The sequence below is a fragment of the Bacillus mobilis genome (assembly GCF_001884045.1).
GTDB lineage: Bacteria > Bacillota > Bacilli > Bacillales > Bacillaceae_G > Bacillus_A > Bacillus_A mobilis.
In genome coordinates this window covers 1-41469 of sequence record NZ_MACF01000147.1, presented here as the reverse complement: position 1 = coordinate 41469, position 41469 = coordinate 1, and the positions used below count along the sequence as shown (strand labels likewise).

The window sequence follows — 41469 nt, the reverse complement described above, 5'->3', positions numbered from 1 at the left end:
AGAATGTTACGACCGGAGGGAGTGAGGGGGTGGGGGGGAGCGCGAGGGGAGGAGGGAGAAACAACACAAACTCGGAATTGTCTGAAAATTGAATTGTCTGAAAATTCACCAATGGAGGAAAAACTATGAAAATATCGAGGCGAAAAGAAACGATTCCTTTCGATGAATTTATGAAAAAAGGAAAAACTAAAACTAGTAATATTGTTTCTTACGGAATCCTTCCAATTCCAACCATGTTCGATATGTATTCTGGGCTTCATAATACGATGGTTCCATTTCTTATCCTGGGGGGAATCGTTCTTATTCCAGTAACGGCATTTGCTGTTTCAAAGCTGTTTCCAGACTCGAAATTAGATCAACGACTTTCCAAATTTGAAGAAGTATTAAATAGGGTATTCCCTTTTGTAAAAGTGGCGGTGTTTACGTGGGTAATCTATTCAATGGTGGTGTTATTTGTATGATAATCGAAGCATTTCAGGAGTGGATGTATAAACTAAAATTCAAAAAGATGTTAAGAAAATGCTTTGTGGATGCTGAGGTATGTGTAAAGAAAAAAGCGAACGATCGAGAATTTATACAGTACCCTCTTATTCACAACGTCCAGGAGAAAGATGATCACTTACAAGTCGTCTTCAGGCTTCCTAAAACAATCCCAATTGAGAAGCTACTGAACAAACATTTCGTGTTTCAGAGGTACTTTGGAGAGTATACTTTTTTCAAACATGACGAAATCGGAGGCGTCACAATGCGAATATACAACAAAGATCCGTTTAAAGAAACATTCATTTACGATTACGAACTATATAAAGATCAGGTGGATAAATACAAGGTTCCTATTTTGGTAGGATTCGAGGACGGGGGATACACAATGTTCGACCTCATTGACCCGGCGCCTCATGCCTTAATTGCCGGTCAAACGGGAATGGGCAAAAGCTCTACTGTCCGTAGTATTTTAACAACATTGGTACTCTCTAAAACACCAGAACAAGTTAAATTATTTCTTTTTGATCTAAAAAGGACGGAGTTCTTCTTATTCAAGAACCTTCCTCATGTTGTGGAGTTTTCAGTTGATGAAAATCAAATCAGAACACATTTACAAGAAATAAACAAGGAGATGGATCGTCGTGGGGATATCCAAATGGAACATGAAGTATCCTCCATTCTAAGGCTTCCTAAACATATTAGAGAAGAAATGCCGATATTGGTAATTTGTATCGACGAGTTTCAAGATCTCGACGAAGATACTATGGAACTCGTTGGGAGAGTAGCGGCAAAGGGCAGGTCTTTGGGATGCCTGTTATTACTTAGTACACAACGTCCAGATTCTACGGTGTTAAAAGGAAAAATTAAAAATAATCTTGTAAACAGGATTTCTCTCAAACAATCAAATTCAACAAATTCTAAAATTGTGGATTGTCAGGGGGCTGAATCGATTAAAAATGTAGGAGAATGCGTTTTTTCGGTCGGTGGAGAGCTCAGAAGGGCGAAAACGGTGTTCTTGGATGATCAAAAAGCAAAAGAGATCCTAGCGCCGTTAAACATCGTTAAAACGCAACAACAAATACAAGGGGATTCCAAACTAATACAAATGGACGATGTGAAAAATAGAAAGAAACAGATAGACCAAAATGAAGAAGTGCTAAAAATGATGGAAGAGGTGTTAGTGAGTGAAAAAGCGCGATCTACAGATCATTGAATTTCTTGAAAAAGCAAGATGTTCCAGCCGAGATCAGTTGGTAGAGCTGTTTTTCTCCGATTTAAAGAACCCAATTTCTAATTGTAATACGGTACTAAAAAGATTACGGGATAGGGGATATATAGATGTTTCTACGGATTTTCAGCCATTCGTGTATTTTCCGAAACCTTCCGGGATTAAAAAGGACTCTATGAAAATCCCTCATTTTCTCAAAATCGTGGATATGTACTTGGCTTTAAGGGAATACGAGGAACCTCGGATATTTACCATCGAGCCAAAATACGGGAAGGGCATGGCTGAACCAGATTTATTCCTGGTGTGGAAGGGAATTCCATTATTTATCGAAGTGCAAAGAACTCACTACTCTAGCAAGGTTATGGCTTCGAAGACGTCTCTCTACGAGAAGTTATACGACTCACAAATTTTACTTCAGGAGCCCTGGCAAAACCCGAACAAACTTGTGCTCCCATACATTCTCTTAATCTCCGATTATCGTTACAACATTGAGTCTAAGCTTCCAATCATGCAATACCCGAGCATAGAGCTTTTCATCGAACAGATGGCTTCCAAATACAACCTCAAAAAACAAATTTCGAATCGAACAGAAAAAACAATTAAAACGAAAATCGAACAGGGGAGAAGATAAAATATGCGAACAAAAAAACAAGATTGTGTTTTATTAGTAGAAAATAAAGTGGCAAAAGCACAATTATGGGGATATCCGAATGAAGAAAAGGGAATAATAGAGGATATAGAACTCTATATAGGGGAATGGATGTATAAACCAAGTTGGATCCATCTGAATCATCCCGCATTTCCTCCGGAAATTCATTTTGTAGACTTAAATAATGATGGAATCGAAGAGGTAATTGTATTGCTGCACAAAGGAAGTGGATCGGGTGTTTCCATTTGGGAGATTCATATATTAGAAGAGGGTCAGTGCGGTTACTCTCATGTTTTTGTAGAAAACCCGGAGGATCACGTTCATATAAACATGGAAAGTATGATTAAACCGTATATTGGAGAAATCAATTACTTCTCCAAAAAACAAACGGAAACATGGAAAGTCCCATTTTCACAAGAAATACAGAAGGATCGCCTCTTCGATAAGTTCGTAATCGGGAGTCAAATCCGTTTTAAAGTAGAAGAAAACGACCTTGTAGCTTTCGTGGGTCTTCAGCTGGCATTTCTATATCATGTTGCCGAATTACAATTACAATATGAATATAAAAATGGAAAATATTTAATTAAAAAGGCAAAACTTCATACGTGGGATTGAAGGTGTTATCCATTATGGGTGGCATCTTCTTTTTTCTGTCTTTTTCTCTGTTCTTTCCTTCTCTTTCTTATTTTATCCCTTGTCCCTTCCCCTTCTTTTTCGGTTGAGGTTTCGGCGCGGCGTTCGGGGGCAAGACCCCGTGGTTTTTCTTCTAGGAGAGGCAAAGTGTTTTTCGACTTACAATAAGTAGCACGAACCGAGAGGGAAAATCCCATCTTTTTCGTATATCGGTTCGGCGAAGGGGACAAAAGTCGAAAATCATTTTTTTATACATGTAAGGGGGAAGATTTTTTTGAGTGGTTTTCTCAAAAAAATACTACCCGTGTGTATAAAAAAATTAAACGGAAAGTTAGTTAAAGTTCTTCTTGCTTTTTGTTTTTTATGGGTGTAAAGTGGAGTTAGTTTTATACGCATTTTATACGTATAAAATACGTAATAAATGCGTATGGAAAAAGTTATCGAACTTTGGTATAACAACAAAAAAAATTTAAAAAATAAAAAAGGAATTTTAAAAACACAAGATAAATCCTTAAATAGTAACATGAGTTTTATACGTATAAAATACGTAATTAATACGTAATTAATACGTGTAATTTTGAGTTACACTTATAAAAAGGGGGAATAATAATATGAAAAAAGTAATCTCGTTTTATTCTACAAAAGGGGGAGTATGTAAGACCTCTTCTTGTACATTATTGGCTCATACTTTGGAGGAACAAGGGAAAAAGGTTTTAGTGGTGGACATGTGTCAAAATGGAGATGTAGCAAATAATTTTGGATTTAATCGTCACAGTTTCCTAGGAAAAACAACATACGAATGGTTAACGAAAGAAAAAACTTTTGAAGAGGTTGTTGTACAGGTCCCAGGTAAAAATATCTTCTTTATTCCATCCAATAATCGAATCGATGAATTAGAAACTTGGGTAAACAAAAATATTTTACGTAACAAAGATGAAGTATTACTAAAGAAATTAAACGAAGTTAAAGAGGATTATGATGTTGTATTGATTGATTGCCATCCTAGTCAGGGAAGTTTCAGTTCGATTTGCTCGCTTATTCCGGCGGAATTGGTCTACATACCATCTCTTACAGACGGCAACAGTTTAGAAGGTACTTATCGTGCGGCTCAAATCGTTTTAAAGCTAAATGAAGAAGGCATGAATTTAGATTATACAATTGTCCCAACGAGAGTATATGCAAATTCCTTCGGGAAGGTAGAACGAATTTATACAGAGAAAATTACAGAATGGGTACAGGATGGAGTTATGAAATATTGTTCTGTCTCTATTCCGGATTGTCGAATTGTAGAAGACTGGACGCGAAAAGAATTAAATTACGAAGGATTAAAGAAACATAAAACAGGTGGAAAGCTAGTAGAAGAATACAATAAAATTGCTAAGATGATCGTGGAAGGGGAGTTATAAAATGTTTGATGCAAGTGCGATTGGTAAAAAAGTAACAGAGGAACAAGAAGTAAAATCAGAAGTGGTCGAAGAGAAACAAGAAATAAAACAAGAGGGAAAATCAGAAGTTAAGCAAGAAGAAAAAACGGAGAAGAAAGATAAAAAAGGAAAACAAAAAGAAGCTGACTATTCACTTCGAACGAAAAAGGAGAAAACACCTCTTGGTCGTGGGAGAATGAAAAAAGATCCTATAAAGAAAACGTATTATATAGAGAAGGAAATTGCGTTACAACTTGCAGAAGAAGCCTTTGAGCTTGGTACCAGTCCTTCCAATTTAATCGAGCGTTTGTTTAAAGATTATATGAAAAAGAAAAAATAAAAAAAGAGAGGACAAACCTCTTTTTTTTATGTTCGAAAACGGAAAAAACACGTAAATGAATTACGTGTAATTACCGAACCGGTTCGACAATCAATGTTAGCGCTCAAGTCCTTGTTCGTTTTTTTGCTCTTTCTGTTTTTGTTTTTCCATTTTCACTTCATCAAATGTTTTCAGTTGTACATCTTTATCTCTTTTCTTCTTGTAATCTTCGAAGGATACAACGTCTTTTAGTTCTTGTTTCAATGTTTTTTCGTGTAAACGGTCCATCTCTTTTTCGTGTTTGCGCGCTTTCATGTGTTGTTGGATCTTTTCTTTGAATTTATTGATTTGTGCTTTGATGTGTTTACCATATTCTTTTCTCGCTTCCTTGATTACGCGGCGCTCTTTTCTGATCTCCAATTTCTTTTTCTTCTGTAGAACCTTCTCTTTTGCTATATCTCTTTTGATTTGACGTTTCTGTTTTAAGTCTGTCAAACTGAAAGAAGATAAACCTTTTTTCTCAGCTTTGAGTTCCATAACACGAAGTTTTGAGTGTGCGATATCGTCTTTTTTATATTCGATTAAGCGGTTAGCCTGTTGCGTTTTCTTTTTCAAAGTTTCGTAAGCGGTCGCACGTTTTTTCTTAGAATTGCTGTGCTCCATATTTTTTTCTCGTTCTTCTTTTTTCAGCTTAGAAGCTTCTTCTTTGTACACTTGTTCAACCGTAACTGTCTTCTTCGGATCACGTCGATCTTGTTTTGTTCCGGATTGATTATAGTAACCATGTCCTTCAAATTCTTTATTCTGTTCTTGGTTTTTCTTTTGTTCCATTTGCATACTTTTCACCTCCTTTCTAAATCTTTCTAACACAAGTTCCTTTTGACTTAGGATAGGAACATCTACAACTTTTTCCACTGTAGTTTCTAAAGTTTTCTCTTTTGATTTTTGAACCATTGCTTCTTTTCTTTCCACATAATCGGAAACCGCTTCTTGGCGGCTTTTTTCTTTTTGTTTTGTCATTTTGTTTATGCGCTTAATCTTTTTGTTTTCCTTAGCAATCTCTTTGTATTCTTTAGAATCCTTTTGAGGTGGAAGGTGTTTTTGAGGAATGAGATCCAAGCCTCGCTCTTTATAAGAGCGGCGGTCTACATACATATCTAAACCCTTCTCCTTGTATTTTTCATTCAATAATTTTTCCAAGTTTTTTCTGAAACCTTGAATGATAGAAGGCTTGTTCCAATCACGTGCTTTTAAAGTATCGAATTTCCCTTCTTTTGTAATTTTTCTCATGGTTAACACCATATGGCAATGCGGATTATTATCATTCAATTTATGAAAATGCAAATCAGCAACCATTCCTTTGTCCACTAATTTTTGAGCCGCTTTTTTTGCGATTTCTATGTTTTCTTGGGGGGAAAATTCATTAGAAAGTGCAAACTCGATCTCGCGAAGATACTGTGCATTTGCATACTTTTCTCCACGTTGTACTTCGTTGTATAAATACGCACGATCTTTCCATTTCTCACCTGCATCTTTTGGAAGTAAAATTTCAGATTGAATACCATCTTTCACTCCTTTTGCTGAATAGTTGTATGTTTTTCCACTCATTTCATCAACCATTTTTACTCCAGCTCTGTATGCGATCTTTGCAATAATTTTATCTTTATTACTCTTTTTGAAAATACGTGTACGTGTATGAAACATCTTTTCAGTTCCCATTCCTCTCACCTCCTCTCTTTAGTTTTAATCACTTGGATTTTCGAAATAATAGCACAGAAAATGGGATTTTGTGTAAAAAAATTAAAAAAGAGACGAGTGGAACGATGGCAAACAGGACAAGGGGGATGAGAGGGACAAGGGGGATGAGAGAAAAAAACAGGATGCAAATCATTTTTTCGATTTTCAGGATTTTGATTTTTGGGTTTTCGAATTTGAACTTAGCCCCCGGCAGGGCGCCAACATATCACGTTAGTGAAATGTATCTGTGCGCCTGTATGGGCTTTTTTTGGAAAAGTTTGGGGTTCGCCTTCGGCTCTCAAAAATACATAAAAAAATACTTGCTTAAACAAAATTTAGAGGTATAATCCGATAAATTTTTGAAGAAAGGGAGGGAAAATAATGGATAAAGATTTGGAGAAATTAGATAAGGAATTGGAAAAATTAGAAAAGGATTTGGAGAAAAAGAGAAATTTAGAAAAGAAAATTGCTGAATTCCAAAGTGACTTAAAAACATTAAAAACTGATATAAGGCTCGCGGAGAGAAAACGAAGAACAAAACGACTGATCGACGAGGGAGCTTATGCGGAAGCTCTAATTGGAACAAATGACAAAGATAAATTTATTGCAATTTTTCATAACACATATATACAATCCAAACTCTACGAAAAACAAAATGTCCTTTTAGGATATCTTATTGGGAAAATGCGTGATAATGATGTACATAATTATTATCAAGGCGAATTAAATCGATTCAAGATGAAAATTGATTCGGTTAAAGATGGTAGTGGCGCAAAGGAGACAAAAGAAAAGAAAATTAAAGAATTAAAAACGATAGAACTAAAAGTTTGTGAAAATGTGATTGGGAAGTTGCCTATTGAAATAGCTGAAGACATTGAACCGAAATTACAGCTGCTACAAAAGTGGGAAGACCGACACAGAAATCGTTTGGATCAAGTATAAAAGAGAGGAGGGGAAGTTTTGGAAGCTGTTTATAAAAAACAAATAAAAGATGCAATGGATGATATTAAATTCTTCTTGGAAACACCATATTCGTATTTGTTGATTTTAGATTCTAACAGAGAACAATTATATAAATTGAGTTTTAAAAACAATATGAAAGAAGAAGGATTTGATAAATTGCCAGAACATGATGTGGAACAATTTCTAATGGAGAATCGTGAAATTTTTGAACGTCATTTAGATAAAACAATAGATATCCATAAAAAATTTATAAAGAATTTGGGTTTACACATAGAGCCTAAACAATCGGATGATAGCATTGATAAAATGTTCATTATGTTCGATAGAATTTATGACATAATCTATGCGGAAACGGTTGGGGATTTGGAAGGAGGAACTTTATTTTCTAATGACCCTAACGTTATAAAATACGTGGATGCTGTTAGAGGAGAAGTTGAAATATTAGTAGAAGATATGATTCGATTTACTTCTGTTTTTAAACAATACATAGATCCTCAATACGAATAAAAAGAACACTGAAATGTGTTCTTTTTATTATTGTATTACATATGTAATGTAATAGATTTTATTGTTATTATAGGGTTTATTGTTGTATTGAATATGTATTACTCATTCATAAAATTACGTAATGAATGGAGAACATCTTCTTTGCTTTCTGTTTCGGTTTTAAGTTCTTGTAACGGTTGAGTCGGTTCTTTTAGTTCTTTAATTTGGTTTTCGTACGCAATTTGAGCCTCTTTGCGTTCCTCTGGTATTGGAGAAATACGTTTTGAAGCTAGTGTTTGCACTTTTTCTGTTTCAGTTTCTTTTTGTTCTCGTAATTTTTTTGAAATGGCTGCAACCCGTTTTTCTTCTTTTTTAACTCCATCTGGAATGATTTTTCTTAAATTATTGAACATAAAATTCGCAAGTGGTTCCGGTAATTTCGTTTCATGTGCGTATTTAAAAGCTAAATCGTCCATGTAATAATAATTGGTTAAATCTCTAAATGGGCGAAGATTTCCAAAAATACATACTGTTTCGTTCCCTTTTAATCTTCGAATCTGATCGTAAGATAGGATGCTTTTCTTTTGTTTAGATTGGCTCAAGCTCAAATTTGATTTATCTGAAGTGGAGAAGGAATAAGAATCGTATTCGTGTTCCCCTACTAATTCAGAAAATGCTTTTGCAGATTCCCCAGAAGACCCTGGCAAAACCAACTTGCACTTACAATTTTCCAAAATAATGCTGGCTTTTTCTCCGTATTTTTGCTTAACCTGTTGGAAAGACTGAATTCCTAACACCATACACATTTTTTTCGAACGGATCGTCGTCAAAAATATATCCAAAGCCGGAATAACCCCAATGTTCGCGAACTCATCACAAAAAAATACGACACCTAAGCCTTTTTTCCCTGTATTTCCTTCGTACATGGACTCATGGTCTTTAATTTGTGATAAAAGCTGATAATAAAATGATGATAAAAACGGTTGGAAAGCTTCTGATTTAGATTCTGGATAACTAACAAACAAAGCTGTTTTTTCTAGACGAAGATCTCCAGGAGAGAAATCAGAACGTGAACCCAAGTATTCCATTTGTTTATATTTAAAAACACCTAAAACGCGAATAATAGTTGCATAGACGGAACCAACAAATGCACCAGCTCCCATGGTCTTTTGGAACTGATAAAATTCTGTGAGAGCTTCGGGCGATTCTGAGAAGAATGTCTCCAATTCGTCCATGTCTCTCGGCGCTTCTCCCAATATTTTTAAAACTTCAGTTAAATTTGTACGTCCCTGGTCTCGTGCTAGATATAACAAACATAAAAATAATGATTTCGAAAGTGGACCCCATTCGCCTCCGGCTTGTTCCAATAATGAGTCTGAAAGACTCATTAAATCGTCATCCGTATGACAATTCTCTACGAGATTATAAAAACTTGATTTTGTAGGATCATTGAAATTGAGATGAATTACACGGTAACCTTTTGCTTCTAAAAAATCCTTAGATTCTAAGTGCAATTCACCCTTCGGGTCTGTTACCACAAGACTAGTATCATCGATATTTCGAAGATTTGGTTTAAAAAACTGTGCTGATTTACCGCTTCCTGTTGGACCCAACAAAAGAACATGTTCATACGATTTTTTTGTGCTTAATTTCACATTTCGAGATATCAAAATACCGCTCTTGTCCTTTTTAAAAGTCCGTTGATTTCGAGTGTGAAAGGTTCCCTTCATGTACTGTTCCCTTTGCTCTGCTTTTAAATGTTGCGGCTGCAACAACTCCCCGTCCGCAAGTTGTACTTTTCTGTTTTTAGAAAATGCAACAGATAAAGCTATTATGATAAATAAGAGCACAGCTGTGATAATACCAAAAGTCCAAATGTGTTTAGTGTTACCACTTGTAATTTCTTTTATAAAATCTTTATGTATCAATGTTGTTAAATAAATAGATAACAACAAGCTTCCAAATAAAAACAAATTCACAACGAAGCCTTTTAATTTTAAGTTAGATTCCAAGGAAATCACACCCTTTTAATTGTGAAAGGGGTTCCTTCCTCTTTATATTTTTTAAATCTATAAAATTATAAATATCTATAATGGATAAACCATTTAAATCAATATATTTTTTCATATTATCTCCTCCATTCTTAAATCCCCGTAACTATACTCAAAAATTTAAGAATGGAAAGAAAAAAAGAGTGATAAAATCACTCTTTTCAGGGTTCCTGTATCTGACTCCTCAAATCAGATAGAGGCAAATTGGATTTACGCATGAAAGATTTTATAAAAAGTTTCTCGAAGCAATATTATTATATGTATGGATACTCATCCATGTTTCCATAAAAAATAAAAATGAATTTTGTTTTTGGGCGAAAAACTTGTTTTTTTGTTCGATTAAGTGTAAAAAGAAGGTCCACAGCACGTGGATGTTGATTTCAAGTTCCCTCAAAATCCTTATAAAAATAATCTTGTGTAAAAAAACAGATCAATTGATCTGTTTTTTTATTTTAAGTACGGAAAACCATCGTTTATGCTTGGATGTATATTAAAGTAAGTATTTAATTCATTCCACCAATCATAAGTGACTCGATCCTTTAGTTGTTTTGTGGTACGTCCTTCTCCGATAGAGGATGTTAAATTTGTCTTATCTGTATCGTAAAAAGCTCTTACATATGGAGTAAGCCCTTTTATAAGACCAATCAACGGCTGCGCTTTCTTCCCTTTTATTGTAGAAGAAACATAAACATGGTCTAGGAATGGAGAATCATCATCTTGACCGGAAAGCCCTCCAACATATGTGTCCCCTTCCACTGTTCCATGGAAATATCCATATTTCCACATAGAGTCTAAACCAGATCCCGTAATTCCCCCAACATAATATTTTCCTTTTACTGTTCCTGTCCCAGAAAATCTATACATTTGATCTTGTGTATGTCCAAATATAATTCCAACATGATTTTGTCCTGTTACATTACCGTTTTCCACAGAAATATCATAAATTCGGAACGAATCTTGTTTACCTGTTACCGCTCCAACAAAATTTCTTCCTGTAATAGTTGGGTTTTTTAGTCGTACCGAAAAGTTTTCGTCTATAGTGGTATGGGCATTTGCAAATAGTCCAACGTAATCTTCACTTGGTCTATTAATATATAAGTTATCTATACTGTAATCAGATTTTTCCATTGTTCCATCGAAATCTTGGATAGGTTCGAAGCCTTCTCCATTATTCCATTCCTTTGTAACACAAGCTTCTATGTTATTCCCTAATTTATACGAAGCTTCTAAATTTAATTTTATTGCTTGTACTTCCCCGATTGTTCTTATTAGATATGGATCTCCTGGTGTGCCGCTGCCTTGCTGTGGTAATCGGATCGTAGGATCCGAGGACCAATTTATATTACAACTAATTGTTGTTTCTGGTGGCTCGGTTGTTTCGGGTGGTTTCACCTCATTTCCACCTTCACTTTCTCCCTCCATTTCTAAAAGGGCGTATGATCCGCTGTAAATCCCTTCTTTTTCTGTTTGGATTGTATCGTATGTAAAAATCATACCTTCTAAATGAACCGAATTTGACGAGAAATAGCGATCGAAATCATTCATTTGCCCCTTTATATATGCTTTTATTTTCTTTTTATCCAGTGTGTAGAACGTATCTTTAACAGAATCGAACGAAACGCCCTTGTTTTTTAGTTGTTGTTCTATAATTCTTTTCGTCTCCGTGGATATTTCTTTTGTGATTTTAGATCCAAATGGGAGAGATTCATTCTCTAGTTTATGTTGTTTGATTGCCGATTCAAGTATCGTCGAATTTAATTTCTGCCGCTGTAAATCAGCTCTTACCGTATAATCTTTGGAACTAATCATAAACACTAAAACGAGTACAGAAATAATGGATATTACGATCAATATTTCTAATAAAGTAAAACCTTTTTTCAATTTGTATCACCTCTCTTTTTCCAAGCAATCGAATTATACATATAAAATAATGTAAGTCCACAAAAAACACTTCAAACGCATATGTACCAAAGTTTTTCCTGATTCTCGATCACAACGTAAAAAATACCAGGAATGTATATATTCCTGGTAAAATTTCTTATCACTTTTTAAATAAGAAATAAGAAATAAGAAATAAGGTATGCGTAATAGTATATTCAAGATAGAACAGAAATTTACTTTAAATATGGGAACCCGTCGTTTACGTTTGGATCGATGATCCAAGCATTGGTAAAATCCCAATTTTGGAATGTTTCTTTTTTCTGTAGTTCTACTGTTGTCTTTCCGGTTCCTAAACTAGAATAGAGGTTTGATTTATCCTTGTTATAGTAAACATATAAATCAATATTCGTAGAATCTACAGAACCGATTATCGGTTGAACATTTGTTTTCCCTGTAATCTCTACAGAAACATAGATTCTCAAAGTGAGAATATGAGGTTCTATACTTCCGGATAGACCTCCGACATTATTATCCCCTGAAACCTTTCCTACGAAATACGAATCCTGTATTCCTGATTTCGTCAATTCCCCTATCAAACCGCCTACAAAATCGCGACCTTTTACATTCCCTGTTGCTGAAATACCATATATAAGACCTTCTGTTTTCCCAAATAAACCGCCTACAAAATTATTACCTATTACAGAAATGTTCTCAGCTTGGATGTCATACATGACATTTTCAACCTCATTCTTACCCGAAATAGCTCCAACATAATCATTCCCCACAATAAACGGTTGTTTCAAACGAACAGAGATAGAATTCGAAGAAGAAATTTTTGTTGTTTTAAAAAGTCCTACCTCGTTTTCTGAAGGTCTGTTTATATATAAATTATTAATACTAAAAGTAGATTTTTTAAGCCCACCTGTGAAATTCGAAATCGGTTCAAAACCTTTTCCAGAGTCCCAGGTCTTTGTTACACAAGCTTCTATGTCATTTCCAAGTATAAAGAATGAGCTCGGACTTAATTTTATAGATTGCAATTCCCCTATTGTTTTGATAATAAAAGGATTATAGGATGTTCCATCTCCGTTTTCCGGTAATTGAACTTTATTATCTGTGGAATGGTCGTTGCTACATGGTTTTGTTTCTACGAGTGTGTATGATCCTGAAAATCGTTCTTTTTTCTTGTTCTGGACTGTTTTATATGTAAATACCAAACCTTCGAGTTCAATTGCATCTGAGGAAAAATAACGTTCCATATCAGTAAAATTTCCTTTTACATAAGATCTCAATTTTTTTGAATCTAAGGTATAAAAAGAATTCTGTATATCTTCGTAATTTTTCCCTGTTCCCTTTTGATCTAGTAAGCTTTGGATAATCTTTTTGGATTCCAGGGACACTTCTGTCGTGATTTTTGGACCGAAGGGAAATTGATCTGTATCCATTTTGTACTGTTTAATACTTGTTTCTAGAAGTCCTGAATTTACTTGCTGCACTTTCGCTTCCGCATCTCCGATATGACCTCCAAGGGGAAAGGTGAATATGAGAACCAAAACGGAGATAATAACAACAACAATCATTATTTCTAACAACGTAAAACCGCTTTTCATTGTGCATCACCTCTTTGTGTTTCCCGTTGTATACAATGATTTGGAGGTTTTGACAATAAAAACATAAAAAAACCGAAGGGAAATGCCCTTCGGTCAAAAAAACATCTGAGGTTGGTACACAAATAAATTATTAAAAAAGAAGACATAATATGTCTTCTCTTACGCAATTCTTAACAGAAATCATTATTTTTCAGGAGATATTTTTGTTGCCTTTGAGCGATTAGACAACATTTGTAATTTGAAAAGGATTTTTAACGAACGATCCGAAATCTTTCCCGTTCCGTCAAACGAGACACGTCTAGCTTTAGGGTACTTCACCCCTCTTGCACCAAAAAGCTTACGAATTCGAAACCTTTTCTATACTGGAAAAAAGGTATGAACAAAAACCGATTTATTTGGGGAGGTCTTTGTTGTTACATTTATAACCGCAAATTCTCGTTTGTCAACGAAAAAAACAGATAAATAAAACCATCTGTTTTTTCGATTTTGTAATGAATTCGTATTGTGTTTATTCAGTATTTTATACGTATTTATTACGTGATAAATACGTATAAAATACGTAATGATTAATCCTTTATCCCTTCTTCTACAAGGTTTTTTAGCTCATTGAAATTTCCATATATTTTTTTTACATGATTGGAATGATTTTCGAAGTTACTCTTGATTTCTTCGTTCGCAACGGTATGTTCTTCTGTAACAGATTGTAATTCTATAAGAGATTGATTTATATCTTCAACGTTCGTCTTTAAAATAGAAGTATGATCAAAAACTTTTTTGATCTCCTGTTCCATCTCTTTACTGTTGGTACTTACTAGTTTAAATATTTGTTTAACCGTATTACTGTTTTGGTTTGTTATGTGTAAACAATCATAAGAATGTCTAAAGAAATCGTTATTTTTACTAATTAGCTCTTTGATATCTAAAATGATTTGTTGGATGTTGTTTGTAAATAGATTACTCGTTTCACTCAATTTTTTCATTTCTCCTGAAACGATTGTAAACCCTCTCCCATGTTCTCCAGCTCTTGCCGCTTCAATGGACGCATTTAAACTCAACATTTTGGTTTGATTTGAAATTTTATTTAGTGTATCAGTAATGCTCTCTATATCGTTTAGTTTTTGTACCAATGTATCGTTCACTTCCTCGTTTTCACAAAACAAATTCTTTAATTCTTCAATGGCTGCGTCTAGTTTTTCCGTTTCTTTAGTGTATTCTGTTATGGATCTGGAGCATTCATTTGTTTTATCGTGTACTTCTCTAGAAAGTTTGAAAATGACATTAGCTTCCTCTTGTATGCTAGTTGTGTTTAGTGTAATTCGTTCCAAGTTATCCGTTTGAATAACAAAACTATGTACAATTTCCTCCAAACTCTGATTGAAATCATAATTTTTATCATTAATGATTTTTACATCGTTCTTCAGAGTAGAAGAGAATTTCTTCAGTTCATAGATTGTTTTCCGTGCGGATTTGTTCATAGAGATGAGTTCTTCTTGTTGGTTAGATAGCGTTTTACGGGTATTTAAAAGATCTTGTAAAACATTTGATACAAAATAAGATACATAACTTAATACCATTCCGAAACAAACAAATGAAAATAGGTAATAGAATAATAAATCATATTGTTCTCCGAACAATTTTAACGAAAAGAAAGAATACAGAAATAAAATAATAGATAAAGAAGCCGCGAATAAGTTGATTTTTTTATTTAAATAGATCGTTGTCATAATGATTGTAACGAATAAGAATAAGACATCTCCTATGTTTTTATCTAACGTTATATATACAAGTACAATTGCGTTTATTCCTAACGTATACCAATAAGAAGCTATTATATGTTGTTGTTGTTTTATTATAAGAAACATAATTAAACAAACGAATAAGGTACTTCCTAAAATTGATAGCATAAGGAATAAAGGTTTTCCTATAGCAAAGCAAACAATAACGTTTGCTATAGCTATAAGTAAGAGTAAGTACAACATTATTTTGTTACGTTTTTGTAGTAAATCAGTTTCCATGTTCATTCCCTCCCTCAAATACTTCTTCTTTATAGTCAAAAACGTGATTATATCTAGTTTTTGATAGATTTTTTTTATGGAAATGGCATGAAAACAAACTTGTAATACATTAGTATTACAAGTTATAATTTAAGTTATTAAAGGTAAGTATATATGTAATACATTTGTAATTCAGAAGGAGAAATGAACCATGACGAATGAAAAAGAGAACGAAAACGTTGAAAGTATTGAAGTGAAAGAGGAAAAGAAGAAGACGCCAGGTAAAAGTTATCGAGCAACCCAAGAAAAGCACAAGGAAATTGCTGAATTCCTATCCGAAAAAGGAATGACGCAAAGTGATTTTCTTTCTGTATCACTAGATCTGTTAAGAAAAGAAACATTAAAAGAAGCTTCAGGAGATTATGAGAAGGATCTTGAAAAGGTTGATGAATTAACAAAACAAATGTACCAATCGATTTCAAGCTTAGTTCTTTCTTTTAAAGTAAATACACAAGCCCAACAAAACGTATACGAAAATGAGAAGAAAGAATTAAACATTACAATAGAAGAAAGAGAAGAGAAGTTGAAGACGACAGAAAAAGCTTTTCGAGATACTTGGGAAACTGTTGCACGATTACAGAAGGAAAAAGACGATTTACAAAAGGAATTTCAGGATTACAAAAAAGAAAATGAAGATATGGTTGTAAAAAAAGAAGAGCTGCAAGTACAACTGAATGAATTGCATCGACAATTACTCGAAGCGAAAGAAATGATTTCTTCTTTAGAAAAGGAAAACAAAACGATCGAGGAGTTGACAAGAGAGAAAGAAAAGTTACAATCCGAGCTAGAAAAAGAAAAAACAGGTTTCGAAAAACAATTAGAAATCGAAAAAACAAGGATTACGAGCGAAGTGTGGAAAGAAAATTTCGATAAGATTACACAAGAAAAAGAAGTTTCTCTTCGAGAAAAATTAGAATTAGAGCATCGAATTAAAATACTACAAGAAGAAAATGAAAAATTGAAGGAAGAAAAGAAGAAAAAATAAAGAAAGACGATGGAGAAGGTGCGAAACCTTCTCCTATAAGTGTTTGTGTAATGTTTTTATACATAAAAATTACGTATTAAATACGCCTTTAAAACGTAATAAATACGTATTTTATCCGTACAAAAATCTGAATAGTGATGAAAGGAGGGGATTGAATGAGAGGTGCTGTGAGTCGTTACGAACCAGAAGAAGTGTGCCGATTGTTCGTGGTTGAAAATATAAATGAATACCCAGATCATACTTTTGGAAATTTATGGTGCGCTACAAGTCAAACAACGCTTTATCTTCGTATCATGCTGATTCCGAAAGTGAACGATACTGAATATCCTATAATTTATAGAAAAATTGTAATGGATGTCCCGCACGAATCGGAAATTGAAATTTGGTCGGAAATATGTATAGAAGATAATGGGATAAAAGAGGTATTTACAGATAGATAAAAATATACAAAATCATTAAAAAATGTATTGATTTATTCAATACATTTTTTGTATAATAAAATCAATAAAATATATAGGAGAGAAAAAATGAAAATAAACATAGGAAAAGCAGCAAAAGAACTTGGGGTCACAGTTCAAACAATTCGCGTTTGGGAAAAGGAGGGTAAGATCAAAAGTGAACGAACAGAAGGCGGGCATAGACGTTATGATTTAAATGAACTTCTTCGATTAAAAGATAGTCGTCAAAAAATAAAAACAGAAGATAAAAAAGCTTTAATTTATGCACGTGTATCAACTAGGAATAAAAAAAATGATTTAGAACGTCAAAAAAACGTATTGGAATTGTTTTGCGCTGCAAAAGGGTGGAAATATACTATTTTAGAGGACATAGGGTCTGGTTTAAATTATGAAAAAAAAGGATTAAAAGAATTAATAAGAATGATTGAAACAAATCAAATCCATACATTGGTTTTGAATTACAAAGATAGATTGTTACGATACGGAAGTGAAATTATTTTTGAAATGTGTCGTTGGCATAACATAGATGTCATTATTTTAAATGATGAAGAGAATAAAACGTATGAAGAAGAATTAGTAGAAGATGTGTTATCTATTATTACAGTTTTTTCTGCTAAGTTATACGGCAGCAGAAGTCATAAAAACAAAAAAATAATTGAAACAAACGAGCATTTATTCCAATAATTTTTCATATAATGATAATAAGGAAAGGAGGGACACATGTGGCGAAGAAGAAAAACAAACCATTCATGAAAAAACGTGTCAAACGAACAGTCAAACAACGAGCAATGTATGCAAATCAAGCAGATGAAACCATTATAGAAAAACTGACAGAACGAATCCGCAACGCAAAAAATTATATGTTCAGTCGTTTAGCTGGTATTCATAGTTACCCACGTTTGCAAGATGGAAAAGCCGTTCGTAATGAGTGGGTAAAGAACAAAGAATTAGTTGAACAATTCAAATTACCTGCTCGTTTTTGGAAAATCACGTTAGAAGATGTTGTATCCAACTTAAAATCTCTTTGGTCGAACACTTGTAACAAAATAAAAGAAGTGGCAAAAGAAAACGAGAACCTAACAGAAGATGAAAAAAATTATATTCGTTATGTGTGCTCCGCTCCAAAATTGTTCGGTTCCATTTTGATTCGCGAATCGATTGTAAGACCAAAAAGTATTCAAAAACTAGAGGTTCGAGAAAATTATGTTCACAGTCTGATTCATCGTTACGCAAGACGATACAGAGGAAAAACGCCCTATACGTATTCTTCTACGTTTCAATTAGATGCCGATATGTACAAATATGTGCAAGAGGATGGCGTTACGTATATTGAAATTTCTACACATATCAAAAACAATCGGATTCGTTTACAATGTTCGGATCAAAATGTGTATAAAAAAAACATTCGTGTGACATATGATCAAGGAGTTTTTACTCTCGCTCACATGGTAACAAGTAAAGAAACGAAAAATTGGAAAGGACAAAACGAAATTGGTGTTGATAAAGGATATAAAACAATGCTCATTTCTTCGAGTGGTACACACTACGGAGAAGGATTAAATACATTGTTAAGTGAAGAAACAGAGCGCTTACACAAAGTGAACCAAAAACGAAACCCATATTATGCCATGGTTCGAACTTTAGAAGAACAAGGAGATACAGAAAAAGCAGAACGGATTCGTGTTAATAACCTCGGGAAAAAGAAATATAAAAAGAACAAACACAAACATGAAGAGACAGTCAAAAGTTTTATTAACCATGAATTAAATTGTTTGATTCAAAAAGAGAGACCCTCTATCATCGGAATCGAAAATTTAGCATTTGTGTCATGGGATGAAAAAATGCCAAAACATATCAAACGAAAATTAAGTCGTTGGATCAAAGGATACATTGATGAACGTTTACTATTTAAATGTGATGTAAATGGTATTGCATATGAATATGTGAATCCAGCTTACACGAGTCAAGAATGTCACAAATGTGGTTGTTTAGGAAATCGAAAAACACAAGAGAAATTTATATGTCAACAATGCGGATCCATGCATGCAGACGAGAATGCATCAAAAACGGTCAAAAATAGATTACATGACAAAGAAATCACCTTATATACACCGTATAAACAAGTGAAAAAAATATTAGAAAAAAGAAAAGCAGCAAAAGCTACTGTTCAATAAGAAATATAAAATGTTCATCATAAAGGAAACGGACGCTTGTTTAGGAAAGGGACCTTTTATCCTTCGGGAAGGTGAAGATGACCTCTAGCAATACCATTATTTTTGTTTTACCCAACGGTTGGGGGATACGCGGAAATGGCAGTCGTGCTTTTGGGCTGTACAGCAGCTAACTGGCTCAACCAAGACCTTGCCAATAGGTAAGGAGCGAATTGTTCATAAAATCTATAGATCAATAGATTTTTCATTAGGTTTTTATAGATTTATGGGACCAGGTTATTGTATTCAATGACAAAAAAAGGATCGTGGTTGAAAAAGGATTCGAACCAATTATGGAAAAACTGAAGACCAATTTTGAAAACGGTCTTTTGGATGAAACTGATTATGATGAATCTGTTCGAATTCTAAAAGGTGGAAGAATAAGAACAATCTTTAAATAGGAAGGGGAAAAATTGGCTTTTTACGTATTTTTTACGTAATAAAAACGTATTGTTTTGAATTTGAAAGTGAGGGAGTGAGATGACATTTGTTAAGTATTACAGTATAGAAGAAGTCGCTAGGTCACTAGTAATGAATTATTTTGAAAAGGAAGATTACAAAGAGCTTCAAATTGATTGTGATGTCAAACTTGTTAGATATGGATTAGAAGCGGTGTTTAGATTAGAGGCGTATTCACCTGAAACTCCGGAAGATATATATGCTGTACACGAACGTAGAGTTAATCTTATTGAGGAAAATGGGAATTTCAAAATTGCCTCGAAAACCGGTTATTCAAAAGAACATAAACTCATTGAAATTATCGATGTTTTAGGCAGTTCTGATATTGTAGTTGAAAAAGAAACAGACAAAGTCCTTGAAAAGTTGCAATTGAATATAGAGCGAGGATTGGTAACGAAAGAGGATGTTCAAAGGGATGAATGTGGTCAAAGATGGATTCCATTGCTAAGTGAGAACAAATACACAGAGCTAATAAAAGTCATGGGAGAGGATTATAAAAAAGGAAAAATAGGAGAACAAGATTATAAGACTATTGTCGCTGAAATTAGAAGTATGCGCATGAACAGCTTATTTGGAAAGGAGTGGTGAAAGAAAATGATAATAACAAAACATGATGCGGTAATTACAGATCCAGATTTTTATTACAATGAAAATTTGGTTGGATTAGAAAGAAAGAAAAGAAATACATACATAAAAGTAAACGATACAAAACAAAGAGGGGAAATGGAAAAAGCACTATTTATATTATTGTTTCTTTGTAGAGAAACAGATATAGAAATAAAAATAACTAAAAAAGAGCTAATAGATATTTCTGCCTGGTCTGGAATCGTTCCGACCGAATTCAAATTAAAGAAGTTTTTAGAAAAGAAATACCCAAGTTTACTAGCTATTATAAAAAATATCGAAATGAAGAGATACATAAAAAAAGAACACCTGCAGTTTGATCATATAAAAGATTTTCCTACCAAAACAAATATATACTTCCATTCGAACATGTTGAATACAGTCCCCTTTATGGCAATTTACGATAAAAAAGAAAAGAGATTTCGAAAGTTGCAAATGCATACCGGCGATCAATGTGTAAAGATAGCCCTATCTTCATTTGAGGAAGATGTGCTTTGGATACCAGAAGACGAAATGGCTAGATTTCACTTTAATGGGCACCGTGCGAAATCTTATTGTTTTCAGGATGAATACATTAAAAAGGAAATACAGAAATTTCTTAGCTCTGATCCAAGCATTAGGTTGAAAATGTTATTTGTTAAATGATTACGTATTTTATACGTAATAAATACGTGTAAAATACATTGTTTGATTAAAATATGAAAGGAAGGTGGTTAGATGAGTTTTTTTCGTAAGTAAATTCAGTTTTGAAGAAGTTATTATCATGTTCAAAGAACAAAATATGAAGAAAGCGTAAAGGAGACGAAAGAATTACGTTTAAAGAAATTATTCAATTAAGTACGTATTTTATACGTATAAATTACGTATAAAATACGTACAAAAAATATGAAACTGTATTGCTTTTTAAAAAATTTCGGGCAATAATAAGTATAGAAAGGCTGTCCGAAAAACGTTCATTTCGGATACTTTTAGGAAAACAGGTGAGAAATCACCGTTTTTTTTTACATATCCTATCCGAATTACATCCTGAAAACTTCTTCCGAAATAAAAAAGGGTTTTCGTAAGTTTTAGGATATACTATAAAAGAGGAGATGATAAAATGGGTAAATTTGGATATTGTCGAGTTAGTACCAAGAAACAAGATTTGACTAAACAAAGGGATATTTTGTTGGCGCATGGTGTTGTCGAGGACAAGATCGAGGGCGATGTTGTTTCTTCTACGAAGAAGGAAAGAAAAGGCTTTGAAAAAGTGAACAGAATGCTGGAAGAAGGCGATGAGTTAGTTGTAGTTGAATTGACTCGCCTGGCGCGTTCTATGAGAGAACTTGTAAATATTGTTCACGATTTCAAAGAACGCGGTATTAAATTAAGATCGCTGCAAGATGACCTTGATTTGGATACAGCCAATGGAATGATGATGTTTAACATGTTAGCTTTGATGGCTGAATTTGAGAGACTTTGGATCCAGGAAAGAACAAAACGATCTTTAAGTGTAGCTCGAGCAAGAGGAAGAGTTGGGGGAAGGAAGAAGACTGATCCAGGAAAACTGAAAAAAGCGGTTCGTATGTACGAAAGTAAACAAATGACCGTGCGTGAAATTCAAGAAATCACAGGTGTTTCGAAATCGGTTCTTTACGATCACTTAAAAGAATTGAAGAAGAAAGAGGCGGGAGAATAACATGAAAAAATTATCTGAAGTATATGAGGGTATTAAGTTTTTTACGAGAGATGGAGAAGAAAACAAATTTTTCGGGGTTGCCGAAAAGAACATTGAGAAGGAAATCAATCTTGTTGGTTCCGTTACAATTAATAAGGGTGATGAACTTTCTCCTTGTGAGTGGGGTACGAATGAAGAAGATTTTTATGTAGATAAAGAAACATTCGATGAATATGAATATGTACTAACAGAAAACGACGTTAAAGATATTATCAAGGCATATGAGAAAGAATTAGAAGAAATTGACGTAGAAAGCTACTATGATTTTATGCAATTAGAAGAGCTGCCGCTTGAAATCCGTGAAGGTGTAGTAACAATGTTGAAGGAAAATAGCGGAAAAGATTATTTATTAGATTTCTTTGAAGAGGTTTATAATTTCCACGATGGACGTAATTATAAGAAAATTTGCTTACGAGACGAAAACGGATATTATGCAACTGATCTGGATTATAATGTTTCGGAACCAATCGAAGATGGGTATGGCGGTGGTTATGTTAAATACTATTTTACAGACACAGCGGCGATTTTAAAGGAAAATGTTCCAAACTATACGTATGAAGGTGATGAAGACAATTTCTTTACAATATTATCTATTGTGGAAGAAGAAGACAGAGAAGAAATTATCAAAGAGCTTCATGATTCGGTGGAAAATAATGAGGAAATCGACGAAGAAACAAAAGAATTGTTCATTAAAATGTGGAAGAAATTTAGGTTAAAAGAACTGTTTTAATAGGGAGAGGAAGAAAAATGAGGAACAAAAAGGATGAAGTGATGAAAGAAGCCCGAAAATCAATGGAATTGTCGGGCTTCCATGTTAATAAAGACCAGGATGAATTGGTCCGAAAACAATTGGATGGGAAAATTTCTGAAGAGGAATTCTTGAAACAAGTACAAAATCGTTTAAAAAGGAGAAGTGAAAATGAGTAATATAATACGGTTTCCTACATTAACAACGCCGTTTACGGACGAGGAACTACAAGAATTTGAACATTATAAACAAAAAATGAAAGATGCAAGAACAAAGGCTGAATGCGATTTTTATTATTATAAAGCCAAAGACCTGGCTGAAAAAGTGAATAAACGAAAAGAATGAAAGGGGTAAAGATATGAATTGTAAATGTTGTTGGCAAGAAAGTGAAGGTACTTTCTGTAATAAATGTTCGGAATTTTCTGTATCAAGACAAATCGAAGAGAAAGAACTCATGATTGTTAACTATGAAATGTTATATCATACGTTAAAACACGATTTAGAGAATTATAAGTTAGAAGATGTAAAAGAAATGTATTCTTATTTAAAAGAAGACTTATTTTCCGTATTAAATGGGTATTACGGATGTATTAAACGTCTAGAAGAAGAAATTGAAGAATTGAAATCACACAAAGAAGTTCGATTACAGTTTTTATTTGTAGACAAGAAGTGTAGAAGAATGTTTTTCGTGTGTGAAGAAAAGTATATTTTAAAACCTGTAAAAAATACTCACGCAAAAAAGGAAAACGGATTTTTTTATAAAACACATATATAAGGAGGAAACAACATGTTCGAATTAACAAGCATTAATGTTGTTAAAGGTGGTTTGTACAAAGATTACAAAGAGCTTATTTTTTCTAAAGAAAATAACCCTCTTGCCGGTCAATATTGGTTCTTGGTAGATACAAACGATAAAGTTGTACAAATAAAAGAACCAATTAAAGATCGGATGGAAGAAAATGTGGTGGAACGATTAAAGAAGTCTTGGAAACTACAATCTTTATTTGTAAAAAAAGAAGAAGTACCAGGATTAAAGTTGTTTGGTAATACGGAAGAGGGAAACATAAAAGAAGAGCCGAGAAGAAGACTGTTCGATTGGGTAAATATTATAGAAAGAGGTGGGCGAAATGGAAGTAAAGGTAAAACAAAAACGTGAAATAAATGTACGGTCGATTTTCACGAATCAAAAGTTAAATGAAACAGATAAGGTGTTTTTGTTACTTATTAACCACGTATCACAAAGCAAGGAATCGATGAGTATAGAAGAATTACAGGAAACATTGAACCAGGATGTGTATAAAGTAATTGTAGAGTTGTTGTTTAAAGGGTTAATAGAAATTCGAAATGGAAAGTTGTTATTAATGGAAGAATTTCTTGTAAAACAACTGAGTCATGAGGAAAAAATGCAATTAATTGCGCGATCCATAGGAGAATTAAATAAGAAAAATGAGCCAATCACATTTGGTATGGTATCGGAATTAACGGGAATTCGTTCGCAAGAACTGAGGGAGAATAAAGAGTTTTCTGAGGTAATCGAATCATTTTTAAAACAAGGAAAAACGTATAACGTAGATCAAACAGGATCAGTTTCTTTCCCTAAACCTGATACAAAGAAAGAAGAAAATAAAACAGAATCTAAGACAGAGGGAATAAAAGAGGCGAAAAAGGAGAGAACGAGAATGATTGTATCGGATTTAAAGAAAAAGAAGATGACACAGGTAGAAATCGCCCGTAAACATAATGTTTCAGAGGGCTATGTCTCTTATGTAAAGAAAAATATGATGAATAAATAAAATGTAATACATATGTAATTTTTATATAATAACTTGAAATGCAAAGGATTATTCATGTATTACGTATGAAATACATGAAAGGAAAAGGTGATACGATGAGAAATTTAGAGATTACGGAACTGGAAATTTATACGGAACATGGGAAGTTGGTCGAGATATTTGTTTCTTATCAATTTATAGTTTCCCGAAACGATGTAGAAAACGAAATTTATATTTTATTAGATCAGGGTAAGCCGAAAATATTGAGGTATGGGGATAATGGTTTTGAAGAAATCGTGATTTCACGAAGAATAATGAATTATATTTTAAAGAAAGCGCATGAAAAACATAAAAAAGTTCGTTTACAATCACTGCTGCAAGATCATTACCCCTCAAAACCTCCGGTTTTAACGTATTTTCACCAGCTAATAACAAAAGAAACAGCTTTATTTTTAAAAGAAGAAGCTAAGAAGGAATTTTTACATCAAACAACCACAACAATTGATATCATTTTATTTATCCGCGATTATCCAGGTTTAGAATTAACAACAAAATACATCCAAAGCAAAAAAGAAGATTGTTTTGTAATTTCCCTGTATGAACCTGTGTACTGTGATTTTAGAAAGATGAAATATCATGTGGTTGGAAGAGAAAAATACGTAGATAGAATTCAATTTTATGTGGAATATTTGGGGCAAAATAGAGGAGATACACATACGAATATTAAAGTATTATCTATCCAATGAAATGCATGGAATGGAGGGATAAATATGCTTGTGGGAATTTATAAGCCGGAAGATGTATTCAAATTTTGGTTAAAAATACATGGAAATACCCCAGGGTATTTTTTTGATTATATAACAACCGTAACAAAAGAGGTGATCCGATTTGCAATGTACGTACACCACACAAAAGATTACAGGGAAGAATATAGAAACGAAGCATACGAACATTTCATTAAAAAGAGAAACAGAATAGTTTCTTTTCGTATTCCGTTGTTGGAGGGTGAAATTGTATCAAATTTATATATGCACGAAATAAAAAGAGATGTATTAGAAGTTATCGAATGTCAATATTCTCTTCTGTTTGTAGAAGATGATCCGAATGTTTTATTAGATAAAATAAGGCACCAAGCTGAGGATCCTGACTATGATTTTTGGGTTAGAAGAATCAAAGAACAACGGCTTCGAAATTTATTTTAATGCGTAGAAGGTAATACCTGTACCGGTATAGAATTAATATTTATCCAAAGACAGGTAATTACGAAAGGAAGAACCATTATATGTACGAATTAACACAAGTACGAGAGATCATTAATGGTGTATTTAAAGGGTATAAGGAGCTAAAATTCACACATCATAGAGAATTTGATGTATGGGTTCTAGTTAATAAAGAGAATGATTTAGTGTGTTTTAAAGATAATATAGAAGTAAGAGTTTTTGATTTCCATTACGAAATAAAAAAAGTAGTAAAATCGAAAACCTGGAGATTAAAAACGTTTTTCGTTCCATCTCAAAGGGTAAATAAATGTTGGGCTTTTTGGAGTTTGGAACAAAGAAAACGACTTATCTCGGAGCAAGTGCCGATTACTTGTCTATATCGAAAAAAAGAAGGAAAAAAACGAGAATTTTTTTTCTTTATTGAAAGTAATGGAATGATGTTGATTAATGATTTTTTTCACGAAATCACATCAATCTTACCAAACAAAGCCATTTTGCATCATAAAAATTTGCCGCGAAAGTTAAAGAAACTTGGTTATAATATCACCAATTACGAGATATATTTTGGACAATTCGATGATTTGTAACAAGGAGTGTGTTTTAAATGGATGAAAATCAAAATGAGTTTCCTGATATGGAAATTGTAGAGCTGCCAGAGGAAGAATATGAGCGATTCCAGGATTACAAAGAGAGAATGAAAAAAGCTGAAAGCTTAGCCGAGATGCGGTATTGTTACAGTCAGATGAAAATCATCATTGATAAAGAAATCGAAAGAAAAAAACAGCAAGAACAATAATTTTTTTTGAAGAGAATTATATTTTAAAGTTTGTAAAAAATACTCACGCAAAAAAGGAAACAGGCTTTTTTTATAAAATACATATATAAGGGGTGAAAATTATGAGGTGTATTGTTTGTTCAAGACATCATTCATATTTGAAATTTTGGTCACATGATCTACAGGTTTGTGATCAATCGTGTTCAAGGAAATTAAAAGAAAAAGGCGTTGTAAAGTTGATACAAGAAAAGGAAAGAGAAATTGAATTAACAAAAGGACATATAGAATATATAAATTCTGGTTCTACAAGCGGCTTCTTTCTGTACGAGCACGGAGGAATGGATAGGGAACAATGGTTAGAAGAAAGAGAAGGGCTTTTACAAGAAATACATCGTTTAAAACAAGAAATTGGAACGTTAAAACAACATCCAGAAGTACGATTAAATTACTTGTTTAAGTAGAAATGTAGGAAGATGTAATCAAAACGGATGACCATTTCTGAATTATAGGGAGGTCATCAAACGTGAAGTGTATGGTGTGTTTTCAAAAAGAAAAGGAATTTGAATATGTGTATAAGGGCGTTTCGGTTTGTTCTAAAGGCTGTTGTATTCACTTAGGGGTAGAGTCCTGAAAATGCGGATTTACAACGGTAATGTAATTTTCACCCATAAATAAAGCCGATTTTAAGAAATCGACTGTTGAACTAAAGCTCCCTTTACTTTAAGTACATTTCTTCACAATCTTTAGATTAATTTATTGGATTATTTTTATGTGAAAGAGTGATATTAAATAAGAGCTTTAATTCGATTGACAAAAAAACCGTCCAGACGGTATATTATATGTATCTAAGTTATGGAGGTTATTATGTCTATTTCAAAGCATGCTAATAAGAAAAAAAATATATTGATTGCTGCATCTGAAATTGTAAAAGAAGAAGGAGTTGTCAAACTCACATTAGAGGCAGTCGCCCAAAGAGCTGGCGTGAGTAAAGGTGGATTATTATACCATTTTCCTAGCAAGGAAGCATTAATTAAAGGAATGGTGGAAGATTGGACAAATAATTATTTCGAATGCATTAATACGTTAGTTAATAACGACGATGATAACGCAATAGGAAAATGGAATAGGGCTTATCTTAAATCTACATTTTCCGATTTAGAAAACAATAATCTAAATTCCGCACTAATGGCTACTATGTTTATTAATCCAGATTTATTAGATGAATTCCGGCAGAGATACGATATTTTGCATACAAAGTTAATAACTGATGGAATTGATCCTGTCAAAATAACAATTACAAGATTATCCATAGATGGTCTTTGGTTTTCAGAAATATTTGGAATGGCACCATTAAATGAAGAACTAAAAACACAAGTTTTTGATGAACTAATAAACATGATTCAGGAGGACGAATAATGTCATATCTATATTTAGCACTTGCAATAGTGGGGGAGATTATTGGCTCTTCCCTATTAAAAGCATCTGAAGGCTTTTCAAAACTCTATCCTACAATAGGGGTAATAATAGCTTTCGTTGGTTGTTTTTTCTTTTTATCCTTGTCGCTAAAAACAATCCCCTTAAACACTGCATATGCATTATGGGCAGGTTTAGGACTTGTTTTGACTACAGTAATTTCAGTTTTAGTTTGGAAGGAAAAACTTAACATGGCTAGCATTGCAGGAATAACACTGATTCTTGTAGGAGTTGTAATATTGAATTTGTTTGGACCAGGACATGGAGAATCTGGTCATGAAGCAAGCGAAACTATTACAATGAATGAGACAATGGAATAACACATAAAAAAGTCCTTCTTAATAAAGAGAAGGACTTTTTAGCTTAATTAAGGGTATTTTTTGAAGTCCTTATTCAACAAACCTGCGTACGTTAGTTTAAGTGTATCACTTCACAATTCCAATAGAGTAGAGTTTATTGAGACATAATGAAATTAGCGTTTTAAATGACTTCTGACTGTCTCATAAGACTTGTATCAAATGCTTACCGTTGTAAATCCGCATTTCCCTGACGCTACCCCACTTAGAACAAATAGGAATAGGTAAATTATTAATAGGAAAAGAAGACCATTTAAAACGATATAGGGGATATGTAAAGTCGTTACAAATTGAAATAGAAGGCGATGGTACATACTTCGGTAGAACCAAAAAAGAAATAAACAGAACGATCAGAGAAGCATGCGAGGACATAGCGGTGATTAGAGAACATATTGATCTGTTAAAAAATCATCCGGAAGTACGGCTGCAGTATCTTTTTTAACGTTTACATACAGGATTATAGACAAAAAAAGGAAATTCGTGTTATAAGGTCACTATAAAAGGGAGGGAATAAAATTGAATCGTGATGTAATACCAAAAATAAAAATATCAGCTGCGTTTTATGGGGTTTTAAAAGTGGATTTGATTAAATGGATAGAAGGATTACCGAAAGAAATTTCGTTGGGACACGAGTGGAAAGAGCTTAAGAAACAAGACATTATGGAAATATTGGACGGGCTTTATAAAAATGAAAAATACCATGAGTTGTTACACAAACGGATTAAAAATGAGTTTGAAGATTTAACCGGTATTGGACCAAAGGATACAGAATCGATTCTTGAATGTACAACAACAGAACGAAAACGATGGGAGAAATCAGGGAAATTAGACGTATCAAGTTATTTTGAAGCTGGTACAAAAAGACATCCAATAAATATTCCGATGTATAGCCGATTACAACTAGAATCTATTACAGAAGAAGAAATTCAATCTTGGAGAGATGAACACGAAACAAATAAAGAAAACAAACGGAAATTGAAAGAAGCGTATGAAGAAATGGAAGTAAAATATATCATCTCCGAGGGATTAAAACAGGGTTATACATCAGTGGTAATTGGACCGTTGGTCTATTATAAGGAAGAAGATCTCCAGGATCAAATTGATTACATAAAAGAGCAAATGAAAGAGCATTTTCGAGATGGATATACGTTTTTTGTAAAAGAAAAGCCTAGTAATCAAGTAATTTTTGTAGAAACTGTGTGAAGAATGGTGAATAATGTTGCATTTAATCTGTTAAAAAACGATTTTTTCTGTTACAGTAAAGGGAGATACAGAGAAAAAACACTAATAAACTAGAATTATATGTAAAAAAATGTAAGATAAAATATATAAAAAAAAGATCTACCTGGAACGTAGATCTCCTAAGATACGATTAGCTTTCCCCGACCAAGAGAAAAGACTAACATCTGCTACTTAAAATATAACATCGAAAAAACAAAAAAACAAGCTTTTTTATGTTATTTAATTAAGTAAACAATAAGTCCTTCTCTTTGGTTTGGAAAAATTGCAATCGTGCCGTTTTTTTCAACATAGGGAGGGATTTTTGTTATGAGTAATGAAAGAAATATTAATGGTCTAGTAAGATATGTAAGTCCGACAGAAATGAAAAGCAAAATAAAAAAAGCGAAAAAAATTGAAAGACCGGAATTGAGATATACAGAAGAAGAAGCGAGAACGCGTGCGGAAAATTTGATCAATTTTCTCAAATTAGTGCACCCAGGAAACGTGGGACCAGGCTTCAAAAAAGCAATTGAAATCAAATTTTTGCTGCGTGGAGAAGGTGTTACTCGTAATTTTTATAAACCAACGATGCTGTTCAATCTCGATGACAAAAAAACTTTGGAAATTTTAACGAAAGCAATGTACGATACTTCTCCTTTTAGTCATTGTTGTTACTATTCTTTATACACTTTTGACAACAAGAAAGAAGTTCGTGAGGCGACCACAGATCGCAACGGGGCACCTACATACAAATACGAAGAAAAGAAAATGATCGTCGATGGGAATACGTTCGAAACTTCGACGCTTCCAATTGATATGGACCGCATTTCTCGAGAAGAATACAAAGAGTATCGTGAGATTTTGCTAAGTTTGGGAATTGAAACAGTTGGGATAAGTTCTGGGTTTGGTTATCAGTCTTTGATTCTATTAGATAAACCGACTCAGGATAAAACATTATATCGAGAGTTCACGACTAAAATAAGAAAAATAATCTCAGCTGCCGATGAAAACATTAATGTCGCGACTCAAGTGTTTCGTTCTCCTTATACTCGCAATTGCAAAGAGTATTCAGATCAATTTAGTTATTATAAACCTAACGATCCACAACCAAGGGAAGTCGTTGTTTTAGATTGGACTCAAAAAAGATATTCCAAGGAAGAGATTTTTGAAATCCTTGATACGGAAATAGAAAGAATACATGGTAAAAAAGAACCTGTGAGCCTCGAAAATGCCGTTCACGAGGTTTTAGAAGAAGAAACGACGAACAATACTGTTACTGTTCAGATAAGTAAGAGAAGTAATGTTATTGCTAATAGCAAGACATACCAAGATTTATATCAACATTTGAACTTCGATTCGATGCCTTCGAACATACAAAACATCCTAAAGGGGACAACAGAAGGGCTGAGAAATAAATGCGTTTTGTATTTAACACCGTTCCTGAACAAAGTCCTAGGGTTAACACAAGAGCAAGCACTTGAAACATTGGGAGTGTTTAATGATCTATGTACGCCACCGAAACCATTTTCTGCTGTGAAAAGTGATTATTATAGATTTTCCGAGACTTATGCTGACTACACAACAGGAAAATACGATCCAGAAATGAAGCAAGTATTCGGTAAGGAAGAATTAGATGTTTTAATTCGCACCAATTTTGATAAAATTCGATTCGACAACGAAGTAATTAAGAAATTTAACGTAATCCATCATTCAGCTATTCCACTTTATTTAGCGATAAGTTTTTTAGAAATAGGATCGGGAAAAGAAAATTTTACAAAAGAAGAAATTGCAGAAACAGCTCGTGTTTCTGTGAGGACAGTGGAAAGATACATTAAAGAATTGACCAAGCATTCCATTGTAGTAAATGTCAAAGGAAATAACAAACAAGGGATTAAAAAAGGTTATAAAATTAACAAATACGGACAATACTTGAACGGATTCACTAAATTAGGTAAACATCTTGTAAGGTCGATGCTAATGGATTTAGAAGCCACTGAAATAGTGCTTTACACGTACATGATGTTCAAAGTGAGATCAATGGACGCGACGTCCTTGTTCACTTCACAAATGAAAATGTCTTTAGAAGTCGGTCTTGATCAATCTGCCGTTTCGAAAATTACAGATAGATTAAAAGAGAAGGAATACATTTTCAAAAACACCGTTCTAGGAAAGCAAAACAGAAAAAGAACCACTTATACATTAAGAGGTGAATAAAAAATTACCGTCAGGAAAATATTCCTGACGGTTTGTTTATGTAGAATTCTTCAGTTAGCGACTGTTTAGGAAGAAAAACAAGAAAAAAGGGATTTTTATTTTCGCCAGCTGGTCATTGGAGAATTATATATAGGATTTCTATTTTCGCCAGCTGGTCATTGGAGATTTTCTTTAATATAAAGTAAAAAACTCAGTAATATCAATGTTTACGGCGCATTCACTTTTTATTTTCGCCAGCTGGTCATATTATATAATAAACGGGGAGAGAGAGAGAGAGAAGAAGAAAGCTCTGCCAAAAAGAAAAAACCATATTAGAAATTATATTGTTTTAAATTTTATTTCTAAAAGTAAATGAATAAACATACATTGGTATGAAAATGAAAGTGTTTTGTATTTATATAAATACTACGGGACGTGAAATTTTAAAGAGGATATATCCCTAAGAGTAATGTAAAATTATTTTGTTTTTATGAAGGAGGAAAATACATATGGTTTATGTATTAGATAAAAGATTACTTTTTTCATATCGCTATAAACCTTATAAAAAGTTCCTTTAGAATATGAGGAGCTTTTTTGTATGGTTTAAATAATAATTTCATAATTTGTTAGTGTGGTTATATTACAAGTTATAAGTGTATATACCTACTTTTGGTTGTAAGTTCACAATGTATACAAGAAAGAGATCTCCATCCCCGGGAGGTCTCTTTCTATTTAGGGGAAAAAGGGCTAGCTATTTAGGAGTTAATACAAAATCATTAGAGGATGAATTAAAACGTGAATAAAGGTTATTTTAAGTTATGAAATTTTGGTTCTAAAAAAAACATTGATACATATTTTAATAGTAAGGCGAGAGGAGAATTCACAAAAATTAGAAAGGGTGAATTCTCTTGAAAGAGAAGTATGTTGTAAATGTAGAAGAAAGTAGAGAGGTTATAAATAAATCTTATTCTCTGTACAAAAAACGGAATTTGGGAAATATAATGGCTTGGCATAAATTTTTATCGATTAGATTTGAAATGGATTATAAGAAGAAATATTTAATGTATTACAACGATGATCTAGAATCAGTTGGGGAACTATTACTATATAATTCGTTGTGTAAGTTTTCTAAAGGGAAAGTAAAACCCAAAGTACAAGTTTCGGTTAAATGTAAGAATGGAAAAACATATAGACTGGACATGGCGTATCCCTTGGGTATTTATAAAATTGCTGTAGAAGTAGATGGTAAAGATCACTTGAATCCCATACAGAGACAAAAGGATATAATAAGAGATCAATTTTTAAGAAAAGAAAATGTATTTGTTATACGGGTTACAGGACGGGAAGTGTTTCAAGATGTAGAGGGGACAAGAGAAAGAGTCCTTGTAAAGATGAAGGAAATTATTGATAATCAGATAGTACCAATCGTTTCCGCTTGAAAAAAAGTTGATTAATAAAAAGCCATAAACTTTTTAGTTTGTGGCTTTTTTCATTTAAAACAAAAACCAAGGAAGAGGGTTTCCTTGGTTTAAAAACTAAATTACAAGATTAATAAAATGTCTTATGTTGTGTTTTGAGTGATTCCATCTATTTATATTTTAAATTGGTAAAAAGGCAAGTAATAGTTTATACATAACGAATATCTACATTTGTTTTTAGTCCCAGGATATTCCGTACTTGTTGTTCAGAATGAACTTTTAATAATTGGTGAATAGAATATTTACGTAGATCTTCACTCACAATCGCATATTTTTCTCTTAGAATACGTTGGAAAGATGTTTCGTACATTTTGTTGTAACGATTACTTACGAATAGGGCATTGTTAAAAGTAAAAGTTTGATGGAACTGTGCAAAGGATAATTTGTGAAACGAAAAATCTTCCGGAACTTGAAATATTTTTTTGGATTTGTATTCTTGCTGCATCTTATAAAGCTGCTTTTTTTCATACGGAGACATGAATTCATCTTTTAAAATATCAAATTCTATAATCATTTTTTTTGCATCAAAATCCATTTTGGCACTTTTTTTTGTAAATGCGATTTGAAGATCATTTTGTTTACGGAAATTGATGTAATGATGTAATTCCTTCGCGTATTCTTCTGGAATGCTTACGCTTCTGTCTGTAAATAGTACAAGATTATTATTTAAATCGATATTGTCTATTGTTAGATCCATAACTTCCTCTAAGCGCGCTGCCGTGTGAATTAGTAATCTGATAATATGGTAATTTCGGTGGTGATCACGCAATTTACTTGTAGAAATCATGGATATTTTCTCTTTCCGAGTTACCTTTTCCAATTCTTCTTTAGATCTTTCTAGTACAATTTGGATTTTTTCATCAATTTCATTGTGATCCAGTTCGTTCGTGATGCGTTCACATTTTTTGATCTTATGTTTGTCTATAAAAATCCGTTGATAGTGTAGGAAACTAAGGATATTACTAATTTTTTTGTTTAAAAAGGATTCTTTAATATCACGTTTTAATTCATAATCGATAAATTCATTAATTAATTGTTCATTTTCGCTGTTTATCTGGCTGCAACGGTGAACAAAGATAAAATCGTAAAAAGATAAAATACTGTTTTGAACCGATTGGAACGTCTTTTTCTTTTCGAATCGTTCAGTTATGTATGTGTGTACTTCATCAAGCTTGGGTGCGTATAGTTCATCGTATTTTATGTTAGATAAAGACATGTATGTAGGAGAAGGAAGATCCTGAATTAATTTTTTGTTTTTCGAATCTGTTGTATCAAATTCCGCAAAATCTTTTCTAATAGAAATCTCTTTGTAAAATTCTTTTTTCTTGCTATCGTCTTCGAACAGCACTTGGAATTTAGCTTTAGAACGTAGGGTTTTGAAGAAATTTTCTCTTTCGCTTAAATATAAAAACATTAATGTATCGTATGTAAAATGATAAGTCCCTGAAAACGCATTGAAATGCAAAATCGTTTTTTGTTTCCCAGGTGTTAGGGAAAATTTGAAATTTGCCGTTTTGTTGTCTAGTAAAAAGGACATCTCCCCTAAAATTTTTCCGTCTTCTAGCTGTATATCCATACCGGTTCTTTTAAAATCGTTAAATCGGATATCATAACGCTTGATCATGCAAATCCCTCCCCTGATACTATTTTATATACAGTAAAAAATACTTGCGCAAAAATGTCAAACTTTCTCTTATTTATTTTTGTAAAGAAACTAAAAACCCTCCTTGGATTATTGGCATTGGAAGTAACTTTGAATGCCAAATGTTATAATTTAAAACAAATTGTAGTTTATTAAGGGGGACATAATTTATGGAAGAAAATGAATGGTCATTAAATTTATATACGAATCCAGGGATTATTGGATGGGATTTAGGATGCCATATGCAATTTTTTAACGGTGATCCTGAGGGTATTACATATATACCAGTATTCAATTCACCCCACGCTGATGTATTAGATAGAGATGAATCAACTCGAGCTTATGCGAGATTAACATCTTTATTAAGGATAGTGAATGGGTTGCGTATATTACTAGACAGAAAAACAATATCAGCATCGACAACACTTTACTATGATAATGGTTTTAATCCTAAAGCTGCAAGGTATTCAGAAGACTTGGATATTACATTGGAGGAGTTAGCAAATCCCTTTGATAATGAAGTTCTTGAAAGATTAGAAGTAAGGGATAAGAGTTCAGAACCGGATCTTTACAAAGATTATCTACAATTAATTATTGATGAGCCTATTGTAAGGGAAGTTATACTGTTGTTGACACTTTCTAAAGAACAAATTATCTACTTATTAGTTAATACATATAAAATTTTTGAAAATATCTTGGCTGATTTAGACATAGGATCCAAACTTGATAAGAATGAAAAAAATCTTCCAGAGGAGTTGTTTAATTCTTTAAAGGAATTAAAAAGGCATAATCAATACATAAATTCTAGGGATGCTTCTGGAATTTTGTCTAGACATGGTGAGAGATACCCAGCTCCCAAAAAAAATTCTTCTAGGGAAGATGTTCAAAAGGCTCTAAACTCTGCAATTAATGAGTGGTTAATTTATAAATGCACCAAAAAATTTGGAAGAAAATACAAAATTACAAACGGATAGTCTTAGTACATAGGAAAGTTTATGAATTATGATAAAAAAGAGGATGGTAAATACCATCCTCTTTTTTATACAAACTGTTTTAACCAAGAAGATATGGCTGCAACGATGCCACTTATACCCAAGGATAATTTTAATAAAAAGAATTTACTAGTAATCCACTCAAAAAGGATTTCTTCTTGTTTTTTTCCTTTTTTTAATTTCACCACTGTGAAACTATATTCATGTTCATTCTTTCTTATGTAAAGAATTTTTTCCTTTGTTATTTTCATTTTAGAAGCGTGTTTAAATTCACTCATAATAATATTTCCTCCCCGGTCATATGTTTCACCAAGTTACATCACAAACCAGGTCCCAATTCGATTTCATACGCATTGTACTGTATTTCTCTTTAAGAAAAAAAGGGGTAAAGAAGAAAAAAATTCGACAAATAACAACAAAATAAAAAATATGAAATGAATTAAAAGAAAAGTGGAATAGAATTGTCTTTTAATAAGAAATATATTAGTACGTTTTAATAAAACATAGATGGAAAATGGAACATATAAAGAAAGGGATGGTTTTAAATGAAAGGAACATTCTATAACCCTGAAACAGGGAAGTGGATTTCAGGAACGGCTGCACAACTACACTATATTCGCCTTCAAGGTGGATGGGAAAAGTATCACGAAAAACTAGGTAGTAGGTTAACAAAGGCTATTGTAGAAGAAATGGAAAATGAATTTAGAAAGCCTGATATACATATCGTTAAATAAAAAGAGACCACATATGGTCTCTTTTTATAATGAAATTACTTCTTCAAATTCGATGAATTGGTTTAATAGATCGTCCGTGTATTTAATTCCCTTACATTTCAGTTGATTTTCTTCTAGAACATCAAAGCTCGTGATTTGAATATGTCTTTCGAAATCAGTAATTTGTTTTTGCTCTTTGGTTGTTATGTTATATGTATACAAATTACCTCCGATTTGAACAGTTCCGTATCCAAAACCGATAATAACAGCTAGGGTATTATGATCAATCCATTTTACGTATTTAGGAGTAAGATCATTTTCAGGATTGATTAGTGTTTCGAATCCTCCAATAGTGTTATCAAAAATGTAAAGTTCACCCAGAGTTTCCCATTCCAATGGATCGATGAAAACAGTATGTTTGCCATTAGGAGAGACAACTGGCTCACTAGGGAATTCGAAAGGTGTTGCTTCCTTTTCACCAGTACCATAAACTTTATAAATCGTACGTTCGTCGTAATTATATTCTAATTTATACATTCTCATCTTCTCCTTCTTCTCCTGGTAAATGTCCATGTGTTAGAACATGCTTTAAATCTCTATGTTCATGGATAATCTCTTCTAATTCCGCAAGCGAGAAGACTATTAATTTAAATCCCATATTATGTTCTAAGTTATGTAGATAGTCGTAAACGCTAGTTGTTGGATTGTGTGGTGTTACAAGCACCCAGACGTCAGGATCATGCTGTTTTGCCGTTGCGATTTCGTTATAAATTTGTGATGGTTGTGGCATTTTTTTAACTCGTTTACACTGGAATATCCATTTTTGTTCGTAACCTAAATTAAATGGTAACTCTATATAATAATTTGCAACCACATCTCTTCCTCGGTCGCCGCCACCTCGTCCATACCATTCACGATTTTTAAATCCCTTTCGCCCCAAAACATGGAAAATGAACTTTTCAAAATGACGGGCATCAACTTTGTCCCAATTAATCATTCTCTCCGTCTCCTGTCTTTTTTATTATTAGTATACCGTAATTTTATAGGTTTTAAAAAATACAAAAAGAAAGTGGAATTCTCCACTCTCTTTTTTAAAATAATTGTGATATCCAGGAGCCGACGGCTGCCAAGCATGTTCCACCGGCAAGTGCTAGTTTTAATACTCGGTATTTGGTTGGAATCCATTCAAATACATTTTCAGCGCTTTCCACTCCAGTAATCATATGTACTTTTTCAATTTTAACGTTGTACTCATTTTCATTTTCGAGTATGTGGAACACTTTGTCCTTTGTTACTTTTACCTTTAATAGTGTTTTAAATTGGTTCATTTTAAATTCCTCCCCTGTTTATTTGTGATTCGCATACTTTGGAATAAGTATGTTTTTTTTAAAGCTAGCGTCAACGCTCCTTCTTTTTTTAGTTACAGGGTTATGAATCACAGGGGTTACATAAAATGGAAAAACGAACCGTTTCTTTTGGTATAAGTAGTATATATCCTAAAAAACCCAATTACTAGATTAAATTAAAAAAAATCATTTTTTCTTTTCTATACAGTTTTATTAGGGCTGTTTAGAAACCAGTTTAATATAAAACCATTAGTGGGTTTATAAAAACGTGAATATGAGGCGAATAATCGTCTTATATTTAAAAATAGAACAAAGAAACCTCCCGAAAATAAAAGAGAGGCTTAGGGAAGATTGGGGAAGCTTGTCCGTGCTTCCCTTTGAATAGTTCTAAAAATTGACGAGGAATTACAAGATTCGTTTTTTAACAGGCAAGAAATCGACGAGGCTCTTTTGGATTCGTTCAAAATCGACTTTTTTTATAGTTTGTTAAGTTAATAGAAATATATGTACTTGTACAAAGAAAAAGACTGCTAAATCAATGATTAAGACATGAAATTTAAAATCGAACAAGAAATCGAAAATCGAACAAAATTTGTTCGATTTGTTTTATTTTGTTTTATTTTCAAAATTATAGAAATTAAATTGTGAATCGTATAAAATAAACCGGTCGTGGTATTTAAAATTAAATTTAAGGGGATGTTGAAATGGGTTGGAAAATGAAATCATTGGGGATACTGTCTGTATTTTCGCTTGCTTTGATGGGGTGTGGAAATGATAAAAATGTAGAAACAAATTCACAACACAAAACAGGAACGACAGAAGAAAAATCTGTAAACAAAACGACCTCTACGGATTCAAAAAAGACAGAAAGTAAAACAGAAGGCGAGAATTCTGAGGAAATTGAAGGTGGAGGAAGGATCGTTGATTCGAAGAGTCCCTTCCGTATAGGAAAAGTGGAACAACAATTGGGAAAAGAAAGTTTTACGAATTTGGAACTGGATAAGTACGATGAAGACAGTGTTTATTTCATCCCAGAACGTGATAATTTAGGAGTTCTTTTTACTTCAAAGGCAAAGCCTTATATTTCTACATTTGAGAATGGAAAATGGACCAAAGATAAAGAGATTAAAGTGGAATCTATTGTGCCGGGTGGAGAATTCGTCGCCATGGGTTACGGAGCTTTGGAAATAAAGAGTGGAGAAAGCCAGGTAACACATGTATTTGTAAATTATAAAGGAGATGTTGTATTTAAAGACAAAACAGATAACCTTCGATCTGTAAGTGTTAACGAGTCTTTAGGCTCTAACAAATTACAAAATTCCATTGTTGGTTCTAGTAAAGGGAACTTGATTTTTCATAAAGAAAACGAAAATCAAATAACTGTAATGTCTCAGAAAGATGGGAAAGAAGTAATGAAATTGGACAGAACAAAAGATTCTCCTGCGCTGCACGGATACTTTAATGTAGATAAAAAAACGCTGCTCGAAAGTGATGAGATTTACGACTTTGATAAGAAAAAATATGTCTATGATACACAGGGTCAAAGGCTGAGACCAGATAAAAATGGTAAAGTTGTAGCTTCTGATAATGGTAAATACTTCTTTGTAGATAAATCCGTAGAGAAATCCAACGGACAGAGTATTGGGCATTTCGAAGTTTACGAACAAAAATTGGGACCGGAAAATCAAAGGAAATATAAGATGGAATTCCCGGGATTTTTTAAGGACGAAGAAAGTTATATTGTAACGGATACAGGGGACAAAATAGTTTTCTACGGATATTATCAATTCGAAGATAAACCGGCGGTCTATATGACCCAAGTTACTTATAAAAATAACCAAAACAAAAAATAACATAAGTAAAAGGAATAGGGTCCTTTTTGTTGTTAAAAGATTGTTTTACGAGGACATAGCGAAGACAGGGGATTCCCCTGTCTTCGCTGTTATTCCCTAGGAATCCACTTCCATTCCCGGCACACGGTACAATAAGCGAAAACATGGGTCATTGTTATATTTCCGCGCCTTCGCTCCCATTCAGCCGCTCCACCACAATCTGGACATCGATAAATTTTCCTCACTTAAATCAAAACCTTTCCGAATTGAATTTTGTTACAAACCGAATATAACCCTTACAAAATTAATTAATAGTCTGGTAATAATGTTATGAAAAGGTTATAGAACAACAAAAAACACGCCATTTTATGGGCGTGTAGGGAACGGTACAATATTATCTTCTTCAAATTGTTCCTCCAGGTCTTCCAAACGGTTTATGAAGTAGATCCAAATGTCTCGTATTTGGTTAAACTTTTTAAATTCCGTTCGTGGATGATAATCAATTTTTAATTCTTTTCCTGTAATTTCTTTTATGTATTTAAATGTATCGAATAAAACTTGACCGAATCTGTTTTTTCCATCATCGGTATCTGGATTGAATAACGTAATTGTATAGGTCTCTGGTATGATCTCGTTCTCTGGAAACGAAGAATATTTCGCTGCGCTCTTTTTTATAAATCTCCAAATTTGTGTACCGTATGTTTGTTGTATATTCATTTGTTACGTTCCCCTTCCGATCTGTTTTCTATAAGAAACATATTCTTTTATTAATGTATTTCTCCCTCCTTGAAAATAAAACGTTAATTTATAAAAAATGCCGAGAAATTGGAAAACCTCCATTTTGAAAAAATGGAGGTTGGGACGAGCCCTTCCAACAAGCTCCTCAATTCTTGTTAGAGAACTCTTTTCTGTGTTGTGCATTTTGTAGGGCACGTAAACAGTATATATATCTATAGTTTGTCACGTTCCATGAACAAATTAATTATTAACTGTTAATAATAATTAATAACTGTTATTAACAGTTACGAAATGCTTTCATTTATCTTTTTTAGGATGTACTTTTGTCTTCTGTAAATATCTCTTCCAGTAAACCTTAAAACAATATATCCATTCTGACGAAGGAAAGCGTCCTTCCTCCGATCATGGGCTTTTTGCTGCGATGAAGAATGCCATTGCTTCCCATCACATTCAAGAGCAATTTTCCCGAGTATAACGAGATCAATTCTGTATTTTCCGCATGGGACTTGGGTTTGGGGATAAAATCCGTTATTCGTAAGGAGACGGAACATGACGCGTTCTATGGGAGATTCTGTCTTGCCATATTCCAGATCTATATAGGATGTTTCCTCGCTTCCTCGCCTCTTGTGGAGGGCATAAAAGACAAATGAACTTCCTAGCAATCCAAAAAACACAACATAGTCAACGATCATTCATTTTTTCCCCTTCCTGATCAAAAATTATCCAAGTAAATTCTAAGTATTTCTTTGGTAGGACAACATATAAAACCCTGGGCACTTACATATACTAAACTAAGATAGTTTTTAAGTAGGAAATAGGTAGCAACACTCCATCCCTACCTAAAAAGAAACTAGTAAAAACTCAGATTTTTACCTAACAATTACTCTTATAGGATTACCTAAAAAATGTACGCCTAAACCACTGATATAAGGGGATTTAAAGAATGTTACGACCGGAGGGAGTGAGGGGGTGGGGGGGAGCGCGAGGGGAGGAGGGAGA

47 protein-coding genes are annotated in these 41469 nt (G+C 33.2%); 34 read left to right on the top strand and 13 right to left on the bottom strand.

What is annotated here, in order from left to right; genetic code table 11:
* Positions 1–125 precede the first annotated feature (125 nt).
* The 6 genes from BAQ44_RS28730 to BAQ44_RS28705 all read left to right on the top strand — a co-directional run bounded on the left by BAQ44_RS28730 (position 126) and on the right by BAQ44_RS28705 (position 4757).
* The gene (locus BAQ44_RS28730) at positions 126–461 is read left to right on the top strand and encodes a hypothetical protein (RefSeq protein WP_071725148.1); all 336 of its coding nucleotides are present in this window, start codon (positions 126–128) and stop codon (positions 459–461) included.
* Positions 458–1696 (top strand): FtsK/SpoIIIE domain-containing protein, encoded by a 1239-nt coding sequence (locus BAQ44_RS28725; RefSeq protein ID WP_224742157.1) that lies wholly within the window; start codon positions 458–460, stop codon positions 1694–1696. The genes BAQ44_RS28730 and BAQ44_RS28725 overlap by 4 nt, the downstream gene beginning before the upstream one ends.
* Positions 1668–2342 (top strand): replication-relaxation family protein, encoded by a 675-nt coding sequence (locus tag BAQ44_RS28720; RefSeq protein ID WP_071725146.1) that lies wholly within the window; start codon positions 1668–1670, stop codon positions 2340–2342. Before BAQ44_RS28725 ends, BAQ44_RS28720 begins: the two co-directional genes overlap by 29 nt.
* A gap of 3 nt (positions 2343–2345) precedes the next feature.
* On the top strand, positions 2346–2975 hold the full coding sequence (locus tag BAQ44_RS28715; protein ID WP_071725143.1) for a hypothetical protein: 630 nt from the start codon (positions 2346–2348) through the stop codon (positions 2973–2975).
* A gap of 629 nt (positions 2976–3604) precedes the next feature.
* Positions 3605–4399 (top strand): ParA family protein, encoded by a 795-nt coding sequence (locus BAQ44_RS28710; RefSeq protein WP_084669674.1) that lies wholly within the window; start codon positions 3605–3607, stop codon positions 4397–4399.
* A gap of 1 nt (position 4400) precedes the next feature.
* Positions 4401–4757, top strand: coding sequence for a hypothetical protein (locus BAQ44_RS28705; protein ID WP_071725138.1), 357 nt, complete (start codon positions 4401–4403; stop codon positions 4755–4757).
* Between the two features lie 96 nt (positions 4758–4853).
* Here the strand turns inward: BAQ44_RS28705 and BAQ44_RS28700 are convergent, their stop codons facing one another.
* Complete coding sequence (locus BAQ44_RS28700) at positions 4854–6455, bottom strand: MobA/MobL family protein (protein WP_224742158.1); 1602 nt, start codon at positions 6453–6455, stop codon at positions 4854–4856.
* Positions 6456–6854: 399 nt separating this feature from the next.
* On the opposite strand from BAQ44_RS28700, the gene BAQ44_RS28690 reads away from it, so the two are divergent.
* Both BAQ44_RS28690 and BAQ44_RS28685 read left to right on the top strand, forming a co-directional pair.
* Positions 6855–7415: a coiled-coil domain-containing protein gene (locus tag BAQ44_RS28690; RefSeq protein WP_071725131.1), complete on the top strand. Its 561-nt coding sequence runs from the start codon at positions 6855–6857 to the stop codon at positions 7413–7415.
* 18 nt (positions 7416–7433) lie between these two features.
* Entirely contained in the window at positions 7434–7943 is a 510-nt protein-coding gene (locus BAQ44_RS28685; RefSeq protein ID WP_071725128.1) for a hypothetical protein, read from the top strand.
* Between the two features lie 98 nt (positions 7944–8041).
* Here the strand turns inward: BAQ44_RS28685 and BAQ44_RS28680 are convergent, their stop codons facing one another.
* The 5 genes from BAQ44_RS28680 to BAQ44_RS28665 form a co-directional block, all read right to left on the bottom strand.
* The gene (locus BAQ44_RS28680) at positions 8042–9934 is read right to left on the bottom strand and encodes a type IV secretory system conjugative DNA transfer family protein (protein WP_224742159.1); all 1893 of its coding nucleotides are present in this window, start codon (positions 9932–9934) and stop codon (positions 8042–8044) included.
* Positions 9924–10049, bottom strand: a complete 126-nt coding sequence (locus tag BAQ44_RS31630; RefSeq protein ID WP_263479928.1) for a hypothetical protein — start codon at positions 10047–10049, stop codon at positions 9924–9926. The genes BAQ44_RS28680 and BAQ44_RS31630 overlap by 11 nt, the downstream gene beginning before the upstream one ends.
* A 371-nt stretch (positions 10050–10420) precedes the next feature.
* Entirely contained in the window at positions 10421–11854 is a 1434-nt protein-coding gene (locus tag BAQ44_RS28675; RefSeq protein ID WP_071725126.1) for a prepilin-type N-terminal cleavage/methylation domain-containing protein, read from the bottom strand.
* Between the two features lie 233 nt (positions 11855–12087).
* The gene (locus tag BAQ44_RS28670) at positions 12088–13464 is read right to left on the bottom strand and encodes a prepilin-type N-terminal cleavage/methylation domain-containing protein (RefSeq protein WP_071725124.1); all 1377 of its coding nucleotides are present in this window, start codon (positions 13462–13464) and stop codon (positions 12088–12090) included.
* Between the two features lie 566 nt (positions 13465–14030).
* Positions 14031–15479: a methyl-accepting chemotaxis protein gene (locus tag BAQ44_RS28665; RefSeq protein WP_224742162.1), complete on the bottom strand. Its 1449-nt coding sequence runs from the start codon at positions 15477–15479 to the stop codon at positions 14031–14033.
* 190 nt (positions 15480–15669) lie between these two features.
* Between BAQ44_RS28665 and BAQ44_RS28660 the strand changes: the two genes are divergently transcribed.
* From BAQ44_RS28660 to BAQ44_RS28550, 23 genes are all read left to right on the top strand, one after another.
* Entirely contained in the window at positions 15670–16503 is an 834-nt protein-coding gene (locus BAQ44_RS28660) for a hypothetical protein (RefSeq protein ID WP_071725121.1), read from the top strand.
* Positions 16504–16658: 155 nt separating this feature from the next.
* Positions 16659–16943 (top strand): hypothetical protein, encoded by a 285-nt coding sequence (locus BAQ44_RS28655; protein ID WP_071725119.1) that lies wholly within the window; start codon positions 16659–16661, stop codon positions 16941–16943.
* Between the two features lie 87 nt (positions 16944–17030).
* Complete coding sequence (locus tag BAQ44_RS28650; protein WP_071725117.1) at positions 17031–17645, top strand: IS607 family transposase; 615 nt, start codon at positions 17031–17033, stop codon at positions 17643–17645.
* Positions 17646–17683: 38 nt separating this feature from the next.
* Positions 17684–19135 (top strand): zinc ribbon domain-containing protein, encoded by a 1452-nt coding sequence (locus tag BAQ44_RS28645; RefSeq protein WP_071725115.1) that lies wholly within the window; start codon positions 17684–17686, stop codon positions 19133–19135.
* A 516-nt stretch (positions 19136–19651) separates the two neighbouring features.
* Entirely contained in the window at positions 19652–20218 is a 567-nt protein-coding gene (locus BAQ44_RS28640; protein WP_071725113.1) for a hypothetical protein, read from the top strand.
* Positions 20219–20224: 6 nt separating this feature from the next.
* Complete coding sequence (locus BAQ44_RS28635; protein WP_071725110.1) at positions 20225–20899, top strand: hypothetical protein; 675 nt, start codon at positions 20225–20227, stop codon at positions 20897–20899.
* A 454-nt stretch (positions 20900–21353) separates the two neighbouring features.
* Positions 21354–21932 (top strand): recombinase family protein, encoded by a 579-nt coding sequence (locus BAQ44_RS28630; protein WP_071725108.1) that lies wholly within the window; start codon positions 21354–21356, stop codon positions 21930–21932.
* A 1-nt stretch (position 21933) separates the two neighbouring features.
* Complete coding sequence (locus tag BAQ44_RS28625; protein ID WP_071725106.1) at positions 21934–22701, top strand: hypothetical protein; 768 nt, start codon at positions 21934–21936, stop codon at positions 22699–22701.
* Positions 22702–22718: 17 nt separating this feature from the next.
* Positions 22719–22898: a hypothetical protein gene (locus tag BAQ44_RS28620; RefSeq protein ID WP_071725104.1), complete on the top strand. Its 180-nt coding sequence runs from the start codon at positions 22719–22721 to the stop codon at positions 22896–22898.
* A complete protein-coding gene (locus BAQ44_RS28615; protein ID WP_224742163.1) occupies positions 22891–23064 on the top strand; it encodes a hypothetical protein in 174 nt (57 codons plus the stop codon). Before BAQ44_RS28620 ends, BAQ44_RS28615 begins: the two co-directional genes overlap by 8 nt.
* A gap of 13 nt (positions 23065–23077) precedes the next feature.
* Positions 23078–23494, top strand: a complete 417-nt coding sequence (locus BAQ44_RS31515; protein WP_224742164.1) for a hypothetical protein — start codon at positions 23078–23080, stop codon at positions 23492–23494.
* Positions 23495–23506: 12 nt separating this feature from the next.
* Entirely contained in the window at positions 23507–23875 is a 369-nt protein-coding gene (locus tag BAQ44_RS28605) for a hypothetical protein (RefSeq protein WP_071725100.1), read from the top strand.
* Entirely contained in the window at positions 23847–24512 is a 666-nt protein-coding gene (locus BAQ44_RS28600; protein WP_071725098.1) for a hypothetical protein, read from the top strand. The genes BAQ44_RS28605 and BAQ44_RS28600 overlap by 29 nt, the downstream gene beginning before the upstream one ends.
* 74 nt (positions 24513–24586) lie before the next feature.
* Positions 24587–25237, top strand: coding sequence for a hypothetical protein (locus BAQ44_RS28595; protein WP_249024765.1), 651 nt, complete (start codon positions 24587–24589; stop codon positions 25235–25237).
* 24 nt (positions 25238–25261) lie between these two features.
* Positions 25262–25693, top strand: a complete 432-nt coding sequence (locus BAQ44_RS31510; protein ID WP_224742166.1) for a hypothetical protein — start codon at positions 25262–25264, stop codon at positions 25691–25693.
* 80 nt (positions 25694–25773) lie between these two features.
* On the top strand, positions 25774–26298 hold the full coding sequence (locus BAQ44_RS28585; protein ID WP_071725096.1) for a hypothetical protein: 525 nt from the start codon (positions 25774–25776) through the stop codon (positions 26296–26298).
* 17 nt (positions 26299–26315) lie between these two features.
* Positions 26316–26507 carry an NADH dehydrogenase gene (locus BAQ44_RS28580; RefSeq protein ID WP_071725094.1) on the top strand — a complete coding sequence of 64 codons (192 nt, stop codon included), beginning with the start codon at positions 26316–26318 and terminating at the stop codon, positions 26505–26507.
* 101 nt (positions 26508–26608) lie between these two features.
* Positions 26609–26947 carry a hypothetical protein gene (locus BAQ44_RS28575; RefSeq protein ID WP_224742167.1) on the top strand — a complete coding sequence of 113 codons (339 nt, stop codon included), beginning with the start codon at positions 26609–26611 and terminating at the stop codon, positions 26945–26947.
* A gap of 403 nt (positions 26948–27350) precedes the next feature.
* A complete protein-coding gene (locus tag BAQ44_RS28570) occupies positions 27351–27902 on the top strand; it encodes a TetR/AcrR family transcriptional regulator (RefSeq protein ID WP_000028030.1) in 552 nt (183 codons plus the stop codon).
* Complete coding sequence (gene qacH, locus BAQ44_RS28565) at positions 27902–28279, top strand: quaternary ammonium compound efflux SMR transporter QacH (protein ID WP_000121134.1); 378 nt, start codon at positions 27902–27904, stop codon at positions 28277–28279. The genes BAQ44_RS28570 and qacH overlap by 1 nt, the downstream gene beginning before the upstream one ends.
* A gap of 552 nt (positions 28280–28831) precedes the next feature.
* Positions 28832–29518: a hypothetical protein gene (locus tag BAQ44_RS28560; RefSeq protein ID WP_071725092.1), complete on the top strand. Its 687-nt coding sequence runs from the start codon at positions 28832–28834 to the stop codon at positions 29516–29518.
* A 345-nt stretch (positions 29519–29863) separates the two neighbouring features.
* Entirely contained in the window at positions 29864–31750 is a 1887-nt protein-coding gene (locus BAQ44_RS28555) for an HTH domain-containing protein (protein WP_071725090.1), read from the top strand.
* Positions 31751–32637: 887 nt separating this feature from the next.
* Positions 32638–33168 carry an endonuclease domain-containing protein gene (locus BAQ44_RS28550; RefSeq protein WP_071725089.1) on the top strand — a complete coding sequence of 177 codons (531 nt, stop codon included), beginning with the start codon at positions 32638–32640 and terminating at the stop codon, positions 33166–33168.
* Between the two features lie 187 nt (positions 33169–33355).
* On the opposite strand, the gene BAQ44_RS28545 is transcribed toward BAQ44_RS28550, so the two are convergent.
* Complete coding sequence (locus BAQ44_RS28545) at positions 33356–34831, bottom strand: site-specific integrase (protein ID WP_071725087.1); 1476 nt, start codon at positions 34829–34831, stop codon at positions 33356–33358.
* A gap of 188 nt (positions 34832–35019) precedes the next feature.
* Here BAQ44_RS28545 and BAQ44_RS28540 point away from each other — a divergent pair, with 188 nt between their 5' ends.
* The gene (locus BAQ44_RS28540) at positions 35020–35823 is read left to right on the top strand and encodes a hypothetical protein (protein ID WP_071725086.1); all 804 of its coding nucleotides are present in this window, start codon (positions 35020–35022) and stop codon (positions 35821–35823) included.
* 65 nt (positions 35824–35888) lie between these two features.
* Here the strand turns inward: BAQ44_RS28540 and BAQ44_RS28535 are convergent, their stop codons facing one another.
* Positions 35889–36119, bottom strand: a complete 231-nt coding sequence (locus BAQ44_RS28535; protein WP_084669671.1) for a hypothetical protein — start codon at positions 36117–36119, stop codon at positions 35889–35891.
* 267 nt (positions 36120–36386) lie between these two features.
* Between BAQ44_RS28535 and BAQ44_RS28530 the strand changes: the two genes are divergently transcribed.
* A complete protein-coding gene (locus BAQ44_RS28530; protein WP_071725084.1) occupies positions 36387–36575 on the top strand; it encodes a hypothetical protein in 189 nt (62 codons plus the stop codon).
* A 24-nt stretch (positions 36576–36599) separates the two neighbouring features.
* Here BAQ44_RS28530 and BAQ44_RS28525 read toward each other — a convergent pair whose 3' ends face one another.
* The 3 genes from BAQ44_RS28525 to BAQ44_RS28515 all read right to left on the bottom strand — a co-directional run bounded on the left by BAQ44_RS28525 (position 36600) and on the right by BAQ44_RS28515 (position 37882).
* The gene (locus tag BAQ44_RS28525; RefSeq protein ID WP_084669670.1) at positions 36600–37091 is read right to left on the bottom strand and encodes a DUF4652 domain-containing protein; all 492 of its coding nucleotides are present in this window, start codon (positions 37089–37091) and stop codon (positions 36600–36602) included.
* Complete coding sequence (locus BAQ44_RS28520; RefSeq protein WP_071725082.1) at positions 37084–37551, bottom strand: restriction endonuclease; 468 nt, start codon at positions 37549–37551, stop codon at positions 37084–37086. Before BAQ44_RS28520 ends, BAQ44_RS28525 begins: the two co-directional genes overlap by 8 nt.
* A gap of 94 nt (positions 37552–37645) precedes the next feature.
* Entirely contained in the window at positions 37646–37882 is a 237-nt protein-coding gene (locus tag BAQ44_RS28515; RefSeq protein ID WP_116758432.1) for a hypothetical protein, read from the bottom strand.
* Between the two features lie 722 nt (positions 37883–38604).
* Between BAQ44_RS28515 and BAQ44_RS28510 the strand changes: the two genes are divergently transcribed.
* A complete protein-coding gene (locus BAQ44_RS28510) occupies positions 38605–39753 on the top strand; it encodes a hypothetical protein (protein WP_071725080.1) in 1149 nt (382 codons plus the stop codon).
* A 345-nt stretch (positions 39754–40098) separates the two neighbouring features.
* Here the strand turns inward: BAQ44_RS28510 and BAQ44_RS28505 are convergent, their stop codons facing one another.
* Both BAQ44_RS28505 and BAQ44_RS28500 read right to left on the bottom strand, forming a co-directional pair.
* Positions 40099–40449 carry a hypothetical protein gene (locus tag BAQ44_RS28505; RefSeq protein WP_071725078.1) on the bottom strand — a complete coding sequence of 117 codons (351 nt, stop codon included), beginning with the start codon at positions 40447–40449 and terminating at the stop codon, positions 40099–40101.
* Positions 40450–40754: 305 nt separating this feature from the next.
* A complete protein-coding gene (locus tag BAQ44_RS28500; RefSeq protein ID WP_071725072.1) occupies positions 40755–41162 on the bottom strand; it encodes an endonuclease domain-containing protein in 408 nt (135 codons plus the stop codon).
* Between the last annotated feature and the right edge of the window lie 307 nt (positions 41163–41469).

Excerpts from the sequence above, each read along its gene's own strand:
- BAQ44_RS28730 (WP_071725148.1), top strand. The coding sequence starts at position 126 with ATGAAAATATCGAGGCGAAAAGAAACGATTCCTTTCGATGAATTTATG.
- BAQ44_RS28725 (WP_224742157.1), top strand. The coding sequence starts at position 458 with ATGATAATCGAAGCATTTCAGGAGTGGATGTATAAACTAAAATTCAAA.
- BAQ44_RS28715 (WP_071725143.1), top strand. The coding sequence starts at position 2,346 with ATGCGAACAAAAAAACAAGATTGTGTTTTATTAGTAGAAAATAAAGTG.
- BAQ44_RS28710 (WP_084669674.1), top strand. The coding sequence starts at position 3,605 with ATGAAAAAAGTAATCTCGTTTTATTCTACAAAAGGGGGAGTATGTAAG.
- BAQ44_RS28705 (WP_071725138.1), top strand. The coding sequence starts at position 4,401 with ATGTTTGATGCAAGTGCGATTGGTAAAAAAGTAACAGAGGAACAAGAA.
- BAQ44_RS28700 (WP_224742158.1), bottom strand. The coding sequence starts at position 6,455 with ATGGGAACTGAAAAGATGTTTCATACACGTACACGTATTTTCAAAAAG.
- BAQ44_RS28690 (WP_071725131.1), top strand. The coding sequence starts at position 6,855 with ATGGATAAAGATTTGGAGAAATTAGATAAGGAATTGGAAAAATTAGAA.
- BAQ44_RS31630 (WP_263479928.1), bottom strand. The coding sequence starts at position 10,049 with ATGAAAAAATATATTGATTTAAATGGTTTATCCATTATAGATATTTAT.
- BAQ44_RS28670 (WP_071725124.1), bottom strand. The coding sequence starts at position 13,464 with ATGAAAAGCGGTTTTACGTTGTTAGAAATAATGATTGTTGTTGTTATT.
- BAQ44_RS28665 (WP_224742162.1), bottom strand. The coding sequence starts at position 15,479 with ATGGAAACTGATTTACTACAAAAACGTAACAAAATAATGTTGTACTTA.
- BAQ44_RS28660 (WP_071725121.1), top strand. The coding sequence starts at position 15,670 with ATGACGAATGAAAAAGAGAACGAAAACGTTGAAAGTATTGAAGTGAAA.
- BAQ44_RS28655 (WP_071725119.1), top strand. The coding sequence starts at position 16,659 with ATGAGAGGTGCTGTGAGTCGTTACGAACCAGAAGAAGTGTGCCGATTG.
- BAQ44_RS28650 (WP_071725117.1), top strand. The coding sequence starts at position 17,031 with ATGAAAATAAACATAGGAAAAGCAGCAAAAGAACTTGGGGTCACAGTT.
- BAQ44_RS28640 (WP_071725113.1), top strand. The coding sequence starts at position 19,652 with ATGACATTTGTTAAGTATTACAGTATAGAAGAAGTCGCTAGGTCACTA.
- BAQ44_RS28635 (WP_071725110.1), top strand. The coding sequence starts at position 20,225 with ATGATAATAACAAAACATGATGCGGTAATTACAGATCCAGATTTTTAT.
- BAQ44_RS28630 (WP_071725108.1), top strand. The coding sequence starts at position 21,354 with ATGGGTAAATTTGGATATTGTCGAGTTAGTACCAAGAAACAAGATTTG.
- BAQ44_RS28625 (WP_071725106.1), top strand. The coding sequence starts at position 21,934 with ATGAAAAAATTATCTGAAGTATATGAGGGTATTAAGTTTTTTACGAGA.
- BAQ44_RS28620 (WP_071725104.1), top strand. The coding sequence starts at position 22,719 with ATGAGGAACAAAAAGGATGAAGTGATGAAAGAAGCCCGAAAATCAATG.
- BAQ44_RS28615 (WP_224742163.1), top strand. The coding sequence starts at position 22,891 with ATGAGTAATATAATACGGTTTCCTACATTAACAACGCCGTTTACGGAC.
- BAQ44_RS31515 (WP_224742164.1), top strand. The coding sequence starts at position 23,078 with ATGAATTGTAAATGTTGTTGGCAAGAAAGTGAAGGTACTTTCTGTAAT.
- BAQ44_RS28605 (WP_071725100.1), top strand. The coding sequence starts at position 23,507 with ATGTTCGAATTAACAAGCATTAATGTTGTTAAAGGTGGTTTGTACAAA.
- BAQ44_RS28600 (WP_071725098.1), top strand. The coding sequence starts at position 23,847 with ATGGAAGTAAAGGTAAAACAAAAACGTGAAATAAATGTACGGTCGATT.
- BAQ44_RS28595 (WP_249024765.1), top strand. The coding sequence starts at position 24,587 with ATGAAAGGAAAAGGTGATACGATGAGAAATTTAGAGATTACGGAACTG.
- BAQ44_RS31510 (WP_224742166.1), top strand. The coding sequence starts at position 25,262 with ATGCTTGTGGGAATTTATAAGCCGGAAGATGTATTCAAATTTTGGTTA.
- BAQ44_RS28585 (WP_071725096.1), top strand. The coding sequence starts at position 25,774 with ATGTACGAATTAACACAAGTACGAGAGATCATTAATGGTGTATTTAAA.
- BAQ44_RS28580 (WP_071725094.1), top strand. The coding sequence starts at position 26,316 with ATGGATGAAAATCAAAATGAGTTTCCTGATATGGAAATTGTAGAGCTG.
- BAQ44_RS28575 (WP_224742167.1), top strand. The coding sequence starts at position 26,609 with ATGAGGTGTATTGTTTGTTCAAGACATCATTCATATTTGAAATTTTGG.
- BAQ44_RS28570 (WP_000028030.1), top strand. The coding sequence starts at position 27,351 with ATGTCTATTTCAAAGCATGCTAATAAGAAAAAAAATATATTGATTGCT.
- qacH (WP_000121134.1), top strand. The coding sequence starts at position 27,902 with ATGTCATATCTATATTTAGCACTTGCAATAGTGGGGGAGATTATTGGC.
- BAQ44_RS28555 (WP_071725090.1), top strand. The coding sequence starts at position 29,864 with ATGAGTAATGAAAGAAATATTAATGGTCTAGTAAGATATGTAAGTCCG.
- BAQ44_RS28545 (WP_071725087.1), bottom strand. The coding sequence starts at position 34,831 with ATGATCAAGCGTTATGATATCCGATTTAACGATTTTAAAAGAACCGGT.
- BAQ44_RS28540 (WP_071725086.1), top strand. The coding sequence starts at position 35,020 with ATGGAAGAAAATGAATGGTCATTAAATTTATATACGAATCCAGGGATT.
- BAQ44_RS28535 (WP_084669671.1), bottom strand. The coding sequence starts at position 36,119 with ATGAGTGAATTTAAACACGCTTCTAAAATGAAAATAACAAAGGAAAAA.
- BAQ44_RS28530 (WP_071725084.1), top strand. The coding sequence starts at position 36,387 with ATGAAAGGAACATTCTATAACCCTGAAACAGGGAAGTGGATTTCAGGA.
- BAQ44_RS28525 (WP_084669670.1), bottom strand. The coding sequence starts at position 37,091 with ATGTATAAATTAGAATATAATTACGACGAACGTACGATTTATAAAGTT.
- BAQ44_RS28520 (WP_071725082.1), bottom strand. The coding sequence starts at position 37,551 with ATGATTAATTGGGACAAAGTTGATGCCCGTCATTTTGAAAAGTTCATT.
- BAQ44_RS28515 (WP_116758432.1), bottom strand. The coding sequence starts at position 37,882 with ATGAACCAATTTAAAACACTATTAAAGGTAAAAGTAACAAAGGACAAA.
- BAQ44_RS28510 (WP_071725080.1), top strand. The coding sequence starts at position 38,605 with ATGGGTTGGAAAATGAAATCATTGGGGATACTGTCTGTATTTTCGCTT.
- BAQ44_RS28505 (WP_071725078.1), bottom strand. The coding sequence starts at position 40,449 with ATGAATATACAACAAACATACGGTACACAAATTTGGAGATTTATAAAA.
- BAQ44_RS28500 (WP_071725072.1), bottom strand. The coding sequence starts at position 41,162 with ATGATCGTTGACTATGTTGTGTTTTTTGGATTGCTAGGAAGTTCATTT.